Raw genomic sequence first — 55,109 nt, forward strand, 5'->3', positions numbered from 1 at the left:
GGGCCGCATCTGGAGGTCAAGGTCGTCGATCCGGAGACCGGCCTGACCGTGCCGCGCGGCGAACCGGGCGAGTTCTGCACGCGCGGGTACTCGGTGATGCTCGGTTACTGGGAGCAGGCCGACAAGACGGCCGAGGCGATCGACGCGGCGCGGTGGATGCACACGGGCGACCTCGCGATCATGGACGCCGACGGGTACGTCAACATCACCGGCCGGATCAAGGACATGGTCATCCGCGGCGGTGAAAACCTGTACCCGCGCGAGATCGAGGAGTTCCTCTACACCCATCCGGACATCCTCGACGCGCAGGTCATCGGCGTCCCCGACGAGAAGTACGGCGAGGAACTGATGGCGTGGATCCGCATGCGCGAGGGCGCGGAGCCGCTGACGGCCGAAGCCGTGCGGGAGTTCTGCGAGGGGAAACTGGCGCGCTACAAGATCCCGCGGTACGTCCACGTCGTCGAGGAGTTCCCGATGACGGTGACCGGCAAGGTGCGCAAGGTCGAGATGCGGGCGGAGTCGATCAGCATCCTCGGGCTGGAGAAGGCGGCGTCGACCGAACACGCCTGACGCTCGCGTGAAGGCCCCCTTCCCTCGGCTCAGCCGAGGGAAGGGGGCCTTCACGCGCGATCAGGCCGCGGAGTTGGCTGCGGCCGCGGCGATCGCCTTCGCGTCTTCTTCACCGAAGGTCTCTTCGAGGTTCTCCGGTGAGTAGTCGAGGTCGATCTGCTCCACCGGCATCCCGCGCGCGGATTCGATCGCGCCGAGTCGCCGCTGCGCCCGGTCGGCCGCGTACTGGATGATCTCCTCGGGATCGTTGTCGAACGGGATCTCCTCGAACTGGTCCTGCACCCACTGGATCATGCCCAGCGCGTGGGGGAGCAGTTCGCCCATCCGCTGCTGCACCGCGTCCCACAGCGCATCGTCCGCGGCGACGTGACGACGGCAGGTGAAGGTGCCCCAGGCCATGTGGCGGCGTTCGTCGTCGCCGATGCGGCGCACCAGTTCCTGCATCCCCGGCAGGATGTCGTGCTGCGTGCAGATCAGCTGCCACGAGTAGTATCCGGTCAGCGCGAGACTGCCTTCGATGACGTGGTTGTAGGTGACGCTCGCGCGGATCTGGTTGAGCGGGCTGGGATCGTCTTCCAGCGCCCGCAGCGACTGCGGCAGCTCCTCGTAGAAAAGCTTGCGGTAGTGCGGATTCTCCGCGACGTACGGATGCAGGTCCTCGGTGAGCCCGACGGCGTCCATCCAGCGGCGGAACACCTCGGTGTGCTTGGCCTCTTCGAAACAGAACTGGGTCAGGTACATCTCGTCGCCGAAACGGCCCGTCGCGGACATCGCCCGCATGAACGGCTGGATGTCTTCGGTGACCGCTTCTTCGCCCGCGATGAACTGCGCCACCAGATAGGTCGTCGACCGCTGCTGTTCCGGGTTGAGGCTGTCCCAGCCCTCGCGTTCACGGGAGAAATCGATGTCGGCGGGGTTCCAGAACTTCTGGTTGCCCTTGACGAACAGCCGCAGCGGGAACGAGTCCCAGTTCAGCCCGCCCTTGCGCAGTGAGGAAAAACCGGTCCGCAGTTCGGAGAGCGTGTCGGTCATGAGGTCCCCTTCGTATCACTCCATTGTGGACGAATCGGTGGTCAGTGCCCGGATCGCGGGTGCCAGCACGGCGACGACCGCCGCCGCCGCCTCGCCGGCCGGATGCGTCGGCATGACGAGATGGGACAGGGAAAGCCGCACGACGGTCTCCGCCAGCAGCGTGGCGGATTCCGGGGAGAGTGACGGCTCGAATTCCCGGTACTGCCCGGCAGCGACCTCGGTGGCCGCGGTCAGGATGGGCTCGCCCTTGGTGGTGAGCAGGGGCAGGAGGTCTTCGCCCGCTTCGGTGCCCAGCGTGGTGGCGACGAGCCGGTTCTCCCGGGCGTGCTCGATCGTGTAGACGACCGCCTCGCGGATCCCGTCGCGCAGGTCCTTCGCGTCCTGCACGCGCAACCGGATGCCTTCGAGGAACTCCGACGTCGTCCGGAGGACCACGGCCTGGGCGAGCGTGGCCTTGTTGCCGAACTCGTTGTAGACGGTCTGCCTGCTCACCCCGGCGCGGGCGGCGACGTCCGCCATCCGCAAGGCGGTGAAACCGTGTTCGGTGAGCAGCTCGGTGGCCGCGTCGAGCAGCGCCTCCCGCAGGGAGGCCTTGGTCCGATCGGAGAAGCTCGTGATCTCGCCCACAGTCCCAGCTTGACACAGATCGCGTCCATGTCAAAGAAGTTGACGGGCCCCCATCCAATGTAAATCAGTCGGTGGTGGCGGCTACCGTGGCCGGGTGGGCATCACCGTGGGGTTCGACCTCGACATGACACTGATCGATCCGCGGCCGGGCATGGTCGCGGTGATGAACGCGCTCGGCGTGGAGTCCGGCCTGCCCCTGGACGGCGAGTACTTCGCGGCCAACCTCGGCCCGCCCCTCGACGCCAGCCTGCGGGGCTTCGGGGCGCCGGAGGAGCGCATCCCGGAGCTGGTGGCGCGCTTCCGCGCGATGTACCCGACGACCGTCGTGCCCGTGACGGTCGCGATGCCGGGAGCGGCCGAAGCACTGCACGCGGTCCGTGCGGCGGGTGGGCGCACCGTCGTCGTCACCGGGAAGTACGCGCCCAACGCGAAACTCCACCTGGACGCGCTCGGCTTCGAGGTCGACGTCCTGGTCGGAGAGCTGTGGTCGACGGAGAAGGCCGCCGCGCTCACCGAGCACGGCGCCCGTGTCTACGTCGGGGACCACCTCGGCGACATCCGCGGCGCGCTGGCGGCGGGCGCGGTCCCCGTCGGGGTCACGACCGGCCCGTGCACCAAGGACGAGCTGCTCGCGGAAGGGGCCGACGTGGTGTTCGACTCGCTGACCGAGTTCCCCGGCTGGTTCAGCTCTTTCGGCGAGCCTCGCGGATCAGGGCGATCAGGCCGAGAGCCAGCCCCAGCGGAGTGATCACGCCCGCCGCGGCGGACAGCCACACCGGCAGGTTCTCCAGCCCGGCGGCGAACAGCACGAACACCGCTGTGACGGCGATCATGCCGAGCGCGAACAGGCCGATGCCGACGCGCATGAGGATCGGTTTGCCGGGCTTTTCGGGGACGGCCACAGCGGCCTCCTTTACTGCGGTCTCCATGAAGCAGAGGGTATCCGCCGGTATCCGCTTCTCCACAGGGCGTGTGGCGAGATACGCTTATGGGACGCGCGCCCTGGGTACGCCCCCGGGCGCGTTCGTTGTGAGCAGGACAGCAAAGGACTGGTGAGGGAAGTGCCGACCGGCAAGGTCAAGTGGTACGACGCGGAGAAGGGTTTCGGTTTCGTCACCCAGGATGGGGGCGCCGACGTCTACATCCGTAAAGCCGCGCTGCCGCAGGGCGTCGAAGGGCTCAAGGCCGGGCAGCGCCTCGAGTTCGGTGTCGCCGACGGCCGCCGCGGCCCGCAAGCGCTCTCCGTCCGGCTGCTGGACCCGCCGCCGTCGGTCGCCGAAGCGCGCCGCCGTCCCGCCGAGGAGCTGCACGGGCTCATCGAGGACATGATCAAGCTGCTCGAGCTCAAGGTGCAGCCGGACCTGCGGCGCAACCGCTACCCGGACCGGAAGAACACGAAGCAGATCGCCGAGATCATGCGCGCCGTCGCCCGGGACCTCGATCCCTGATCCGGCGCCTTCTCCTCAAGCGCTATGTCTCGGTACCCGTGTGGGTTCCGGCCGCGGCCAGGTCCGTGAAGGCCTCCTTCACTACCTTCAGGGTAGGCAAGGAGGCCTTCACGGACTCGAAGAGCATGGGCGGAGACCCGCGAGTGGTAGCAAAGGTCCCTTGCTCCCTCAGGCGGCAGGCGGCTCGACCTGCAGCGACCAGATGGCCGTGGTGACCGCCTCGGCGTCCTCCGGACGCCCCGTCTGGCTGATCACCGAAGCCTGCGCCACCTCGACGACGAGGATCTGGTCGTCGGGCCGGGGCGTCGTCACGGTGTAGGCGAAGCGGTCCAGCGACGTGATGATGTCCTGCTTGAGCTCCTGCGGCTCGCCCTTGCCGTTCACGTACTGCACCGTGACCTTCCACGGCGACTCCGCGATCGCGGTCGGCACCGAGATCTGCACCGGCTTACCCGGCCGGATGCGCAGCTTGCCCGCGGCGTCGGGCCTGGTGGTGCACTGCGCGCTCTTGATGTCGCAGGAGGCCAGCGGGGAGACGTTCACCGTCTTGCCGTCGGCGAAGAACGTCACCTCTTCGGGGCCGGGGGCCGCACAACCGGCCACCACGAAACCACCCGCCGCGAGTAGGGCCAAAATACGAAGTCGCCGCATACGGTGAAGATTACGAGCCCGGCCGCCACCGGGAGTCACCGGGCTGCGAGGGGATCGGCGATTCGCTCGTCGGCTCCGGGCGCAGCGGCCGGTCGCCGCCGAGCCCCGGGATCAGCGAAGTGCCGCGCCGCACCATGAACGTCTGCGTGAACCCGACGGCCAGCAGGATCGAAAGCACCAGGAAGCCGATCCAGTACGTCGGCGGCAGCAGCAGGCCGACGGCACCGCCGAAGCACCAGGACATCTGCAGCACGGTCTCCGACCGCCCGAACGCCGACGCGCGCGACTCTTCCGGCAGGTCTTCCTGGATGACGGCGTCGAGGCTGATCTTCGCCAGCGCGCTCGCGGTCGCGCCGACGAGCGCCACGATCGCCGCCGTCGCCAGCCCCGCCGCCACGGTGGCGATGATCGCGATGCCTAGACAGGCTCCGACACAGGCCAGGATCACCTGATCCGGTTTGCCGAAGTGCAGCCGCGAGCCCAGCGCGTTGCCGAGGAAACCGCCGACCCCGGCCGCGGCGCCGATGATGCCGAGCAGCAGCAGCTGGTCGAACGGGCTCTGCCCGCTGCCCTCGGCCTGCGCCTTCACCGCGAACGCGGAGAACATCATCAGGAACCCGGTCAGCACGCGGACGGTGCCGTTGCCCCACAACGAGACGACGATCTGCCGCCCCATCGGCTGCCGCTGCTTCTTGACCCGCCGCTCGGGATGCGCGGACAGCGACGCAGGCACCTCGCCCTCGGTCTTCTCGACCCAGGACGGGATGCGCATCGACTGCACCGCGGCCGCGACACAGATCAGCATGGTGAACCACAGGGCGCCCTGCGAACCCCAGATCGCGTTGACCCCGCTCGCCAGCCCACCGAACACGCCGGCCGCGATCAGGCCGAACACGGTCAGCCGAGCGTTCGTCTTCGACAGCGTGATCTCCGGCGGCAGCACCCGTGGTGTCACGGCGGCCTTCAGCACGGTGAACGACTTCGAGAGCACCATCATGCCCAGCGCCGCCGGGTACAGGAGCCAGTCGTCGAAATGCAGCGCCATCACGATGGCCATCAGCGCCTGCCCCGCCGACGACACGCACATCGCGAGCCTGCGGCCGCGCTGGATCTTGTCCAGCGCGGGGCCGATCACCGGCGCGACCAGCGCGAACGGGGCGATCGTGATGAGCAGGTAGAGCGCGACCTTGCCCTTGCTCTCCCCGCTGGTGGCGGCGAAGAACAAGGTGTTGGCCAGCGCGATCGCCATGGCGGCGTCGCTGGCGTAGTTCAGCATCACCGCGTACGTCAGCGAAGTCAGGCCCGATTTGTCGGCGCCGTCCGCCTTCGTCGCGCGCTGGAAGGCGCCGACGGCCTGCCCGGTGAGCTGACGGCTGCGCATCGCCGCGACCCGGGTGACCGTGATCTTCTTCGGCATCCTCGGCAGGGAGCCCGCGCGTGGCGGGACCGCGGTCGTCGGATGCTCGTGCGGCTGCTCTTCGGCGACCCGCGGCTCACCCGCGTAACCGCCGGTGTCGTAGTGCTCGTATTCGCCGCTGCCCGGAGGGTGCTCGTCGTAGAACCCGCCCGGACGACGCCGGACGGGTTCGGTCTGCCGCTGCGAGGGATCCGGATACGGCCGCGCGCCGCGGGGAGGTGTCCTCGGCGGAGGCGGAGGCGGTGGCTGGTGGTGCCCCATCGGGATCGCGCTGGTGCGTGCCTCGTCGGCGGTCGGCCCGCCCGGATGTGGCTGGTACTGGGGTTGCGGACGGGCCGCGCGCGGCGGCACCGGCTGCTGGTCGACGCGGGTCGGCGGGGGCGCGGACCAGTCGCGCGCCTGGGCGGCCCCCGGCTCCGGCGTCCACTTCCGCTTGCTCTTGCGGCCACGCTCCTTGCCCGGCCTGCCGGAAGGCGTGCCGTCGGGTGCAGAGTTCGAGCCGAAGATTCCCACGCTTCAATCCTGCCTTACGCGGGTCTCGCTTCGCGCGTTCACCACTGCTTTCTAGGCGGCGGGGACGAATTTCACGCGGAACATCCTTGGCCAGAGCTTGCCGGTGAGCACGAATTCGTCGGTCCCCGGCACCGCCGCGATACCGTTGAGGACGTCGGCGGAGCCCCGCTCGGCCGCATCGAGCAGCCCGGAAGCGTCGATCTCGCCGGTCACGCGCCCGGTCGCGGCGTCGATCCGCAGGATCCGGTCGGTCTGCCAGACGTTCGCGTACACGGAGGTCCCGACGCATTCCAGCTCGTTCAGCTGGTCACGGCCCACCTCGACAGTGCCTGTCGGCGCGAAGGTCACGGGGTCGCGGAAGGTCAGCTTCGACGAGCCGTCGCTCATCACCAGCTGCCCGGTGTCCTCGCGGTGGCACAGCCCCCAGCCCTCGCCGGTGTAGGTCACGCGCCTCAGCTCGGCCAGCGTCTTGGCGTCGCGTTCGATCGCGACGCCGTCCTTCCAGGTGATCTGCCAGGCCGTCGGCCCCAGCACGGTGATGCCCTCGCCGAACAGGCCGGGCAGATCCTGCCGGACCGACGGCGCGGCGCCAGGGGGCCCGGCCCGCATCGACGACTTCCCGACCAGGCCGGTCCCCTCGTACAGCGTCTCGCCGGAGAACTCGAGCCCCTGGGTGAAGGCGGCCGGGTCGTGGGGCAGCGTCGAGACCACCCGGACCTTCAGTTTCTCCGGCGCGGGCGGGGCGGCGTCGCTCACCGGCGCGGCGGCGCAGCCACCGAGGACGGCGGCCAGCAGGAGCGACATGGTCATCAGCGTGCGCACGCGGACAGCCTGACACGGACCGCGATATCGCGTGCGGCAGAATGGGGGCATGACCCTGCTGTTGACCCTGGACGACGGCTCCATCCAGCGCAAACTCGCCGAGGCGGTCGATCTGGCCCGCGCGGCGGTGCTGGAGGACGCCGGTGCCGAACAGGTCGGCGCGCACGTCGGCGTCGACCGGGAGGACGCGGTTTCCGCGAGCCACCTGTTCGAGGCGACCGTGTCGGGTTATCGAGGCTGGCGCTGGTCGGTGACGGTCGCGCTCGCCGGCGACGAAGAGCCGATCACGGTCAGCGAGGTCGTGCTGATCCCCGGTCCGGAGGCGCGTGTCGCCCCGGCATGGGTCCCGTGGGACCGCCGCGTCCAGGCGGGCGATCTCGGCGTCGGCGACATCTTCCCGGTGGAGAAGGACGATCCGCGGCTCGTCCCGGCGTACCTGGAGTCCGACGACCCCGCGGTCGAAGCGGTCGCCATGGAGGCCGGTCTCGGCCGGGTCCACGTGCTGTCCCGGCACGGCAGGCTCGACGCCGCCGCCCGCTGGCACGGCGGCGAGTTCGGTCCGCGGTCGGACATGGCGCGCAGCGCGCCGGACGTCTGCGGGAGCTGCGGGTTCTTCGTGCCGCTCGCCGGGTCGCTCAGCGCGGCCTTCGGCGCGTGCACCAACGACATCTCTCCGGCGGACGGCCACGTCGTCGACGTCGAGTACGGCTGCGGCGCGCATTCCGAGATCGAGGTCGAGGTGACCTCGTCGGTGCCGGTGGCGGAGCTGGTCTACGACGACTCGCTGATCGACTTCGAGCCCGCGCCGGAGACCCCCGCCGAGCCTGAGCCCGAGCCCGCCGAGGCCACCGTCGTCGACGAGTCCGAGGCCCCCGTGGCCGAGACGCCGGAAACCGCCGAGGTCCAGCCGGAGGTCGAGCCCGAGGCCGTCGTGCCGGACACCGCCGACGAAGCGCAGGTCGAGGCCGAAAGCGCCAGTGAGCACTGACCCGTTCGGCACCGAGCGGCTCCGGGCCGCCGTCCTGCGGGCGTGGGCGGATTCGCCGACGAGGTTCACCGAGGACACGAACACCGAGAACGACCTGCGGGTCGGCGGCTACCGTGACCGGCTGTTCGTCGAGCTGGCGCAGAACGCCGCGGACGCGGCCCTGGCCGCCGGTGACCGCGGCACGCTCCGGGTGTCCGTTGTGGACGGTGAGCTGAGGTTCGCCAACACCGGTGCGCCGCTGGACGCCCGCGGCGTCGAATCACTTGCCTCCCTTCGTGCTTCCGGCAAGGGCGAGGAGACCGTCGGCCGGTTCGGCGTCGGGTTCGCCGCCGTGCTCACGGTTTCCGCCGAGCCGAGGATCGTTTCGGTGACCGGCGGCGTCGCCTTCTCCGCGGAACGCACCCGCGCCGAAGCCGGCCGCACCGGTGACGTTCCCGTGCTCCGGCTTCCGTGGCCGGTCGCCGAAGCCGAACCTCCCGTTCCCGAAGGCTTCACCACCGAGGTCCGGCTGCCGCTGCGTGAAGGCGTCGACGGCCGGGCCCTGCTGGAGGATCTGAAGAACGACGTCGGCGATCTCCTGCTCACCCTGTCCTGGCTCGAAAGCATCGAGGTCGATGGCGGTGTGTGGCGCCGAACCGAGCTGGGCGACGGTGTCGTCGAGCTCGCGTCGCCGGAGGGTTCCGAGCACTGGCAGGTCCATCGCGGCGACGTCGTCTGGGCCGTCCCGCTGGACGGGGCCGGTTCGCCCCGGCCGCTCGGTGACGACGTCCTGCACGCGCCGACCCCGACCGACGACGAGCTTTCCCTGCCTGCCAGGCTGATCGCGACGTTGCCCATCGAGCCGTCCCGGCGCCGAGCGCTGCCGGGCCCCGAGCTGACGGCGGCGTTGAAGAACGCCGCGCGGGAGTACGTCGATCTCGTCCGCTCCCTGCCCGGCAAGGAACGACTGGCGCTCGTGCCCGGCGCGGACTTCCCGCGGTCCACTGTGGACGGAACGCTGCGGGACGCCATTCTCGAAAACCTCGCCGGCTCGCCCTGGCTTCCCGCGCAATCAGGTGACGATTTGCCGGGGCGCCAGGCGCGTGTCCTGTCGGTGGACGTGCCGGGGCTGGCGCCGCTGCTGGCCGATCTGGCGCCCGGGCTGATTTCACTGTCCGGTGTGGACCTTCGCGCGGTCGGCGCGCGGTCGATTTCGCCCGCCGAGGCCATCGATCTGCTGACCGGGGCGCAGCGCGAGCCTTCGTGGTGGCGTTCGCTCTACGACGTGCTGCTCCCGGCGCTCGAAGCGCACGACCTCACCAAGGACGACCTCGGCGCGTTGCCGGTGCCGATGTCGGACGGCCGCACCCTGCCCGGCGTCCGCGACGCGTTGCTCGTCGGCGGCTCGGCGGAACTGCTCGAACTTCTGTCCGATGTGGACATCATCGGCCTGCGGCTGGTGCATCCGGCCGCGGCGCATCCGTTGCTGGAACGGTTGGGAGCCAAGCACGCCGAGGCGGGTGACCTGCTCGAAGCCGACGCGCTGAGCGCCGCCGTCGAACGCAGCGTCGAAGACGTCCGGTCCGGTTTGGACGGAATGGCCCTCGCGGGCGCGGTGCTCCGCCTGATCGCCGAGGTCGGCGACGAAGCCCCTGACTGGGCGGGCGCGCTGGCGCTGCCGAGCGAGGACGGCTGGAGGCGCGCGGACGAGCTCGTCCTGCCCACGTCGCCGCTGGGTGACATCTTCGATCCCGAGGTGTTCGAGGAAGACGGCGCCTTGTCCGTGCTGGACGAGGAATTCGCCGAGGATTGGCCGACGGCCACGCTCGTCGCGGTCGGCGTGCTGGACTCGTTCGCGATCATCGCCGACGACGAACCGCTGGAACCCGAGCACGGACTGCCCGACGAGCACGACTGGTGGGATTCGCTGGAGCGCCCGCCGTCGCGGGTGCTGGCCGTGCGCGATCTCGATCTCGTCGCCGACGACGCCTGGCCGGAGGCGCTGCGGCTGCTCGCGGCGCGTCCCGAAACGTGGCGTGCCCTCACCGAACCCGGCGGGCACACCGGCTGGTGGCTCGCGCGGTACGCGCTGCTCGACGGGCACGCGCCGCTCGATTGGCGGATGCCGGAAGCGTCCGCGCTGGCCGGGCTCTACGACGTCGTCCCGGATTCGGGACTGAGCAAGGAGATCCTGCTCGCCGCCGGTGTCCGGACGGAGCTGGGGGCCGACGCCGAAGACGTCGAGGATCTCTTGGAGCGGCTGGGTGATCCCGAGCGCGAGGTGAGCCCCGGGCTCGCTGCCCGGGCGCACGCGGCCCTCGCCGAGTACACAGTGGACGTTCCCGCGCCGGATCGCGTCCGTGCCGCGGACGGCTCGGCCGTCGACGCTCGCGACGCCGTCGTGCTCGACGTGCCGTGGTTCGCCGCCGTGCTGGCGCCGGAGCGGATGGTCGTGTCGGCGAGCGGCGCCACCGCGCTGGCGGAGCTGCTGGATCTGCCGGTGGCGAGCGGTCTCGACGCCAAGGTCACCGAAGACGGCGAGTACGTGCCGTGGACGGAGCTGCCCGCGCTGCGGCTGGCCGCCGATCAGCTGGGTGCCGAGCTGCCCGAGGGCGGGGTCTTGCTGCACGAGGCGCTGACGGTGACCTTCGAGGACGCGGAACACGAGGTCGCCTGGTGGTCCGACGGCAGGCTGCACGCGGCCGACACCCCCGAAGGCCTCGGCCGGGCCTTCGCCTGGGCCACCGGCCGATGGGCCGACCGGCACGTCCTGACGGCCCTGCTCGACGATCCCTCGCCTTCGGCCCTCCTGAACTGACGCATTTCGTCCTCTGAATGCGGTAGTTGCACACGCAAGTACCGCATTCAGAGGACGAAATGCGGGCTCCTGAAGTCGCTGGGCGCTCTTAAAGTCTTTGGGCGCTCTTCGAGCCCCGGCGGGCGGCGGCGCGTTGCCAGGCGATGATCGCGAGACCGATGAAGCCGAGCACGAGGCCGGAGAACGCCGTCTGCACCCAGATGCCGTCGGTCACAAAGAACAGGACCACGGTCGCGACCGCCCAGAGCGAGGTACCTACGATCACGACCGGCGTCAGGTCGGTCAGCCGCTTCCGCAGCTCCGGCGTTGGCCGCAATGAACCGTTTACTTCCCCGGAATTGATCGATTCGCCCACGTGGGGAAGGGTACCCGGCAACGGGCGAAGGGTGGTACGCGAATGGCGGAGCGGCGCACCCGGTCCACACTGGACCGGTTCTTCAAGATCAGCGAGCGCGGCTCGACGCCGGGGCGGGAGATCCGCGGCGGGGTCGTCACCTTCTTCACGATGGCCTACATCGTGGTCCTGAACCCGCTGATCATCGGCAGCTTCTCCGCCGAAGACGCGGGCGCGCACAAGGACGTCCTCGGCAACATCCTCCCCGTCTCGCAGGTCGCCGCGGTGACCGCGCTGGTCGCCGGGGTGCTGACGATCATCATGGGCCTGGTCGCGAACTACCCGTTCGCCATCGCCACCGGTCTCGGCATCAACAGCCTGATCGCGGTCACCTTCGCCTCCCAGATGACCTGGCCGGAGGCGATGGGCCTGGTGGTGATCGAAGGCCTGGTCATCGTCCTGCTGGTCTTCGCCGGTATCCGGACGGCGGTGTTCAACGCCGTGCCGCCACCGCTGAAATCCGCGATCGCGGTCGGCATCGGCCTGTTCATCTGCCTGATCGGCCTGGTCGACGCCGGCTTCGTCCGCCGCGTCCCGGACGACGCGAAGACGACCGTGCCGGTCGGGCTCGGCATCAACGGTTCGATCGCGTCGTGGCCGACGCTGGTGTTCGTCGTCGGCCTCCTGATCACCGGAATCCTGGTGGCGAAGCGGGTCAAGGGCGCGATCCTGATCGGTGTCCTCGCTTCGACCGTGCTGGCGATCGTCATCGAGGCGATCACCAAGGTCGGCCCGTCGAAGGGCGTGAACCCGCAGGGCTGGAACCTCGGCTACCCGGCGCTGCCCGATCAGGTCCTCGGCGTCCCGGACCTCTCACTGGTCGGCGAAATCTCCTTCGGTGCCTGGACGCGGTTGCCGATCATCACCGTCGTCCTGCTGGTGTTCACCCTGGTGCTGGCGGACTTCTTCGACACCATGGGCTCGATGACCGGCCTGGCGAAGGAGGGCGGCCTGCTCCCGGCGGACGGCAAGCTCCCGAACGTCGGCAAGGCGCTGTTCGTCGACGGCACCGCGGCGGTGGCGGGCGGGTTCGCGTCTTCGAGTTCGAACACCGTCTTCGTCGAATCCGCGTCCGGTATCGCCGAGGGCGCCAGGACCGGGCTCGCGAACATCGTCACCGGAGTGCTCTTCATCGCGGCCATGTTCCTGACCCCGCTGTACCAGGTCGTGCCGGTCGAGGCCGCCGCTCCGGCGCTGGTCGTCGTCGGCGCGCTGATGATGAGCCAGGTCAAGGAGATCGACTTCGCCGACTTCACCGTCGCGCTGCCCGCGTTCCTGACCATCGTGGTCATGCCGTTCACCTACTCGATCGCCAACGGCATCGGCGCCGGCTTCGTCAGCTACGTCGTCATCCGCGCGGTCACCGGCAAGGCCAAGGGCGTGCACCCGCTCATGTGGGGAATCGCGGTGATGTTCGTGGCCTACTTCGCGGTCGGCCCCATCCAAGCCGCGTTCGGCTGACCAGCGGTTATATCACCCGTGGGCGATCTCACGGGCCGTCGATCCGATCGTGAGGTATGCTAACTATATGTCCGGAGACACGCACGAGCGCTCACTGGCGAGCCGCCTGCGTCTCGCGGTGGTGCGGCTGAATCGACGGCTGCGGGCCCAGCGTGCCGGTGACGGCATCTCGCTGACCCAGGTGTCCGCGTTGTCGACGCTGCACAAATGCGGTGCGCTGACCCCCGGGCAGCTCGCCGCGAAGGAAGGCGTCCAGCCGCCCTCGATGACGAGGGTGATCGCCGCGCTCGAGGAGATGGGTTACGTCGAGCGCAGGCCGCATCCGACGGACGGCCGCCAGGCCATCGTCGAGTTGTCGGACCGCGGCCGGGCCTACGTGATCGAGCAGATCACCGCGCGGGAGATCTGGCTGGACAAGCAATTGGCGGAGTTGAGCGCCGAAGAACGTGAAGTGCTCTCTCGCGCCTCCGAGATCATCGACAGGATGGCGGGGAACTAACAGCGGTGACGACCACGGGTAACGAAACACAGTGTCCTTCGAAGACCACCGTTACCCGGGAACCCGCTCCACCGCCACCGCCCGCCCGCGAGAAGCCGCGCGGGAGCATGTTCTCCTCGCTGAAGGTCCGTAACTACCGGCTCTTCTTCACCGGCCAGGTCATCTCGAACATCGGCACCTGGATGCAGCGCATCGCGCAGGACTGGCTGGTGTTCACCCTCAGCGGCAACGACCCGATCGCGCTCGGCATCGCGGTCGCCCTGCAGTTCCTGCCGACGCTGTTCCTCTCGTTGTGGGCGGGGGTGCTCGCCGACCGCGTCGACAAGCGGCGGCTGCTGATCGGCATCCAGATCGCCGTGCTGGCGCAGGCGGTCGTGCTCGGCGCGCTCGATCTGAGCGGGATCGCGGCGCTCTGGCACGTCTACCTGCTCTGCTTCACCCTCGGCGTGACGGCGTCGCTGGAAGTGCCCGCGCGGCAGTCGTTCGTCGCCGAGATGGTCGGCAGGGACAAGGTCACCAACGCCGTCGCGCTCAACTCCTCGATCTTCAACATGGCCCGGATCGTCGGCCCGGCCATCGCGGGTTTCGCGATCACCTGGGTCGGCACCGGCTGGTTGTTCATGGCGAACGCGGTGAGCACGGGCGCCGTCATCGCCGCGCTGGTGCTGATGAACCCGGACAAGCTCTTCCGCGGCCCGGCCATCCCGCGCGAGAAGGGGCAGCTCGTCGAGGGGCTGCGCTACGTGCGGCGGCGCAGCGACCTGATGACCGTGATGGTGCTGGTGTTCTTCGTGAGCACGTTCGGCATCACGTACTTCACCTCGCTGCCGATCGTCGCCGCGAACGTCTTCCACACCAACGCCGACGGCTACGGCCTGCTGTCGACGCTGGTCGCCGTCGGCACCTTCACCGGCGCGCTGATGTCCGCCCGCCGCAACACCCGCGGTGGCCCGCGCGTGCGGCTGCTGCTGATCTCGGCGTTCCTGCTCGGCGCGTTCGAGGTGATCACCGCGTTCATGCCGACGTACCTGACCTTCGGCCTGGCGCTGATCCCGCTCGGCTTCGCCACGATCACCTTCCTGAACACGGCGAACGCGCTGGTGCAGACCGCGGTCAGCCCGGAGATGCGCGGCCGCGTGATGGGTCTGTACGTGCTGGTGCTGATCGGCGGCAACCCCATCGGCGGCCCGATGACCGGCTGGATGGCCGACGCCTTCGGCGGCCGCTCGCCGTTCTACATCGGTGGCGCGGTCTCGGCGCTCGCCGCGATAGCCTGCGCTGTCGTGCTGATCCGGCGCGGCGGGGTGAGCCTGCCGGTGCGGCGGTTCGGGAACGGCCTCCGGGTGCTGAAGCGGGAGCGGGTGTGAACAGACTCGGCGTCGAACCGTCGGGGACCGGGTTTCTCGACTGGACGATCGACGGTGCCGGGCTGCGCACCTTGGTTCCCGCCGAGCAGCGGACCCCACTGTTCCTGGACGACGAGCTGTGGCGGGACGCGGCGGTCGAGACGCTTTGCCGTCTCCTGGGCCGCCTGCCGGGCGATTTCGACGACGGCCGGGTCGCGCTGCTGGTGTGCCCGGCGTGCGGCGATCTCGGCTGTGGCGCGTACAGCGTCGAGGTCGTCTTCGGCGACGACGTGGTCGAGTGGCGGGCCTTCGGCTGGCAAACCGACTACGAGCCGTTCGGCGATCCGGAGGAGTACCGGTTCACCGGGGCGAGGTTCGAGCGGAAGGCGTACGAGACGCTGCTCGGCGACCTCCTGTCGAACTACCGCGCTTAGCGCCCGAGCAGCGGTGGCACCGCCTTCTCGGCGATCGCCTTGAGGTCGCCGGTGCCCTTGAACTTCAGCGTCTGTCCGTCCGGATCATCGGTGAGCTGAACGACGACGCCCCGGTCGTCGATCTGGGCGGGCAGACCGGCGATCGTCGTGGTCGGAGCGACGGCCGAGGACCGCTCGCTGTAGTCCGCCGTCACGCCGTTCAGCTCGCATCCGGCGAAGAAGGTCGGCTTCGCGTTGTCCGGCGGCACACCGAGCGTGCGGCCGAGCTCCCCGCACAGCAGCCACGAGATCACGGGGAGCGGCTTGTCCTTGATCGGGCCGGGTTCGGTCTTCTCCAGCGGGATCTCGCCGTCCTTGCCGATTTTCGGCAACTTCGGCCCCGGCGGCGCCACGCCGGCGATCAGTGCTTCGGCGAGCGCCCTCGCCTTCTTCTCGCTTTCGGGGCTCTCGAGGATCCTGCCGCGGAGCGAAACGTGCAGCACCGGCGACGCACCGTTGTGCGGCGCGACCTCGACGAGTTCGACGCTCAGGCTGGTGCCGTCCCGGTCCGTGGCGATGACCGCGAGCTTGCCGGCGACCGTGGTCTTCGTGGGCATACCGCGGCTCGTGTCCTCGGGCAGCGCGGCGGCCATCTGCACGCTGACGTCGAGCTGCGCGGTGACCGCGTGGCAGGACTGGCCGGCCTCGCGAAGCGTGCGACCGCCGAGGATCTCCTCCCAGCGCTGCTCCGGGATCGCCTGGCACAGCACCTGCGCGCCGGTTTCGTCCGTCAGCGCGGCCACCATCTCACCCGTCGGCATCGCGACGGGGCGGAGCGCTTGTCCCGACTTGGTCGGCCAGACTTCGGGGAGCTTCGCCTCGGGCTCGTCGTCCCGGCTCAGCAGGGTGATCGCGACGGCGATACCCACCCCGAACAGCAGCAGGACACTGACCAGTGCGCAGCCCGCCCAGATCCACATCGGACGGTCGGTCTTGCGCGCGATGGCTCGGTAGTCGTTCGGGGTGGCCACGGTGTGAAGCTAGCCCGTCGGGCGCCCGTTGTCCGGCGAAACGCCAACCCGATGGGCGGATCCGCGGAGTGGGTCTTCGGGGAGGGTCGCGGCTGACTCGGGCGCGTCGAGGCAGGCTTCGCGCTGACGATGTCGATGATGCGCGGAAGCGGCCGACAGGAAGGTCATCGGCCGAGCGTGATGCGGTCGCTTGTACGCAGGAAGAACGATCTCGTTCCCCTCTCGTGGGGGAGGCCGAAGCACCACCAGAGGGAACCGTCCCGAAGCACATCCGGCGATGCTTCGAACCATGAACACCACAACGTTCCGCAGCGTTCCTGGAGTGCCCGGCTGGGCGAAGTGGTCGGCGCACACCGTCGCGCTGGTGAACATCCCGTCCGGCCTCTGGCGGCTGGGGCTCGCGGTCGGGATCCCGTTCGGCCTGGCTCAGTCCGAAATGGACAACCTGAACACACCTGGCTGGGGATCGCTCTATCTCGTGTTCCTCACCGTGTTCTCCGAAGCCGTCGCCTTCCTGGCGCTCGGTCTCATCCAGCCGTGGGGCGAGACTTGGCCGGGATGGCTCCCGTTCGTCGGCGGCAAACCCGTTTCCGCCCGCAAGGTGGTGATCGTCTCTTCGCTCGGCGCGGTGGCCACGACGTTTTACGGAGGCCTGTACGTGTACACGACCTTCATCGGCGAGTTGGCGGGCGAGCCTTGGGCTTACTGGCTGGTCGTCGTCCTCTACGCGCCGTTGCTGCTTTGGGGACCGCTGCTCGCGGCCGTGACGTGGCATTACCACCGGCGACGTTCTCGGGGCTTCTGAGTGGCGAGACCGGCGCCCCCGACGACGCCAATCACGACCACCGGGCCGAAGGAGGCGGTTCCAGCGCCTCCCGCAGCTCGCCGCCCACCGCCTCCGCGATGTCTTCGACGGTCCAGCCGTCCCGTTCCAGCACGGGGGCCTTGATCGCGGTTTGCCGCAGCACGCACAGGATGTCGCCGCGGAACCGGAGGATCTGCCCGGTGATCCCCGCCGAGAGGTCGCTGAGCAGATACGTCACCAGCGGGGCCACCCGTTCCGGGGTGTGTTCCGGGGTCTGGACGACGCTCGGATCGTTCCGGGCCATCCGCGTCCAGGCCACCGGCGCGACGGCGTTGACCCGGATGCCGTGTTCGGCCAGGTCCACCGCCCACGAGGCGGTCATGGAGGCGACGGCGCCCTTCGACGCCGAGTACGCGGCCGCGCGCCGCTGGCCGACCATCGAGCCGGAGCCGACGTTCACGATCACACCGCCGCCCTGGGAGCGCAGCACCTTCGCCGCCGCGGTCCCGCAGAACAGCGGGCCGAGCACGTTGACCTCGACCACTTCCCGCATCCGCGCCGGGTCGTCCGCCCACGGATCGGCCCGGTAGTTGACGCCGGCGTTGTTGACCAGGCCGTGGAGCCCGCCGAATTCGGTGACGCACAGGTCGATCAGCCCGGCGGCCTGCTCCGCGTCGGCGACCGAGCCCTCATGGGACACGGCCCGCCCGCCCAGGCCGCGGATCTCCCTCGCGACCTCGTCCGCGAGCCCGGCTTCGACGTCGTTCACCACGACCGCCGCGCCCTGTGCGGCCGCGTGGTGGGCGAAAGCCCTGCCCAGGCCCTGTCCGGAGCCGGTGATCACCACGGCCTTGCCGCTCAGAAGACTCATGGGGACCAGTGTGCCGTCACCCGGACGGGTGAGATCGGCATCTCTCGGCCGAACCCCTTGCCCGGGAAGATGAGGTTAGGCTAACCTCATACATGTCCGCTTCGTGGTGGGAGCGGCAGTCAGTTCGGGAACGGACGAAGCCCCGCAACCGGGTCACCCCCGGAGGCGGGGCTTCGTTCATTCCGGAGGTTCATGGTCGATGACCATGCCGATTCGGTCAAGGCACCCGGTCGAGTGCGATCCCGAACTCCTTCCGATAGACGTCCAGGATCTCCTGGTCACCCGAAAGCCTGGTCTCCTCGCGGACACCATGGGTGGTGACGATCAGCTTGTCGCCCGCGAGTGTGACCCGGCCGTGCCTGGTCGGCAGCGAGCAGGTCGGCCCCTGCGTGAAATGCGAATCCGGCGACGTCGACTGCCAGAACGCCGCCGGGACGAATTCGTCCAGTGCCCGCGGCCGCCGCTCGATCCGGTACCGGGGATCGCCGTCGCGCAGGACGTCGATGTCGCCGTGGGGCGCGTCGAGGACCAGGAACTCACCCTCCGGGTCGGCCTGCGCCTCGGTGGCGGACAGCCGCAGCGGAAACCGGCTGAACCGCCCGAAGCCGACGTCGGCCAGCCAAGGTTCGTCCAGTTCGACGTGGACGACGGCGTGGTCGAACGGGGGGCCGAGGGTGCCGTCCGGCCGGAACACCTTCGCCGACCTCAGCTCGGCGTCGAACCCCAGCTCCCGCAGCAAGGCGGCGAAGAGCCCGTTCAGCTCGTAACAGAAGCCGCCGCGGCGCCGGAGCACGATCTTGTCGAACAACGCCCCGGTGTCCAGGACGATCGGTTCGCCGAGGTGGATGCTCAGGTTTTCGAACGGGACCACCGCGAGGTGGCGTTCCTGCAGCGTCCGCAGGGTGGCGACGTCCGCGGTGGCGGGACGGTCGAGCCCGAGTCGGTCGAGGTATGCGGCGACGTCCATGCGTCCACCTTGACACCTCGACTTCGCTGGAGGTCAAGAAACGAAGAACGGGGCCCTCCCTGAAGGAGAGCCCCGCTTCTTGGCGAGAAGAGTCAGCCGAGCAGCAGGCCGTTGCCGCCGGCGACGGCGTTGTCGAACCGCTTGGAGATCTCGGCCCAGTTGAAGATGTTCCAGAGCGCCTTGACGTAGTCCGGCTTCACGTTCTTGTAGTCCAGGTAGAACGCGTGCTCCCACACGTCGACCAGCAGGATCGGCGTGGTCGGCAGGACCAGGTTGTTGTGGTGGTCACGCAGCTGCTGGGTGATCAGCGTCTTGCCGATCGGGTCCCAGGAGAGCGCGGCCCAGCCGTTGCCCTGGATGGTGGTGGCGACCGCGGTGAACTGCGCCTTGAACTTGTCGAAGGAGCCGAACGCCTCGTCGATCGCGGAGGCCAGCTCGCCGGTCGGCTTGTCGCCGCCTTCCGGGGAGAGGATCTTCCACCACACGACGTGGTTGGCGTGCCCGGCGAGGTGGAACGCCAGCGTGGTCTGCAGGCCGACGATGTCGCCGAAGTTGCCGGCCTCACGGGCCTCGGCGATCTTGTCGAGCGTGTCGTTCGCGCCCTTGACGTAGGTCGCGTGGTGCTTGCTGTGGTGCAGCTCGTTGATCTCGCCGGAGATGTGCGGCGCCAGGGCGCCGTAGTCGTAGTCGAGTTCCGGGAGCACGTAGCGGGCCATCGGCCCTCCTTCTGTCTTCGACACAAGTTTCCAAGGACGAACTTAGTCGTCTTCACCCGTTTGCGGCGACCGGGGGCGCCGCGTTTCTCCCCAGGTGGAACGACCCGTTCGTAGCGGCTGTACCCGGTGGGGCCACCGCCTGAAACCCACCCTGCTAGCTCCAGTTAGCTGGAGGTCAAGGCGATGTGACGCCGGTCATCAAGCCAGATAAGGCAGCCCGACCAGGTGATAAGAGGCGATCACCCCGAGGAAGGCGGTCAATGCCACGGAAACCACCGTGTAGGTGATCCTGGCCGGGGTGGTCCACCAGCGGCGGAGCCAGGCGAGCACCGTGCAGACGACGGTCGCGCCGGTCAGGAGCAGGACGACGTTCGGCAGGAGCAAGGTGACGCTCAGCAAGGGGGAGTGCCCGGAGGTCAGCGCGACGGCCGCGGCGCTCAGATCGCTCATGAGGAGGGCGAAACCGCTCGTGAACAGCAGGACCGCCAGTGCCGCGGACCAGGCGGCGACGGTGGCGAACCGGGCGGCCGACGGGTTCCGCTCGCGGCCTCGCCGCACGAACGCGCGGATCGGCCACCACACCAGCGCGCCCAGCAGGAGCAGCAGCGCGATACCGAGGATCAGCAGGTGTGTGGACGGGGATCCGAGCCACGACGTGCGTTCGTAGGAAGAGTTCGGATCATCGCCCGCGAAGAGCAGCATCTCCCCGCCGGACTCACGGAACGCGAGCCGTTCACCGGCCGCGTCGGCGAACAGCCCTGGCTCGGTCTGCGTCCATCGCCGGGTCCCCTCGCCGAGGCCGGACGTCGTCAGCACGCCGTCGCCGTCGGCGGTCACCGTGACGCCGCCCGCGAGCGCACGCACCTTCGTGAAGCTGTCGTAGTCCAGCCGGGTGTTGTCGTAGCTGCCTTCGAACCGCGAGACATCACCCGCGAGGGGTACGGGCGCTGGAACGGGAGCGGCGGGCTGGAGCCGTTCGACGAAGGCTTTGAGCACCTCGGCGGTCACCGCGGCGGCGTCGCCGGAGAACGCGCCGCCGTTGAACGCCAGGTACACGCCGGTGTTCTTCTCGGGGATCAGTTCCAGCACGCTGAAGAACCCCGGTGAGTCGCCGGTCTTCTCCACCATGCGCAGGCCGTTCAGGTACCGCTCGGAGAAGCCGAACCCCATCGCGGGCAGTCGCGGGTCGTTGCGGAACCGCGCGCCGTGCAGCTGGTCGAGCAGGGAACGGCTGAACACGCCGGGCACGAGGTTCGCGGACAGGTAACGGCCCATGTCGGCCGGAGTGGCGACATTCCCGTCACCGGCCGGCGGCTCGGGGCCGAAGTTCGCGGGCGGGACGACCTGTGCGGCGCCGTCCCAGCGGTACCCGCTCGCCAGCGGAACGTCCGGGGTGGGCTGGGCGACGCTGCTGTCCTTCATCCCCGCCGGTTCGAAGATGTGCTGCCGCACGTAGTCCGAATAGGACTGTCCGGACGCGAGTTCCACCAGATGTCCGGCCAGCGCGAAGCCGTAGTTCGAATAGATCGCGACCTCGCCCGGCGGGCGGACGCGGGTGGGCATCTCGTTCGCCAGGTGCTCGGCGAGCGCCGGCAGCTTTTCGTCCCGTGGCGTGAACATCCGGTACACGCGGTCCTCGAAACCCGCGGTGTGGGTCAGCAGGGAGAACAGGGTGACCGGACGGCCGGGGAAGGTTTCGGGGATCTTGAACGACTTCAGGTACGTGTTGACGTCGGCGTCCAGCGCGAGCTTGCCCTGTTCGACCAGCTGCATCGCGGCGGTCGCGGCGATCGACTTGCCGACGGAGTTGATCAGGAACCCGGTGCGCTCGGGGTCGACCTTGGCCTGAGTGTCCACTGAGGACACTCCGTAACCCTTCGAGAACACGGTCTTCCCGCCTTCGACGACCACCACGGCGGCACCGGGAATGTGGTGCTCGGCGAGGCTTCGCGGGAGGAGTTCGTCGAAGACGCCGGCGGGTGTCGCGGCTTGGGCGGCGGGAGCGGTCAAGACCGTCGCGACGGTCAGCAGGGCGGCGGCGGCCGCGATCCGGAACATACCCCGAAAGTTAGGGATTTCCCCGGGGAGAAGGGATCCGGCGGGCCGCCGATCGCGGGGTGGGGCCTGCCCTACCCCGCGACCGGCCCGCCATCAGGAGAAGGAGACCGGGATGAAGACGTCCGCGTTCCGGTCGTTCGAGGCGAAGTGATCGCGACGCGAGATGATCGCGCAGGTCACCGAGGGGTTCGAGCAGTCGAGACCGGAGTTGACCTCGGCGATCCGGATCTGCGTGGTGAAGGTGCCGTTCGAGGCGATCGGCGAGGTGCCACCCGGGAAGTTGGTGACCCAGGCGGACGGGCCGACGCCGGTGCCGCCCTGTCCGTCGCCGCCCGCGCAGGGGCTCGGTTTGGTGCCGTAGCTGAAGTCCTCGGGCACGGCGCACAGCGCGACGTAGTAGCCCTCGGCGGAGCTGTAGCCGCTGCCCGTGACGGTGATGGTCTCACCGGTGGCGGCAAGGCCGGTGGCGTTGGAAGCGGAGAGGGTCTTGCCGTTGTGGGTCGCACTGCCCGGCGCGGCCGACGCCGGGGCCGCGAGCGCGGTGACGGCCGCGGTCGCGGCGGTCGTGACCAATGCGGCGCGGAGCAGGACCGATCTCTTCGACATGAAGGTTCCCTTCGATCACAAGGAGGTCACAGCCTTAGGTGAGGCTTACCTATCCACCGGTAAATATGGTTAGCCTTGCCTAATGTTGTCAAGGGGGTCGCTTTCCACGGTCGCGCTCTGCCTCGTCATCGTTGTCAGCGTTGTCTCTGGATGTTCCTCACCGCCGTTGGCGACGACGAAGGCCGCCGAGACAGGCACTGACCTTCGCCCGCTTTCGCAGGTCAAGCCCTTGGCGGAGCCCAAAACTCACGCCGGACCGACCACCGCGCGGCTCGCGCAGGCCGACATCACCGGCACGAAACCGGCGGTCCAGCACCTCCCGGCGACCGTCACCGATCACCAAGGCACCCAGGTCACCGTGACCGACACGAGCCGGATCCTCGCCTTCGACATGTCCGGCACCCTCGCCGCGACGGTCTTCGGGCTCGGCCTCGGCGGCAACGTCGTCGGCCGCGACGTCTCGACCGGCTTCCCGTCGGCCAGGGATCTGCCGCTGGTCACGGTGAACGGCCACCGGCTCAACGCCGAGGCGATCCTGGCGCTGCGGCCGACCGTGGTGATCACCGACACGACCCTCGGCCCGTGGGACGCCGTGCTGCAGTTGCGCGCGTCCGGGGTGCCCGTGGTCGTCGTCGACTCGAAGCGTTCGATGGACAACGTCGGCGACGTCGTCCGCCAGGTCGCCGCCGCGCTCGGCGTTCCCGAAGCGGGCGAAAGCCTGGCCACCAGGCTCGCGGCCGACGTCGACGCGAAGAAAGCGGAGATCGCGAAGCTCGCCCCGGCGGATCCGGGCCGCAAGCTCCGTGTCGTCTTCCTGTACATGCGCGGGCAGGCCGGTGTGTACCACCTGTTCGGCAAGGGTTCCGGGGCCGATTCGCTGATCCGGGCGCTCGGCGCGGTCGACGTCGCCACGGAGGCGGGTGTCGAGGGCATGCGCCCGGTCAACCCGGAGGCACTGGCCAAGACCGCACCCGACGTGATCCTCATGATGACCAAGGGGCTCGAGTCCGTCGGCGGGGTCGAGGGCGCGCTCCATGTGCCAGGTGTGGCGCAGACCCCCGCTGGGCAGCACCGCCGCGTCGTGGACATGGCGGACTCGCAGATCCTGAGCTTCGGACCGCTCACCGCCGGGGTGCTCGACGCGCTGGCGCGGGCCCTCTACGCGCCGGACGACGCCGGATGAACCGCGGTTTCAAGGTGACCGCGGTCTTCACCGTGCTCGTGGCCGGTGTCGTCGCGATTTCGCTCGTCTCCGCGGGCAGCGGGCAGTACGGCATTCCGCTGTCACAGGTCTTCGATTCGGTGCTGCACCGGCTCGGGCTCTCGGAACCGCCGCTGGACCCGTTCGCCGAGGGCGCGCTGTGGCAGGTCCGGTTCCCGCGCGTGGTGATGACGTTGCTGGTCGGCGGGGTGCTCGGCGTCTGTGGCGCGTTGATGCAGGGGGTGTTCGGCAACCCGCTCGCCGAACCGGCCGTGGTCGGTGTCTCGTCCGGCGCGGCCGTCGGCGCGAGTCTGTCCATTGTGGCCGGTTGGACGTTCTTCGGCGCGTTCACCACGCCTGCCCTGGGTTTCGCGGGCGGGCTCGTCACCACACTGCTCGTCTACGTGCTTTCGCGGTCACGTGGGCGCTCCGAGGTGGTCACGCTGATCCTGACCGGGGTGGCGGTCAACGCGGTCGCGATGGCGATCATTTCGCTCCTGATGTTCTCCGCGGACCAGGCCGCCCGCGAGCAGATCGTGTTCTGGCAACTGGGTTCCCTCGCCGGTTCGCGCTGGCCGTACGTGGTGACGGTGCTGCCGCTGGTCGCCGTCGGCGTCGTCGTGTCGATCGCGCTGGCACGGAAACTCGATCTCCTCGCGCTCGGGGAGCGGCAGGCGAGGCACCTCGGCGTGGACGTCGAAAGGCTGCGGATCGGTGCGGTGGTGGTCGTCGCGCTGATGGCGGCCGCGGCCGTTTCGTATTCGGGGATCATCGGTTTCGTCGGCCTGATCGTGCCGCACGGGCTGCGGATGCTGCTCGGACCGGGGCATCGCGTGCTGATCCCGGCAAGCCTCTTCGGCGGCGCGCTGTTGCTCGCCGCGGCCGACCTCGGTGCCAGAACCCTGTTCACCTATGCCGATCTGCCGATCGGCATGCTGACCGCGCTCGTCGGCGGCCCGTTCTTCTTCTGGCTGCTGCTGCGCACCCGGCGTCGTTCGGGAGGCTGGGCATGACTGGTGCCGAACTCGACCGCGTTTCCTACACGGTCGAAGGAAAGACACTGCTTCGCGAAGTATCGCTGCAGGTGCGCTCTGGTGAGGTCGTCGTGGTCGTCGGACCGAACGGCGCGGGCAAATCGACCACGCTCGGCCTGCTCGCCGGAGATCTTCGCCCGGATTCGGGACGGGTCTTCGTCGCTGGAGCCGAACTCGGTGCCTGGAGCGGGATCGAACTCGCGCGACGGCGCGCGGTCCTGCTCCAGCAGAACACCGTGACGTTCCCGTTCACCGTCGCCGAGGTCGTGCGGATGGGCCGGACCCCTTGGCGGGGAACGGAAGCCGAGGACTTCGACGACACCGAGATCGAAGCCGCGCTGAAGGCGACCGGGATGACCGACTTCGCCGGGCGCCGGTTCACCACGTTGTCCGGCGGCGAGCAGGCGCGGGCCGCGCTCTCGCGGGTGCTCGCCCAGCGAGCGGGGATCCTGCTGCTCGACGAACCCACCGCCGCGCTGGATCTCCGGCACAGCGAGGAAATCCTCACGCTCGCGAGGGCGCGGGCCGAGGCGGGGGACGCGGTGCTCGTCGTCCTGCACGACCTCGGGCTCGCCGCCGCATACGCGGACCGGGTCGCGGTGCTGTCCGAGGGACGGCTCGCCGCCGAGGGCACGCCCGCCGAGGTGCTGACGGAGTCGTTGCTCAGCGAGGTCTACCGGCATCCCGTGGAAGTCCTGACCCATCCCCGCACCGGGAAACCGATCGTCCTTCCCCACCGAGCGGCCGAGGAGCGCCGATGAAACAGTTGATGAGAGTGGCCGTCGCAGCCGGGCTGCTCATGATCGCCGCACCTTTGCCCGCTTCCGCGGCGGGCGCGGCCGTGACGTTCTCGCCCGGCTCCGCGGATCCCGAGTACGCGACCTCCTTGCAGGTCAAGGGAACCGGATTCCAGTCCGTGCCGAAGGGGCACGGCGGGATCTATCTGCTGTTCGGCTGGGTCGCCGACGGCGCGTGGCAGCCGAGCCAGGGTGGCGCGGCCGGCGAGACCTACCGGTATGTCAAGGACAAGGAAACCAAGGACAACAACGGCTTCCAGCGGTTCCTGGCCTTCCCCGGCAGTGACACCGGGTCCGCCGCCAACGGCGAGATCGCCGCGAACGGGACATGGTCGGCGACGCTGGTGATCCCCGGCGCGCGGTTCAAGGCCGCCGACCGGACCGGGAAGATCGTCGACGTCGACTGCCTCAAGGTCCGATGTGGACTGATCACGGTCGGTGCGCACGGCGTGGTCAACGCGAACAACGAGACCTTCACCCCGGTGACGTTCGCCGTGCCGAAGGCGCCGACGACCCAGGCCGTCGCTCCGCCGCCTCCCTCGTCTTCACCGCCATCCTCCAGTGCGCCTCCGACGTCCTCTTCGGCGCCTGATGTGTCCACTGTGGAATCCACGGAGCCTGTTCCGGTCGCCGAACCCGCCGCGCGGAGCGGGGAAACCGGTTCGTGGTGGTGGATCGCCGTCGTGGCGGGTGTGGTGCTGATCGCCGCGCTCGCCGTCCCCCTGATCCGGGCCCGAAAGCGGCCCCGCAACACGGAAGGTGACTGAAGTGTCCTTGCGAAGATGGGGTGCCGCGCTGGCGGGCGCCGCACTGGTGGCCGGAATCGCCGTCACCCCGGCGCTCGCCGCCGACCCGTTCACGCCCAAGGTGACCGTGACGCCGAGCGCGGGCCTCGATCCGGGCGGTACGAAGATCGTCGTCAAGGGCACCGGTTTCGATCCGGCCGCCAACGACGGAAAGGGCTTCGGCCTGCGCGTGGGCCCGGCGAAGGCCGACGTCCGCGATCGGACCGGTAAGGACTTCCAGGTCAGCCGCCTGATCAAGAAGGGCGCGGTCGGCAGCCAGCTCCCGCTCGGCGACGACGGGAACTGGGAATACTCGGTCACCGTCAAGGCCGAGTACGTCGCGAGTGGCACGACCTACAGCGCGAAGACGCAGCCGTTCAGCGTCTTCGTCTTCGGCTGGGACACTCCGGCGCTCACCTGGGACAGCACGACACCGTTGACGTTCACCGGCCTCGGTGATCCCGGCTCGGGTGATACCGCGGCGGGCCTCGGCTGGGGGCTCAAGCAGTCCTGGCGGTCCTACATCACCCGGGGCGGTGGCACGGTGACGCCGTCGAACGGGGCGACGCTGGACACCGCCGCGCCGAACGTCGAGCCGTTCCCGTACAAGTGGAAATACGGCTCGTCCACAGTGGACTCCGGCAAGGGAACCGTCTCGTACACCGGGCAGGTCACGTACACCTTCGAAGCGCATACGATCTGGGACTTCACCGTCGCCGACCCGCGGATCACCTTCGCGGGCGACGGAACCGGGACGCTCACGGCGAAGATCGGTTATACCTTCTACGGGACCAAGACCGCGCCGGAGAAGGTGCGGGCACCGTCCGACGTCGTGCTGGCGGACCTCGAACTGAAGGCTCCGGCGCAGGCGGGGGACAACGTCGTCACCGATATCGAGTCGGCGAAACTGACCGCCGCGGGCGCCGCGGCGTTCGCCGACTTCTACAAAGCGGGTGACGCGCTCGACACGGGCCGGATCGTCTTCCCCGGCAAGAGCGGACCGGCTCCGACTTCGAGCCCGGCTCCTTCGAGCACGGTTCCTTCGAGTCCGGCTCCGGTCACGACGACGACCTCCTCGGCGTGCGTGCTCACCCCGGAATCGGTGAAGCAGGGAAACCTGTTGTGGGGCTTCAAACAGAGCTTCCGCCGCTACGTCGGGACCGGGTCGGGCACGTCGATCACCGCCTCGGACGGCGTCGAGATCACCGGCATCGACAAGATCGACGGGACGGGTCCGCCGAGCGGCGCCTATCGATGGGGTTTCGACAGCGCTCAGTACAAGTCGGCGGCAGACTTCACGACCCAGTTCCGGGGCAAGGTGACCTTCGCCTACCCGGGTCACTCCTTCGAGTTGTCGATCGGGCGGCCGAAAGTGGTCGTGGCGCAGGGGAAGGGCAAGCTCTTCGCCGATGTGGCGCTGAAGACGACCAGCGGGGCGCCGTCGCCACCGATCGACCAGCCGGGTGTCGAGCTCGCTTCGCTGGACCTCGCGGCGGCGAAGACCAGCGAAGGTGCGGGCGCGCTGAGCGTCGCCGGGATCAAGGTGACCTTGGGCAACGCGGAGGCGTTCGCGAAGTTCTACCAGGTCGGAGAGGCGCTCGACGAGGCCACGGTGAGCCTGGGTGCCTCATGCGCTCACCTGCCGGGGCCGGGTGGCTCCGGGCCCGGCGCCGGACCGGGCGCTTCCGATGACCTGGTCCCGGACGTGAAGTACCGGCCGAACCCGGCGCTCGCGTCCACCGGGGTGGACGGTGGCGGCTGGCTGCTGTGGGGCCTGGTGCTGGTGGGTGCCGGGACCGCCTTGGTGACGGTGGTGTCGCGGCGCAGAAGGGCGTAGGGCTCGTGAGTGGTAAGGACGGTTAGAACCGTCCTTACCACTCACGAGGTCAGGCGGCCCGGTACGCGTCCAGCTCGCTCGCCAGCTCGTCGAACACCGCGATGTTGCACTCGAAGGCCACGATGGCCTCCTCGATCAGCCGAGCGCGCTCGTCCTCGGTCCACGGCGCCGAATTCAGCTGCTCGCGGTAGTTGTCCCGGAACTTGGGCGCGCTGCCCAGCTGGTCGAAGTGGTAGAACAGCGAACCCGCCTCGGTGAGCTCGTACTTGCGCTCCAGCAGCCGGCGGATGACCTGGCCGCCGGCGATGTCGCCGAGGTAGCGCGTGTAGTGGTGGGCGACGAACCCGCCGGACCAGTCCGACGCCTCGGCCACGCGCCGCGCGTAGCGCTCCGTCGAGGGCAGCGGCCGGATGGTCTCGCGCCAGTCCGGGCCGACGAGGTGTTCGAGGTCGCGTTCCAGGCTCGGCAGCCGTCGCAGCTCCTCGAAGACGAACTTGCCCGCGACCGGGTCCTTCGCCAGCTTGTCGGCGGCCCGCTCGATGGCCTGGTAGATGAAGTAGTACTGGATCGCCAGCCGGGTGTATCCCTCACGCGTGAGCTCGCCGCCGAGCAGCGCGTTCATGTACTCGGAGTGGTTGGCCCGCTCGTGGGCGGGCAGGGTGGAGGCGCGCAGGGTCGCGGAGAACGGCCCGGATTCGACGTCGGTGGTCACCGGCATGGACAGAGCCTCCAAGCATCGATCTGACATGCTGTCAGAAAGAGCGTAAGGCACAACTGCGGGTTAGGCTACCCTAATTTACGGGTTTTCCGTCATCCCGACCGCTCTGAGCACGAAGCGGACGGCTCCCTCGATCGCGTCGTCCAGCCGTTCGGGTGGCACGTCGACGACCTGACGGCTGCCCAGCGCGGCGGTGATCATCGGGATCAGCACGTCGGGATCCTCGTCCGGCACCCCCTCGGCGAGGATCTCGCGCAACTGGCCGGTGATGGGGTCGGCGTGCGCGCTGATCCGCCGGTACGCGGCGGGTGCCAGCGCCGACGCGAGCGCCGTCCCCGGCGGCAGGTGGTACTCGGCCAGCACCCGCAGCTGGAGCCGGACGAACGTCGCGAGCTTCTCGACCGGGGTGTCCGCCGTCGCGACGGCCGCCGTCAGCCGTTCGACGTACCGGGTCGCCTCGTCCTCGACGAAGGCGACCAGCAGGCTTTCCTTGTCGGGGAAGTGGTTGTACATCGCCGTCCGGCCGAGGCCGGCTTCGGCGGCGACACCCGCGAGCGTGATCGCGTCGAATCCGCGCTCGTACAGCTGCCCGCGCAGGACGTCGAACACCCTGCTGCGGACCTCGCGCCGGTGCTCCTCCAGCGACCGGCCGATGATCTTGGGCACGAGCCACCTCCCTGGAGGAAGACTCTAAGCCTCCAGCGACCAGGTGTGCACCGGCGTCTCGGTGGCCGACAGCTCCAGATACCGGCCCAGCATCCGGTGCAACGCGGTCTCCCGCTCGGCGCCGCGCTCCTCCGCGCGCAGGACGTACTCACGCTGCCAAGCCGCGCCGGTCCGCCTGGTGAGGCATCGCTGCTCGATGATGCCCAGATAGCGCTCTCTCGCCTCGTCCGAAACGTCCGACCGGCGTAATCCCTCGTGCGCCAGCGGCAGCAGGACCCGCAGCACCAGCTCGTCCGGCGGGATCCAGCCGATACCCGGCCAGTACAGCTGCGCGTCGAAACCCCGGCGCGCCCCCGCGTACATGTTCTCCTCGGCCGCCTGGAACGACATCTGTGTCCACACTGGACGTTCGGCTTCGGCGAGCGCCCGCTGCGCGCCGTAGAAGAACGCGGCGTTCGCGACCATGTCGACGACGGTCGGGCCCGCGGGCAGCACGCGGTTCTCCACCCGCAGATGCGGCAGGCCGTCGACGACGTCGTAGACCGGCCGGTTCCAGCGCCAGACGGTGCCGTTGTGCATCCGCAGTTCGGTGAGTTTCGGGGCCTGCCCGGAGTCGAGCGCCTCGATCGGGTCCTCCCGGTCGGTCTCGGGCAGCAGGCCGGGGAAGTACCGGACGTTCTCCTCGAACAGGTCGAAGATCGACGTGATCCACCGCTCGCCGAACCACACCCTCGGCCGCACGCCCTGGTTCTTCAGTTCTTCGGGCCGGGTGTCGGTGGCCTGCAGGAACAGCGGGATCCGCGTCTCGTGCCAGAGCGCCTTGCCGAGCAGGAACGGCGAATTCGCGCCGACGGCGATCTGGACGCCCGCCAGTGCCTGCGCGGCGTTCCAGTGCGCCGCGAACTCCTCCGGCGCGACCTGCAGATGCAACTGGACCGAGGTGCAGGCGGCCTCGGGCAGGATGGATTCGGAGTAGCTGCGCAGCCGCTCGGGCTGGCGGCCGGGGAGCGGCGCGCCCTCCATCGAGAGCACGGTGCGCTCGCCGCGCGCGGCGAAGATCCGGTCGTTGAGCAGCGAATACCGGGCGTTGTTGGTCAGCCACTTCTGGTCGAAGTGCTCGTGCCGCAACGTCGGGAGGATGCCGATCATCGCCAGGGAGGCGCCGGATTCCTCGGCCTTGCGGGAGGCGGCGCCCAGATACGCGTGGAGGTCGTCCTCCAGTTGCAGCGCGGACTCGCCGGCCAGCGGCCGCGGCGGCACGTTGAGCTCCAGGTTGTGCTGGCCGAGCTCGGTGGTGAACGACGGATCGTTCAGCGCTTCGAGCACCGTCGTGTTCGTCATCGACGGGCGCAGCCGGCCGTCGACGAGGTTCAGTTCGACCTCGAGGCCGATGTTCTTGCGCGGGAAGGAAAAACTTCCGTCGGTGAGCATCCGGGCCAGGGTGTCGAGGCAGCGCTGTACCTTCCGGCGATAGCGGCCGCGATCCTGCGGCTCGGAGGGGTCCGCCGAAAGATTCTTACCCATGTTCGTCGAGCTCCTCATTGGCCACGCTCCGCGGGATCCAGGCGGGACTGCCAGGCGGCCCAACGGTTTCACGCCTCGCAGCCACCCGGCTAGCGGCCAAACTGGTGCTCTCTGTCACGAGGGGTTAACTGACAGCAAAATACCTCCATTCGTACTACTTACCCGTGGACGATCGGACGCAAACGGCGCGCAGCGGGCGGATGACACACTCTCCTGGTGGCAGAACTGATCACCATCGACGACTCGGGCGACCCACGGCTCGACGATTTCCGCGACTTGTCCACAGCCGATCGGCGTCCCGATAGGCCGGGTGGGCGTGGCCTTGTGATCGCCGAGGGCACCGTCGTGGTCGAGCGCCTGCTCAAGTCCCGCTATCCGGTCCGTTCCCTGCTCGGGGTGGAACGGCGATTCCACGAACTGGGCGGAGACCTGGACCGGGTCGGCGTCCCCGGTTATGTGACGTCGGCCGAAACGATGGCCGACGTGGTCGGATTCCACCTGAATCGCGGCATCCTCGCCGTCGCGGACCGGCCGTCCCCGCCACCGACGGTCGAAGAGGTCATCGACGGCGCACGGGTGCTCGCGGTACTCGAAGGCGTCGGTGACCACGAGAACCTCGGTTCGCTGTTCCGCAACGCGGCCGCGCTCGGCGTCGACGGGGTCCTGCTCGGCGCCGGCTGCTCGGATCCGCTGTACCGGCGCAGCGTCCGCGTCTCGATGGGGCACGTCCTGCGCGTGCCGTTCGCGACCTTCGGCTCCTGGCCCGGCGATCTGGAACTGCTGCGGGAACGCGGTTTCCGCATCGCGGCCCTCACTCCTCGTGCGGATTCCGTTTCGCTGCGCCAGTTACGGGACCAGGCACCGGAGAAGGTCGCGCTGATGCTGGGCGCGGAAGGCCCCGGCCTGACCGAGGAGGCCATCGCCGCCGCCGACGTCGCGGTGCGGATCCCGATGCCGGAAGGCGTCGATTCGCTGAATGTCGCCACGGCGGGCGCGATCGCGTTCTACGAGACACGTCCACCGCTATCGTGAGCACCCGAGCGATCACGAGGAGAATCCATGGAATTGCGGATCCGTGAGGGACGCGCGGTGCTGGCCGGTCCGGGCGGCGAAAGCGCGCGTGAGGTGGACCCGCATTCACTCGCGATCGGTTCGGATCTCGCGCAGGCGCTGCACGAATGGGCCAGGGTCGCCTCCGCCGTCGGCGGCTCCGGCACCGAGGCGGCTTCCGTGGTCTCCCAGCGAGGCCGCCAGCTCGCCCAGCGGGTCGCCGCCACGATGGGCACGTCGGTGCGGTTCGTCGACCCCGTCTCCGGCGACCGGGTCATGATCGACCCACCCGCCCCCGCCCGCCGCAACGAACTCGCGCGGCGGCTCTTCGGCACGCCGGACCCCGCCGGGGAACCGACCCCGTGGCTGACCGGGCTGACCGTCTCCGCGTTCGCCGCGGCCTTGGTGGTCGTGGCGATGCTGGCACTGGCGAACACCCTCGCGCGCGAGACCAACGGCTGGCTCGCGTTGCTCGCGTCCGCCGTCGTGACCGCCGGGATCACGCCGTCGCTGTGGCTCGCCCGGCGGGTGCCGATCGTGCGGTGGGCCTCCTTCGGCGCGGCCGCGGGGATCGTGTTCGCGTGGATCGGCGTGCTGATCGTCGTCTTCTAGAGATCGAAAACGGTGTCGGCCGGCTCGTCGTGGTCGTCCTCGGCGGGTGCCGGACGGTTCGGCCGCGGCGCGGGCTCCCCGGTCAGCGCCCGGCTGATGGTCGCCGTGATCACCTCGCCGAGCGCGCTCGCACTCGACGCCATCGCCTTGTCGGTGAGCCGGACCTCGCCGATCACCCCGCCGGGGCCGACGGTCACCGTGACCGTGCCCTCGGGGGAAGTCACCTCCGTCACACCACCCGCCGCGGCGAGCGCCTTGGCGTTCTCGGCCTTGCGCGCCTCGATCTCGCGCAGCTGCCAGCGCATTTCCTCGATCAGCTGGGGATTGCTGACTTCCGCCATGGTCATTCCTCCGTGGTGCCCGGGCGAAGGCTGTGCGCCACGCGGGACGCGGCCTCGGCGACAGCGGGCCACCCTGTCTCGGATTCGGCGGCGACCACCAGGACGGCCAGGTACTCGCCGTCGGGCAGCGGGATCTGGTACTCCACCTTGGCCTGTGCGCGGACGATCTCCGCCGGGCGGCCGGTGAACTCCGGCGGCAGCCGGTACTCGCCCGCCATGACGGCGGCCATAGCCGGACCGATCGGCAACCGGATCACCCGTGCGTCGGCGCGCGGGTGCTTCTTCCGGTGGACGTCCAGCAACGCGTCGGCCACCGCGGTGCGCCGCAGGGCCAGCATCTCCGGATCCGCGTCCGGCCAGCGCAGCACCGCCAGCGACAACGTGGCGAGGTACTCCGGGCCGTCGCCCGCGGCGAACTTGCCGAACACCCGCACGCCGTTCGCCTTCAGCTCGGGAGTCAAGGCCATCAACGCGGCGGCGAAGTCCTCGGTGGACCGCCCGGCGTGGGCGGCGGCCTTTTCGCCGACGCCCAGCGCGACTCGCGCGTTCATCGCGTCGTCGCCGGTCACCGGCATCCCGGTGAAGCCGGGTGGGAAGTCGATCCGGAGAGCGGTCGCGTTCATCAGCTCCACGCCTTGTCTTCCGCGCGCTCCTGGGCGTTCTTGCGATCCTCGGCCGCGCCCTGCTCGATCGCGTTGCCCATGGCCATCGCCGCCAGCGGCGCCCCGCCGAAGATGATCGACGAACCCGCGACGGCCCACTGGGCGCCGTCCTTCGGGACCCAGTAGTTCTTGAAGTCGTCGATCGGTCCTTCGAACTTGCGTCCTTGGATTTCACCGGCCGTGTCCATGCCGGCCTGGACGCCGAGAGCGCCGTAACCGGCGAGCCCGGCGGCGGTGGCTATCTTGGCCGCCGCCGCGGAACTCCCGGGGATGAGCCCGGCCAAGGAGGTCGCCGCGCCGATCGCATCGAAGGTCAGCGTCTCGGGTGCGACGTCCGCGCCGGCTGCCTTCGCCACGCGATGCCCGCCCAGAGCCGCCACCCCGAAGCCCGCCGCGACGATGCTGGTGATCTCGCCGACGGGAGGGGGGATGACGTCGCTGGCGACGCCGAGCAGATTGCCGATGTCCCCCATGACGTCGGACACCTTGGACAGCATCTCGGCGTTGTCCTGGACGAGATCCCACGCCGCGTCCACGACATCGGCGGTCGTGTTCACGAGGTCGGTGACGACTCCGGTGACCGCGTCGACGACGTCGTCCAGCAGGTCCGGCTCGTCAGGAGCGAGTTCCTTGGCCTTCCGGAGCAGATCCGCGACGCGCGCGGCGGCCGAATTGTGCTGTTCGAGCAGCTTCTTCGCGGCTTCCTGGATTTCCGTGCACCCGTCGATGGCCGCCTGGAGCTGCCGCCCGGCGTTGTCGAGAAGAGCCTGCGCGATCTGCAAGGACTCCTGGTCGGTGAACGTCCGGTTGGCCAGCGCGAAGTCGGGATTGGCGCGAGCCTGCTCGGCCGCTTGGGCGGCGGCCTTGGCCTGCCGCTCGAGATCGGCTGCTTGACGCTGCAGCTCCCCGAGGTCGTGTGTCCAGCCTTCGAGCGCGTATGCGGCCTGCGCCATCGAGCGCGCCGCGCCGTCGAGGTACTCGGGCAGCGGCCCCAGGCGCCGGGCGAAGGCCTCGCTGGCCTCGCCGGTCCAGATTCCCTGCTTCGTGACGATCTGGCGCAGCATGGTGTCGGCTTCGGCGAGGTCACGGCTGACCGCGCGGTACTTCCCGGCCAGATCGCCGACGCCGCCGACGTCGCCGGGAGCCGGGTCGAAGCCGAGCGCGGGGTACTGGTTGCCGGTCACCGGCCACCTCCGAGGATGTCGGTGATGCCCCCGGTGTATCCGCCGCCGACGGGACCGCCGTCGTCGCCGAGCGGGAACCGCGGCGACGGATCGGGTGCCGGCGTGCCCCCGCCCGATGGGCCGTGGGGGCCGGGAATCAGCTCCGCGAGCTTGTTCAGGTCCCCGCCGAATTCTTCTTCCATCTTCTGGTACTTCTGCTGGGCCTTCTTCAGCCTTTCGGTGACGCCTTCCGCGGCTTCACCCAGCCTGCCGATACCGAATTCCCAGGCTTCCTCGAAGTCCATTCCGGATTTCGCGAGATCCTCGTTGCCCAGCGCGCCCCACGCGCCGCCGCCGGAGAGTTTCCTGTTCGCGTCCGCCATCCGGTCGGCGCCGGTTTCCAGATCGCCGATGAGCTTTCCCAGCTCGGCGATCTTCACCGTGTACCCGCTCATGTACCCCCCTTTGGTACGGCTCGACCGGCAGTTTAGAACCGCCCCGCGTCACCTGTGTCCGACGTTCGCCCGTCCGTGTCCGTTCCCCGGTGTGCCGGAATGTTCCGTCGCACGAACGCCATTCCTTGGAGCCGTCCGTTGTTCAGCCGCACCCATGCGGTGTAGTAGTAGTCGAAGTGAGCGGCGATCTGTGCGACCAGTTCGAGGCTGACCCCGTAGGCATCAGTGCCGATCAGGAGCGACGGGGAACCGTCGAACCGGTCGGCCAGCCAGCTCACGCGGCGGCTCTTGGGGGCGGCGCGCGTCCACAGGACGCTCGCCAGGACCAGGGGCAAGCCGATGATCACGCTCGACAAGAGGAGCCAAGGACGCTCGGTCATCACGCCGGCCGCGCAGCCCACGGCGGCCAGGATCGTCGCGGTCACGACGGTGGCGGTGAGGAAACCCGGCGAACCGATCCGGAGTCCGCTCGTCGTGCGCGGTGGATTCGAAGCGTGGGTGAGCAGCAGGATCCGGTCGGTGGAGTCCGCGAATTCGGCCGTTACGGTCATTTGCGCCTGGCTCGCGAGTTCGGCGACCTGCCGTCGGCTGAGTTTCGCGTCCTGCAGGCTGATCCACACCCGGTCCTTGCCTCGGACCTTCTTCATCAGCCATTGAGCGCGTGAGGGGGACGGGCTCGGTGACGGATGGTCGAAGAGCCGTCCGGGAAACGAGTCCGGGGCGAACTGGAAGCTCAGGACGCCGGGTCCGGCGGGAGGGACCTCGACGTACCGGCGGTCGTAGGCGGCTTGCCGGATGGTCACCGGATCCATTCCCCAGATGGCGGGGGAGACGTGCACGACGGAGCGTCCATCGAACTGCCGGTACCGCAGTGAACCGAGGAGGCAGGCCCACTCGGCCCCGAATTCGACGGGCTGGATCCCTTCCGGCGACAGGTACATCGGCTGCCCTTCCTATACCTGCTTGGCGAACTTCAGGTAGCGGCCGTGCAATCGCGAACCGGTGTGCCCGATCAGGAAGTAGCCGTGATGAGCGGCGAGCTGGACGGCCAGGGCCTCCGAGAACCCGAACAGGCTCAACGGGAACTGCACGCTGTTACTCCCGTTGAACTCCTTCGCCAGCCATCCGGCCTTGGTCGTGCGAGGGAAGACGGAGACGATGAAGGAAAGCGGGATCGCGAGGCCGAAGGCCATCACGATGAGGACGGTCAGCATCGGTGTTTCCGGGTCGTAGCCATTCGAAGCACTGACGATGAACCCGGCGATGAAACACAGGAAGAAGTTCGCGAGCGGCAGGAGCCACAGCAGGAACGAGTAGCGGAACCGCTTCAGGCCCGCCTGGACGGGTATGGGCCGCTTGGGCGGCCGCGGATCCCGGCTCACCAGGAGTAGCCGGTCGGTGGGGTCCGAAAGGTCGGCGACGACGGTCATTCCTTCGCCGACGGCGATTTCGGTGATGTGCCGGGTGGACAGCCCGGCGTGGCGGACGCTGAGCCAGACCGCGGATCTCCCGTCGAGCCGGTTGCGGAGCCGGCGTTCCCGGTTCTTGTCCGGCCCGGTTTCGGGATGGTCGAATGCCGGGGCCGGGGGAAACCGGTCAGGCGCGTGCCGGAAACTCAGGCAGCCCTGGAACATCGGCGGGATTTCGACGTAGCCGCGCTCGCGGGCGATCAAGCGGATGCTGTCCGGGTCGACCTGCCATTCGAGCGGGGACACATGTGCGTACGGCGCTCCGGACAGGACTTGGTAGCGCAGTCTCGTGACCCGCACTTGCCACGGGTTCTCCCCGGTCGTCGAAAACATGATCCCTCCCGTCCCCGAGGGTAGGGGAGGACGATCGGTTCCGCGTGAGCCGAGCGGCGACGATACTGGGCTCCATGACCGGTGACCCGCTCGATTCACTCAGAAGGCTGTGTCTCGCGCTGCCGGAAGCCTCCGAGCGGCTCAGTCACGGCGAGCCGACGTGGTTCGTGCGGGGCAAGAAGACGTTCGTCATGTACGCCGACCGTCATCACGACGACAAGGTCGCCTTCTGGTGCCCGGCGCCGCCGGGGGCTCAGGAGGAACTGGTGGGCACCGAACCGGAGCGGTTCTTCCGCCCGCCGTATGTCGGGCATCGGGGGTGGCTCGGGGTGCGGCTGGACGTGGACGTCGACTGGGCCGAAATCGAGCGGATCGTCACCGACGCGTATTGCCTCGTGGCGCCGAAATCCCTGATCGCGCAGGTCCCCGGACGCACGTAATGGCCCCTCCACCGGAAGGGGCCACTACGTGCGGATTCAACCTCGTTGTGATCGGACGCCCAGTAGAACGTCTTCCCAGGATGGAACGATGGGGTGGTTCTTCTTCCCCTTCGCCCGTGGAGCGGGTTCGGCCACTTCTTCCGGCTCGTCAGCCGGGAGTGGTGGCTCGGTCTCTTCTTCGGGCTCCGCTATCGGCGCGTCGATCACCTTCGCGACCGGCTCGTCCGGGACACCGTTCGAAGTACTCTTTACCGCTGAGAACGCATCGACGCTGTCGAGAGTCGGCTGGACGACCGCGTCCTTGCCGGGGTCCAGTGCCCGCACCGTGCGCGGGGCGCGGTAGGCGTTGGGGTTGAGCAGGACTTCGGCGTTCTCGTCGAGGGCCTGCACGGTGCCGCCGTGCGCGCCGGGCGCGAACGACCAGTGCGCGCGGTTGTCCGAGCGGCCCGCCTTCCAGCTCAGCACGACGACCCATTTGCCGTCGTCGCCTCGCCAGGAGTCCCAGGTCGCCTGGCTGTAGTCGTGGCCGCGCTGCCCGAAGGAATGCGCCACGACCTCGCCGAGCGTCTGGACGTCGGGGCCGTCTTCGCGGACCGGATGGGCTCGCTGGGCCAGTTCGGCGGTGCGGGATCGTTCGAGGAGGACGGGGTACGCGAACCGCTCGACGCGCTGCACGGTGACGCCGGCGCTGCTCGCGACCTGCTCCACGGACTCACCGGCCCGGATTCGTGCCTGGATCTCGCGTGGCCGCATTTGGCTCTCCAACTCGATTTCGATCTGGCCGAGGCGGGTGATGTCACCCCTCGCCGCCGCTCGCAGCCTCTCATCCGCGGGGAGCAGGAAGCGCGTGCGGCTCGCCGGGTCTTCGCACACGATGGACTTACCGTCCTCGTGCAGCCCGACCACCCGTAGCGCTCGCATTCTCGCCTCCCCGATTCTTCACCATTGTGGGTGTCCACGTTAAAACGGCGCGTCGCCTTGACGTGTGAGGCGCGCCGATGTCATGTGTCCTGCTCACTATTTTGTTCATGACGGCAAGGGGAATTCTGCGGGAGCGACGGGCGGCTCGCCGCGTGACTCGCCGGACACGCACAGTCACGATCGGGGGAATCTACGGCAGCCGCACCCGGACGACCAGCCCGCCGCCGCGTCCGCCGGGTTCCGCGCCCGCGGTCCCGCCGTGCGCCTTCGCGATGGACCGGACGATCGACAGTCCGAGCCCCGCGTTGCGGGAGTCGCCGGTGCGGTCGCCCGAGAGCCGTCGGAACGGTTCGAACAGCGCGGGTACGGAGTCGAACGGCACCTGCGGGCCGGTGTTGCGCACCACGAGCGCCGGGTCGCCGCCGATGTCGACGTGGACCCAGCCGCCCTCGCGGTTGTAGGTGATGGCGTTGTGGACGAGGTTCGTGACCAGCCGCTCCAGCAGCACGGGATCCCCGGACACCGTCCGCGGCCGCAGCCTCGACTCCACCGTGACGCCCGCTTCCTCGGCCATGGCCGACGCCGACCGGATCACCGCCGCGGCGACCTCGTCCAGCCGGACGGGGGCGCGCGCGGTCAGGCCGCGGTCGCTGCGGGCGAGGACGAGCAGGCCCTCGATCATCCGTTCACTGCGTTCGTTGGTGTAGATCAGGTGTTCGCCGAGTTTCCGGACTTCGGGGCTCGCGTCGGGATCGGCCATGGCCACCTCGACCAGGGTGCGCTGCACCGCGAGCGGGGTGCGCAGTTCGTGGGAGGCGTTGGCGACGAAGCGTTTCTGGCTGTCGAACGACACGGCGAGCCGGTCGAGCATGCCGTCGAAGGTGTCGGCGAGTTCCTTGAGCTCGTCGTCGGGGCCGTCGAGGTCGATACGCCGGTCGAGGTTCTCGACCTCGAGTTTCCGTGCTGTCGAAGTGATCGCGTGCAGCGGCCGCAACACCCGGCTCGCCATCAGCCAGCCGAGCAGCACCGCGAGCGCGCCGGCGATCGCCAGTGCCACCAGCGATTGCCACAGCAGGGTCGACAGGACGTCCGAGCGGTACTCGGTGATCGAGGTCGCGACCAGTTGCGTGGCTTGGGCGCGCTCCACGGGCATGATGGTCGTGGTGTCCAGGGGGTACGCGCGCTGGACCGCGAGGCCCGCGGCGTCGCTCGCGAACGCCGCCGTATCCGGCAGCGTCGAGCTCACCAGCAGGTAGTTGACGATCAGCAGGGCGAGCCCGACGATCAGGAACGCGCCGCCGTAGAGCGCCGTCAGCTTGGTGCGGACGGAGATCCGGAGCGGTTTCACGACCCGAACCGGTAACCGGCGCCGGGCACGGTCTCGATCAGCGGCGGTTCGCCGAGTTTGCGCCGCAACGTCATCATCGCCACCCGGACGGCGTTCGTGAACGGATCGGCGTGTTCGTCCCACGCCTTCTCCAGCAGGTCTTCCGCGCTGACCACGGTCCCTTCGGCGCGCATGAGCACCTCCAGTACCGCGAATTCCTTGGGGGACAAGGGAAGGAACCGGCCGTCGCGTGACGCCTGGTGCCGGGGCAGGTCGAGGACCACGCCGCCGCGTTCCAGCACCGGCGGCAGCGCCGGCCGCGCGCGCCGCGACAGCGCCTGCACCCGCGCGACGAGTTCGGCGAACGCGAACGGTTTCGTCAGGTAGTCGTCGGCGCCGAGGCCCAGCCCGGCGACCCGGTCGTTGACATCGGCCGCGGCCGTCAGCATGAGGACCCGCGCCTCGCCGCCGGTCCCGATCACCGCGGCGCAGACCTCGTCGCCGTGCACGAGGGGGAGATCCCGGTCGAGTACGACGACGTCGTAGCCGTGCACTCCGACCCGGTCCAGGGCCTGCGCGCCGTCGTAGCAGACGTCGACGGCCATGGAGAACCGTCGCAGGCCCTCGGCGATCGTGTCCGCCAGGAGCCGCTCGTCTTCCACCACCAGCACTCTCACCTGGCCAGTCTGCCCCGGACGGGGGTAAGCGCGGGATAAGCACGGCTCAGCCGACCGGGTGGGGCCCGAGGGTTGCGAAAGCCACTTTCGCAACCTTGAACGTTGCGAAAGTGGCTTTCGCAACGTCACTTCGCGCTGCGGGGTCCAGGTGAAGGGAGCCTTCCCGCATCGGACGAGGGGAAGGCTCCCTTCGTGACACCTGGGGCCTTGCTCGTCCCTGCGTGGATCCACCGACCGGGTGACGGTCGAAGGCGGGACTCGTGTGATCGAAGCCGTAACTCGCGTGCTTGAAGGCGTAACTCACGTGCTTGAAGCCGTAACTGCGTGATCCGGCTCCAAACACGCGAGTTACGGCTTCGAACACGCGTTATCCGGCCGGGTGCAGCTGCCGCGCCGGGATCACCTGCTGTGGGGTGTTCGGGCTGGTCCACAGCAGCTTCATCGACGCCTCACCGCCTCGTTCGGTGTGTTCCAGCCGGATCGCGTACGACCGCCCGGCGACCAGGTCGAGTGTCGCTTTGTCGACACTTGGGCCATGTGGGATGGTGTTGTCGATCAGGAGTTTCCCGTCGACCCACAGTCGCACGGTGTCGTCCGAAACCGTGGTGAACGTGTACTTCCCGGTGTCCCGCGCGGTGACCCGCCCGGTCCATCGCGAGGAGAAGGTCTCCGCCGGGATCTTCGCGTCCGGCGAGCCGGTGAACTTCCAGTTGTGGTTCACGCCCGGCTCGACCCGGCGCACCGGCGGTGTCCCGGTGAAGTCCGCGTTCGGCCAGTACTCGGCGGTCAGCCCCGTCCCGCGGCCGGCGGGTGCCTGCGGCAGCGGATCGACACTCAGTTCGATGACGGTCGCGACGTCGTTCGTCCGGCCGCCCGACGGGGTGAGCTTCACGCTGCCGGATGTCTGCTCGACCCGGACTCGCTGACGGCTGCCGAGCACCCGTGCGTCACGAACCCGGAAAGGTGCCAAGGTGTCGAGCGTCAGCGAGCCGCCCGAAGCGGGCCAGTCGAACACCGACGCGTAGAGCTTGTCACCGCGACGGCTGACGACGCCCCAAGCCGGTTCGGCGACCAGTCCCGGCGCGCCCGCCCCGTACACGGCGGCGGACTGACCGTTCGTTCGCAACCACTGGCCCATCTGCTTCAGCCTGTCGATGGATTCCTGTGGCACGCGGCCGTTGCGATCGGGGCCGACGTTGAGCAGGAAGTTCCCGCTTCGGCCGGCGATCGAGAGCAGCTTCCTGGTCAGATCCGCCGAGGATTTCCAGTTGTGGTCCCAATCGGTGTATCCCCAGCTGCCGTTGAGGGTCATGCACGACTCCCACAGCTGTCCGTCGACCGGTTTGTCCGGGATCTCCTGTTCGGGTGTTCCCGTGTCGCCGTCGACCACCCGCCGTTTGCCGACGCGGTTGTTGACCACAATGGACGGATCGAGGCTGCGGACGTAGGCCTCCAGCTCCTCGCCGTCCCTTTCCGTCCACGGGTTGTTGGGCCGGTCGGTACTCCATTCGCCGTCGAACCACAGCACCGCCGGGTGGTAGTTGTCGACGAGTTCCTTGAGCTGGGCGTACATCCGCTCCTTGTACTTCGGGAACGTCGCCGGATCGGGGAAGTCCGGGTCGTGCCAGTCCCAGATCGAGTAGTAGAAGCCGAGTTTGAGGTCGCGCGCGGCCGTCGCGCGCTTCAGTTCGGCGAGGATGTCGCGCTTCTTGTCGAACGCCGAGTGGTCGCGGAGGTTGAACTTGTTGACCTTCGTCGGCCACATCGCGTAGCCCTCGTGATGCTTCGAGGTGATCACCACGTACTTCTGCCCGGCGTCCTTCGCCGACTGCGCGATGGCGTTCGCGTCGAAACCGGCGGGGTTGAACTTCGCGGCGATCTGCTCGTATTCGGCACGCGGGATCTGGCAGTTCCGCTGGATCCATTCGGCGTCCTGGCAAACGCTTCCATCGGGGCGGGTGTACTTCCCTTGCAGCTGGGAGTACGCGCCGAAGTGGATGAACTGGCCGAAGCGGTCGTCGCGCCACCAGCGCGTCCGGTCGGCGGTGAACGGGTCGTCGTAGGCGTGGTCGGACGGGAGCGGCGCGGCTTCCGCGGCGGGCACGACGCCCAGTGCGGTGGTCGCGATGACGAGGGCCGCCAGGGCCCGGAGTGGCTTGCGGCGATTCATGCACTCCTCCTCGCTGAGGTGTGGACGTCGTGGACCCTATGAGACGAAAGGTCGGATGTGAACCTCCGAAAGGTTCACCGAGTCTGGAGTTCACCCGGAAAGACGGCATATAGGTCGGATCTCTGTCCTGCTGATCGGGACGGTAAGCGCGACATAAGCAACATCGCTTACCGCGCCGGAATCGCCCGCTCCGTAGAAATCGGTGCGCCAAGACGACCGAAGGAGCAGCGATGCGGAAACGACCGATGGCGGCACTGATCGCCGGAGCGGTCCTCGCGCTGGTGGCCGGCTGTGGCGGTGGCGGGGACGGCGGCGACAAGGTCGCCTCGATCTCGTCGCCGCCCGCTCCCGGCGCCGCCGGTGACGGGAAGCAGGCCGACAACGTGTCCGACGAGGACAAGATGCGCAACTTCGCGAAGTGCATGCGCGAGCACGGGATCGACATGCCGGATCCCCAGACCACCGGCGACGGGAAGGGCATGATCTCCATCGAGGCGGGCGAGGCCAGGCCCGACGACGGCAAGATGAAGACCGCGAGCGACGCGTGCCGCAAGCTGCTGCCGAACGGCGGCGAGATCAAGCCGCCGACGCCGGAAGAGCTCGACAAGATGCGCAAGGAAGCCAAGTGCATGCGCGAGCACGGCATCGACTTCCCGGATCCCGATCCCAGCGGCAAGGGCGCCGCCATGACGATGGACATGGGCGACCCCAAGAAGTTCGAAGAAGCGGCGAAGGCCTGCGGTCTCGGCATGACCATGAGGGCGGCCCCGGCGAAATGAGCGAACACGAAGGACCCGGCGGCGCACGGCGTTCGCGCCGGGCGCGCTGGTTCATCATCGCGGCGGTCCTCGTCGTCGTGGCCGGGACGATGTCCGTGGTCGTGCTGACCAGGGTCACGTCGGAGGCCCAGCAGGTCGGGGAGGCCCCACCACCGGTCGAGACCGCGAAGGTCGAGAAGACCGACCTGCAGGAGGAGGAAGAGGCGAACGGGACGCTGGGCTACGGCGCGGAAAACGCCCTCGCCGGCCGGAAACAGGGCACCATCACCGCTCTGCCGGACGCGGGCGCGGTGCTCACCCGGGGCAAGACCGTGTACGGCGTCGACGCCAAGCCGGTCCCGTTGTTCTACGGCACGCTCCCGTTCTTCCGCGACCTCGCGGACGGGGCCACGGACGGCCCGGACGTCAAGCAGCTGGAAGAGAACCTGAAGGCGCTCGGTTTCGGTGGTTTCGGCACCCCGGACAAGAAGTTCACCTCGGCCACCGCCGCCGCACTCAAGAAATGGCAGAAGTCGCTGGGCCTGGAGCAGACCGGTGCCTTCGGACAGGGCGACGTCGTCCTCGCCCCCGGCGAGATCCGGGTTTCGCAGGTCGCCGCGCAACTCGGCGGCCCCGGCGGCGGCGAACTCCTGAAGTACACCGGCACCGAGCGCCTCGTCGAGGTCAAGCTCGACGCCGCCAAGCAGGCCATCGCGAAGGAAGGGGACAAGGTCGGGGTCGACATCACCGGCGGCAAGAAGACGACCGGCGTGATCACCGAGGTCGGCAAGGTCGCGGAAACCGGCAAGGACGGCGCCGGGCAGGACGACGGCAAGCCGAAGATCAAGGTGAAGATCAAGCTGGACGATCCGGCAGCGGCCGGATCGCTCGATTCGACACCGGCCTCGGTGCGGTTCACCAAGGAAGTCCACAGTGGAGTGTTGGCGGTACCCGTCGGCGCGCTGCTCGCGCTCGCCGAAGGCGGGTATGCCGTCGAGGTCGACGAAAACGGCGAACGCCGTCTCATCGCGGTGAAGACCGGCTTGTTCTCCGGCGGACGCGTCGAAGTCACCGGCGCCGGCCTCGCCGCCGGGATGCGGGTGGTGACGACCTCATGACCCCGGTGCTGGACGTTCGCGGCGCCTCGCGCACCTATCCCGGCGGGGTGCGGGCGCTGCACGAGGTGTCACTGTCCATCGAGGACAGGGAGATGGTCGCCATCGTCGGCCCGTCCGGCTCCGGCAAGTCGACGCTGCTGCAGCTGATGGGCACGCTCGACCGGCCGACCAGCGGCGTCATCGAACTGCGCGGGCACGACGTGGCGAAACTGCCCGATCGCAAGCTTTCGGCGTTGCGGTCACGGTGGATCGGGTTCGTGTTCCAGCAGTTCTTCCTCAGCGAGGGGGTGAGCGCGGTCGACAACGTCGCGACGGGGCTGCTGTACGCGGGCGTGCCGCGGCGGAAACGGCGTGAGCGGGCGCTGGCGGCGCTCGACCGGGTGGGTCTCGCGCATCGCGCGGCCCATTTCCCGAACGAGCTCTCCGGCGGGGAACGGCAGCGGGTGGCGATCGCGCGGGCGGTCGTCAACTCGCCGTCGATCCTGCTGGCCGACGAGCCGACCGGGAACCTCGACACGGGCAACGGGGCGGCGATCCTCAACCTGCTCGCCACGCTGAGCTCGCAGGGGACGACGGTCGTGATCATCACGCACGACCGGGAGATCGCGGCGGGTATCCCGCGGCGGATCGAGTTGCGGGACGGCCGGATCCGGCTCGACACCGGGACGGGGGTGCTGGTGTGAGCGCACCCGTCGCCGACAGGACGCCGACGCCGAATCCGGCCAGGCTCGGCCCGCGTGACGTGCTGAACCTGGGTGCGCACGGGATGCGGACGCGGCCGATGCGCGCCGTGCTGTCCGCGCTCGGCATCGGGATCGGGATCGCCGCGATGGTGGCCGTGCTCGCGATCCCGGCGTCGGGCGCGAAGGCGTTGCAAGACCAGCTGGCCGCGCTCGGCACCAACCTGCTTTCGGCGGGACCGGGCAAGACGATGTTCGGCGGCGACGCGACGCTGCCGGACAGCGCGGTGCCGATGGCCAAGCGGATCGCCCCGGTGACGGCGGCGTCCGCGACCGGCACCACCGGCGGGACGGTGCGGCGGACGGACAAGATCGCCAAGGACGAGACGTCCGGCCTCGGCGTCTACGCGGCGACGCCGGATCTCCTCGACGTCATCGGGGGTGCCGTCCGCGACGGGCAGTTCCTCCGTGACGCGACCCGCGACTACCCGGTCACCGTGCTGGGTTCGGTCGCGGCCGCGCGGCTCGGCATCGACCACATCGACCCGGCCGCACCGCCCCAGGTGTTCATCGGCGGTCAGTGGTTCACCGTGGGCGGCATTCTCGGGCCGACGCCGCTGGCGCCCGAGATCGAGCGGTCGGCGCTGGTCGGCTGGGACGTCGCCAAGCGGCTCCTCGGCTTCGAGGGGCATCCGACCACCGTGTACGTGCGGGCGAAGGACTCGCAGGTCGAGAATGTGCGTTCGGTGCTCGCGCAGACGATGAACCCGGAGGCGCCGAACGAGGTCGAGGTGCGCCGCCCGTCGGAGGCGCTGGAGGCGCAGAAACTGACGGAGAACACCTACAGCGCGCTGTTCCTCGGGCTGGGCGGGGTGGCGTTGTTGGTCGGGGGTGTCGGGGTGGCCAACACGATGGTGATCTCGGTGCTGGAGCGGCGCCGGGAGATCGGCCTCCGCCGTGCGCTCGGCGCGACGAAACGGCAGGTGAGAGGCCAGTTCCTGGCCGAGTCGGTGCTGTTGTCCGGGCTCGGCGGGATCGCCGGGGTACTGGTCGGCGTGCTGGTGACGGCCGGGTACGCGCTGAGCCAGGGCTGGCCGGCGGTGCTCCCCGTCGGTGCCCTCCTCGGCGGGGTCGGCGTCTCGGCTCTGGTCGGTGCCGTCGCCGGTGCCTACCCGGCGATGCGCGCGGCGCGCCTCCCGCCCACCCAGGCCCTCGCCTAGCTCGCGTTTCGTCCTCTGGATGCGGTAGTTCGTGGCACGAACCACCGCATCCAGAGGACTGGACGCGGGGTAGCGGTGGGTAATCTCGCCGGGTGCTGGTGGGATTGTCGGGGCGGAAACTCGCGGGGGCGTTGATCGCGCTCGAAGCCGTCGTGGTCGGCGTGCTCTTCACCCTCAAGGTGTTCGACGGCCAGGACCTCGAGGTCTACATCGGCGGCGCGCGGTTGCTTCTCGACTCGGGTGACCCGTACGGCGCCTGGGTGCAGACGCACGGCGGCTGGCTGCCCTTCACCTACACACCGTTCGCGGCCGCGGTCTTCCTGCCCGGCACGCTCCTGTCCGCCGCGCTGGCCACGAGGCTGGTCGGGCTCGCGTCGATCATCGCGGGCGGCATCGTCGTCTACCTCTTCGTGGCGACGCTCAACGGCTCGCTCACCGACCGGGCGAACGTCCGTGGCCGCGCCATCGCCGTCCTGGCGGCGATCGGGGCGCAGGCCGTCGGCGGCATCATGGAGCCGGTCCGCTCGACGCTCGGCTTCGGCCAGGTGAACACCCTGCTGATGCTGCTGGTCGTCCTCGACGCCCTGCTGCCGGGCCGTGCCCGCACGAAGGGACTGCTGATCGGCGTCGCCGCGGCGATCAAGCTGACCCCGGCCTTCTTCATCCTGTTCTTCTTGTTCCGCAAGGACTTCCGCTCCGCGGCCAGGGTCGTCGCCGGATTCCTCGGCGCGGGCGCGCTGATGTTCGTGGCCGCGCCGGACGCGTCCGCGAAGTTCTGGACGAACATCCTCTTCGACACCGGCCGGATCGGCGATCGCGGCTACGTCGGCAACCAGTCGCTGCGCGGGACGCTCGCGCGGTTCGGGCTGGGCTCGGCGGAAGACGTCGTCTGGGTGCTGGCGTCGATCGCCGTGGTCGCGCTGACCGCGTTCGTGATCGTGCGCGTCGCCGAGCCGGTGTTCGCGCTGACCGCGTGCGCCGTCGGCGGGCTGCTGGTGTCGCCGGTGTCCTGGACGCACCACTGGATCTGGTGCGTGCCGATCCTCGTGCTGCTGGTCCGGTCGCGTTCGGTCGTTTCGTACGCGCTCGCGGCCGTGACGGTGGCGCTGTTCGTCGTCGCGCCGATGTGGCTCGCGCCGCGGCCGGCCGGGAGCTTCGGCTGGTGGCTGGCGACGGAGTCCTACGTGCTGTACGGCCTTTTGCTGCTCGCGCTGGCCGCCAAATACGTGAAGGCCCCCTTCCCTACTCTCAGGGTAGGGAAGGGGGCCTTCACGGACGGTTAGCTCAGCCCAGGCGCTCGACGACGTACTCGATGCTCTGGGTCAGCTTCGTGACGTCGTCCGGGTCGATGGCCGGGAACAGCCCGACGCGCAGCTGGTTGCGGCCGAGCTTCCGGTACGGCTCGGTGTCGACGATCCCGTTGGCACGCAGCACCTTCGCCACCGCGGCGGCGTCCACCTCGTCGGCGAAGTCGATGGTGCCGACCACCTGCGAGCGCAGCGACGGGTCGCTGACGAACGGCGTCGTGTAGCTGGTCTTCTCGGCCCATTCGTACAGCCGGGTCGACGAATCGCGGGTGCGCGAGGTCGTCCACTCCAGGCCACCGTTCGAGTTCATCCACTCGATCTGGTCGGCCAGCAGGAACAGCGTCGACACCGCCGGGGTGTTGTACGTCTGGTCCTTGCGGGAGTTGTCGAGCGCCGTGGTCAGCGACAGGAACTCGGGGATCCAGCGGTCGCTCGCGCCGATCTCGCCGATGCGCTCGACGGCGGCGGGCGAAGCCAGCGCGATCCAGAGGCCACCGTCGGAGGCGAAGGACTTCTGGGGCGCGAAGTAGTAGACGTCGAAGTCCTCGGCCTTGACCGGCAGGCCGCCCGCGCCGGAGGTGGCGTCGATGGCGACGAGGGCGCCTTCACTTCCTTCGGGGCGGCGCACCGGCACCGCGACACCGGTCGAGGTCTCGTTGTGCGCCCAGCCGACCAGGTCGGCACCAGCCTCGTAGGCGATCTCGGGAGCGCTGCCCGGGTCGGCCTTGACGACGATCGGGTCGGCGAGGAACGGGGCGCCCTTGGTCACCGTGGCGAACTTCGAGGAGAACTCGCCGTAGGTGAAGTGCTGCGCGCGTTCCCGCACGAGGCCGAACGCGGCGGCGTCCCAGAATGCGGTCGTCCCGCCGTTGCCGAGGACCACTTCGTAGCCTTCGGGCAGGGAGAACAATTCGGACAGACCCGCACGCACGCGGCCGACGAGGGACTTCACCGGCTTCTGACGGTGCGAGGTGCCGAGGTAGGTGGCACCGGATTTCGCCAGGTTGGCGAGCTGCTCGTCACGGACCTTGGACGGTCCGCAGCCGAAGCGGCCATCGGCAGGCTTCAGGTCCGCGGGGAGGGTCAACTCAGGTGCGTCGGTCATGCGCCCAGTCTCTCAGGTCGGGATGCCCCTGCTGACAATCGGTGCCGCGTGTCCGGAATGTGGGATCGGCGGACCCGCTCCCGCCGGCGCCGACCGCCGGGTAGCTTCTCGCCTCATGGCGACAGTGCACGAACGATTCCCCGTGCCCCCCGAGGCGTTGTGGCACGCCCTTCCCCACGGGGTCGACGCGGTCAAGGGGCAGGCCCCGTATTACGACGCGGCGGCGGGCTACGTCACCTTCTCGACCAAGATCGGCTGGCTCAGCTACGGCCAGACGGTCACCGTGAAGGTGGAGCGGACGACGGAGGGCTCCGGCCTGGCGATCCAGACGAGCCTCAAGTTCGGCTTCGTCGACTGGGGTGAGGGCAAGCGCATCGCCCGCAACTTCATCACGGCCGTCGGTGTCGCGGTCGGACACACCCCGGCGGCCTGATGCCCGATCCGTGGAGACCCAGATGGGGTTTCCTGTTGCTGTACTTCCTCGCGCTCGGCGGGCACTGGATCTTCCGCGACTGGGACGACACGGCCACCATCGGCGCGATCGCCGGTTTCGCGGGCGCGCTCGTGCTCGTGTTCGTCCCGGGGCTGCCGCGCTGGGTGCACGGAGACCTCCCGGGGGAGAAATCGTCGCCGAAGACCCGCCAGTGGTGGGCGGCGCTCCGGTACACGATCCGCCGTCGTGAACGTGTCCTCGACGTAGTACTCGGGCCGTGGGCACGGGTCACCGCCACGCTGGAGCCGGACGCGGACACCGCGCGCGGATGGGCCGTCCTCGACGGCGACCAGGCGAAGTTCGTCATCGACGCCTGTCCCGGCGAACTCGCCGAATCGCTGCGCGGACCGCGCCGGATGTGGGTCGTCGGCGACGCCCACTACGGCGATGTCCTGGTGTGCGCGGACGGCGGCCGCGAGTTCACGACCGCCGCCTTCCGCTTCCGTCAGCGCCAGCCCCCGGGGTCGACGCCGCCCGGGATGGGCGCGGCCGGGTCGAACGGGGTCCGCGAGAAGATGAACGTCGCGAGGTCGAGGTGGTTCGGCTTCCCCGCCGAGTCCCGCCCGACCCGCAGCGTCTCACCCGCGTAGTACGCGTCGAGCCCGACCCAAGTGTCCTCGCCGACCGGCGCGAACCGTGACGCGCGGCCGGGGCCGTCGGTCGGCGCGAGGGAGAACAGGCCGCCCGGGAGCAGCCGCAGGTGGTACGGCGTCGGGCCCCAGTGCCACAGCCCGGTCAGTTCCAGGAGCTTCGGGTCCACAGTGGACGGTTGCCATTCCGCGGGCATGGCGGGCTCGTGCTGTTCGGTCAGCTTCATCAGGTCGAGGCAGAGCTGCGTGATGCCGACCCCCGCCGTCGAGTTCGTCAGCACCAGGGCGCCGATGCCGGCGTTCGCGTCGACCAGCGAGCAGGCGAGGAACCCCGGCATCGACCCGGTGTGCCCGGCCAGCCGCCTGCCTTCGGTGCGGACCAGCATGACGCCGAGGCCGAATCCGGTGGTCCAGGCGTCGCCGTCGTCCACGGTGACCATTTCGCGCATCTCCGCGACGGTCTGCTCGCTGAGCACGCCGCCGGTGTGCCCGCCGAGGAACGACGTCCAGCGGGCGAGGTCGGTGATCGTCGACCACAGCTGTCCGGCGGGTGCCATCGCGCCCGCGTCCGGAGACGGCTCCGGCATGAGGAGATCGGCGAAGGGGTGCACCGCGAATCCGCTCGCGTGCGCGCCTTCGGGATGCGGCGAGGTGCGGGTCATGCCGAGCGGGCCGAGGATCTCGGCGCGGACGACGTCGAGCCAGGACTGCCCGCGGTGCCGGGCGACCAGCTCGCCGAGCACGCCGTAGCCGACGTTGCTGTAGTGGAACCTGCTGCCCGGCCGCAGCCGGGTCGCGCCGTCCTTGAGGCTTTCGACGAGCGCGTCCCAGTCGGCGCCGACGGTGCGCTCCCACCAGGAGCCGGGCGATTCCGCGGTCAGGCCCGAAGTGTGCGACAGCAGCTGCGCGATGGTGGCCGAGCCGAACGCGGTGCCCGGCAGGTGCTGTTCCAGCGGGTCGTTGAGGTCGAGCTTGCCTTCGTCGCGCAGCCGCATGACGGCCGTCGCGACGAGGGTCTTGGTGATCGAGCCGAGCCGGTACTGCGTGTCGGCGCCGGGTGTCTCGCCGTCGACGCGCCCGCGCCCTCCTGACCAGGCGAGTTCCCCGTCGCGGACGACGGCGGCGACGATGGACGGGGCGCGGCACGAGGATTGCTCGTGCGCGAGGCGGCGAAGCAGCGCCAATTCGGTCGAGGCAAGCATGAGACGCATTCTGCCTACCCGAGCAGGCCCAGTCGCATAGCGGTGGTCACAGCGGCCGTGCGGTCCGAAACGTCCAGTTTGCCGAATACGCGCAGCAGGTGGGTCTTGACCGTCGCCTCGCTGATGTGGAGCGTCCGGCCGATCTCGGCGTTCGTGCTTCCCCGCGCCACCAGCCGGAGCACTTCGATCTCGCGCGCCGACAACGGTGACGTCGTCGGGTTGCGCACGCGGTTCACCAGCTTCCCTGCCACCGAAGGCGCCAACACCGTTTCGCCGCGTGACGCCGCACGGATCGCACCGGCGAGCTCCGCGCGCGAAGCGTCCTTCAGCAGGTACCCGGAGGCGCCCGCTTCGACCGCGCGCAGGATGTCCGCGTCCGTCTCGTAGGTGGTGAGCACGACGACCCGCTGACCAGGCCGGTCGGCGAGGATCTTCCGCGTCGCGCCGACGCCGTCGAGACCGGGCATCCGCAGATCCATCAGGATCACGTCCGGCTGCTTGACCCGGCTCAGCGCGACGGCCTCGTCACCCGAGCCCGCCTCCCCGACGACGCTCAGATCGGGCTCGGCCTCCAGCATGCCGCGCAGGCCTTCCCGCACCACCGGGTGATCGTCGACCAGCATGATCGTGATCACGCGGGTACCTCCAGTTCCAGTGTCGTCCCCGCACCGGGTTCGCTTTTCAGTGTCACGATGCCACCGACCTGATCGGTGCGCGCCCGCATCCCAGCCAGGCCGAAGCCGCCGGTGGGTGCCGCGGGGTCGAATCCGGTGCCGTCGTCGGTCACGGTGAGCCGGACTTGTCCGTCCATAGTGGACAGGCGGAGCGTGGCCGAGGTGGCGCGAGAGTGCTTGCGGATGTTGCTCAGCGCCTCCTGCGCTCCTCGCAATAGGACGACTTCGGTGGCCATCGGGAGCGCGGGCAGCGGGCCGCCGGCGTCGAACGACGCTTCGATCCCGGTCTCCTCGGTCAGCCGCTCCACCTGGCGGCGCAACGCTTCCTCCAGCGACGCGGCGGCGAGCGCCGTGGGCCCCTGTGCCGCGACCATCGCCCGCGCCTCCGCCAGGTTCTCCCGCGCCGTCCTGGCCGCGAGTTCCAGATGACGGCGGGCCGCCCTCGGGTCGGTGTCCATTTCGGACTCGATCGCCTGGGTCAGCGTCACGATGCTCGTGAAACCCTGCGCGAGCGTGTCGTGGATCTCGCGGGCCATCCGCTCGCGTTCGGCGGCCGTCCCCGCCTCCCGGGACAGCCGGGAAACCTCCGCCTGACTGGCTTTCAGCTGTTCGATCAGTGCCGCCCTGCCCTTGCTCTGCTCGATGATCTGGGTGGTGTAGCGGCCGGCGAGGAGGCTGAAGATGATCAGGATCGCCGTCATCGGCAGCAGGACCGGCTGCTCGTCGAGCCCGCCCCGGACGAGCAGGGACACGGGGCTCGACAGTACCGCCGCTGTGGTGAGGATCGAGGCGGACTTCGTCGGCATCGTCATGTACAGCACGGGGCAGACCAGGAAGAGGATGAAGCTCGAGGTGCCCGCGGCGAACACGGCCCCCAGCGTGAAGAGCATCATCAAGCAGGCGAACAACCATGGCGTGTGCTCGTGGTCCGGGCCTTTGATGAGGCGGCGTCCTCGGACCAGGTAGGTCACGCCGAGCCCTGCCAGGCACAGGAGCGCGACCGTTTTGCCCGTCGTTGCCCCGTCCTCGAGGAGTACCAAGGCCGTCGTCGCGACGAAGGTGACCCCGAACAGGACCTCCCAGAGCCAGTAGAACCGCTCCCAGGCGTTCACCTGCCCTCGTTCGACCAGCGGAACGTCAGCTTCGCCAGCAGCAGTCCCGCGGCGCACCACGCCGTCAGCACCAGCGCCACCATCGGAAGTTCCCATGTCCCCGCCATCTCCTGTGTCGCGGCTTCGGCCGGCAGGAACACCGAGCGGAAGCCCTGGCAGATCCACTTCACCGGGAAGAACGAAGCGATGTCGACCATAACCTTCGGCAGCGCGGTGATCGGCGTGACGAACACCCCGGAGACGAACTGCAGCGCGATGTAGATCAGGTTGGTCACCGCGACCGCGCCGCTGACCGTCCTGGTGACCGAGCCGAGCGCGATGCCCAGCAGCGTGCAACTGGTGATGCCGAGCAGGAAGACCCACAGCGCGGTCAGCAGTTTCGCCGGGTCGGTGGGCAGGTCCAGGTCGAACAGCAGGCTGCCCACGATCGACATCAGGACCACCTGCGCGATGCTGGTGAAGCCGACCAGGATGATCTTGCCGACGAAGTAGGACGCCGCCGGCATGGGCGTACCACGCAGCCGTTTCAGCGCGCCGAGTTCGCGATCGGACGCGAGGTTGATCCCGATGCTGGTGAAGGACGTCGAGACGATGCCGGAGCCGATCATGCCCGCGGCCAGCACCTGGCCGGTGGTGATCGCCATACCGGGCATCGACGAGTTCAGCATCGAGCCGAGCAGGATCATCAGCAACGACGGGAACGCGAAGGTGAAGATCACCTGCTCCCGGATGCGGAAGAACTGTTTGATCTCCGCGGCGCCTCGGACCAGGCCGAGCGAGAAGGTGCCCGGGAGGGTCAGCGTGCTCATCGGGCTTCTCCGATCAGATCGAGGTAGGTGTCTTCGAGCGTGGGGCGGTGGACGGTCAGCTCCGACGGCTCGCGGCCGTCGGCGGAGAGCTCGCGGATCAGCTTGGCCGGGAAGTGGGTGCGCTCCTGATGGCCGCCGCGCTCGTCGGTCCAGCGGACGGTGGCCTCCGCGGTCGCCCGGCCGCCGAGCGTCTGCGGTGTCCCTTCGGCGACGATCGCCCCGCGTGTGATGACCGCGACGCGGTCGGCCAGCGCCTCGGCCTCGTCGAGATAGTGGGTGGTGAGCAGGATCGTGGTGCCCTCGCGGGCGAGACTCCGGATCAGCTCCCAGAACTGGCGCCGGGCCGCCGGATCGAATCCGGTCGTGGGCTCGTCGAGGAACACCAGCTCGGGCCGCCCGATGATGCCGAGCGCGACGTCCACCCGACGTCGTTGGCCGCCGGAAAGGCTTTTGACGCGGGCGCCCGCCTTCTCGGTCAGGCCGACCTGCTCGATCACTTCTTCGGTGTCACGAGGGTTCGGGTAGTAGCGGGCGAAGTGCCGGACCGTCTCGGCGACGGTGAGCTCGGCGGCGTCGTTGGCCGTTTGCAGCACGATCCCGAGCCTCGCCCGCCAAGCCCGGCCCGCGGTGCCGGGATCCTCACCGAGGACGTCGACCTCACCCTCGGTCCGTTCGCGGTGGCCTTCCAGGATCTCGACCGTCGTCGTCTTGCCGGCGCCGTTGGGGCCGAGCAGCGCGAACACCTCGCCCTGCTCGATGTCGAGGTCGATCCCCCCGACGGCCGTGTGGCCCGGGTACTCCTTGCGCAGGCCGCGCACTCTCACTGCCGTTTTCATACGTCGATCGTGCTGTGCTTCACCGGGCTCGCGGGACGTCCGCTGGACTGAACCCGGCTGTCAACCGATCGATGGACACCGGTGTCACCGCCAGGCTCGTCCCTCGGGACGCCACCGTCCTGCCGGAGGCTCGGCCTGCAGGAGCGGAGTGATGAAGGAATCCGCGAGTGGGTGCACACCCGCGAGCGTCCGGAATTCGGGAGGCAGCCCGCGGACACCTTGCGCGGCCTTGTGATAACCGCCCTTCCAGGAGAACGGATCGGGGGTCTCGAACCCGGCGGGCGGATTAACCGTCATCCCGCGTTTTCGGCGGCGGGCGATTTCGTCGTGCAGGATCTCGTGCGTCTCCTTGCCCGGTACGGAGGTCTTCAACGCGAACAGGGCGAGGTCGACGAGATCCTTGTAACGAGTGGATGGATGGCCACCGGCCTGATGACGCTCGTACATCGCGCAGATCTTTTCCGCGACATGGTCTTCGATCGGAAACATCCGCGCTTCCGGCCAAGGGTCGCAATCACTCGCGAACGGTGGTTTCAGCGCCTCGGTGAAGATGGGACCGCGTGGCGGATGCCCGGACGAGACGACGTCCACCTGGACTCGGTGGTTGAGCGGCGCGTTTTCGAACATCACCATGAACGACACTTTTCGGGTAGGGCGCTCGACATGGGTTTGAGGGGAGGTTTTGAGGTGGGAGAACCAGATGCCATCGGCGAGGCGTAGCGCGGCTGCCGTCTTGAGCGCGTCGACCGCGGCGTCGGTCGTGTCCTCCATGGAGAGCAGGTCGATGTCCGTGGAGTAGCGTGCGGAAGGCCACCGGACAAGGAGAGCTTGCCCGCCTTTCAGCACCCAGTTCGAGGCGTCGTCACCGTGGAAGACCCGGGCGATCAACCGACGATGGAAATGCAGTTGCAGTAGCTCGCCGGTGGCCATGCCGGTCGTTTTGGCGCGGTCCCTCGCTTTGTTCTTCTGAGAGTCGAGATATCCACGCGGA

At 69.2% G+C, this 55,109-nt stretch carries 57 protein-coding genes (2 of these 57 running past the window's edge); 24 read left to right on the plus strand and 33 right to left on the minus strand.

Going from position 1 to position 55,109, the window contains the following annotated elements:
• Positions 1–570 carry the 3' end of an AMP-binding protein gene (locus ACZ3HL_RS07370; RefSeq protein ID WP_465529445.1) on the plus strand. Its footprint begins 1,089 nt before the window's first position, so the window shows 570 of its 1,659 coding nt (coding positions 1,090–1,659); its start codon lies off the left edge, out of view; the stop codon is at positions 568–570.
• A gap of 60 nt (positions 571–630) precedes the next feature.
• Here ACZ3HL_RS07370 and ACZ3HL_RS07375 read toward each other — a convergent pair whose 3' ends face one another.
• Together ACZ3HL_RS07375 and ACZ3HL_RS07380 are read right to left on the minus strand one after the other, a co-directional pair.
• Positions 631–1,602, minus strand: a complete 972-nt coding sequence (locus ACZ3HL_RS07375; protein WP_465529447.1) for a R2-like ligand-binding oxidase — start codon at positions 1,600–1,602, stop codon at positions 631–633.
• A 15-nt stretch (positions 1,603–1,617) separates the two neighbouring features.
• Entirely contained in the window at positions 1,618–2,229 is a 612-nt protein-coding gene (locus ACZ3HL_RS07380; protein WP_465410795.1) for a TetR/AcrR family transcriptional regulator, read from the minus strand.
• Positions 2,230–2,323: 94 nt separating this feature from the next.
• On the opposite strand from ACZ3HL_RS07380, the gene ACZ3HL_RS07385 reads away from it, so the two are divergent.
• On the plus strand, positions 2,324–2,977 hold the full coding sequence (locus ACZ3HL_RS07385; RefSeq protein WP_465410796.1) for an HAD family hydrolase: 654 nt from the start codon (positions 2,324–2,326) through the stop codon (positions 2,975–2,977).
• Here ACZ3HL_RS07385 and ACZ3HL_RS07390 read toward each other — a convergent pair.
• The gene (locus ACZ3HL_RS07390) at positions 2,913–3,158 is read right to left on the minus strand and encodes a hypothetical protein (RefSeq protein ID WP_125683903.1); all 246 of its coding nucleotides are present in this window, start codon (positions 3,156–3,158) and stop codon (positions 2,913–2,915) included. The genes ACZ3HL_RS07385 and ACZ3HL_RS07390 overlap by 65 nt on opposite strands.
• A 132-nt stretch (positions 3,159–3,290) precedes the next feature.
• Here ACZ3HL_RS07390 and ACZ3HL_RS07395 point away from each other — a divergent pair, with 132 nt between their 5' ends.
• Entirely contained in the window at positions 3,291–3,677 is a 387-nt protein-coding gene (locus tag ACZ3HL_RS07395; protein WP_016337551.1) for a cold-shock protein, read from the plus strand.
• Positions 3,678–3,845: 168 nt separating this feature from the next.
• Here ACZ3HL_RS07395 and ACZ3HL_RS07400 read toward each other — a convergent pair whose 3' ends face one another.
• Genes ACZ3HL_RS07400 through ACZ3HL_RS07410 form a run of 3 tightly spaced genes read right to left on the minus strand, consistent with a single transcriptional unit; the run spans position 3,846 to position 7,080 of the window.
• A complete protein-coding gene (locus tag ACZ3HL_RS07400) occupies positions 3,846–4,310 on the minus strand; it encodes a DUF2771 family protein (RefSeq protein WP_465411204.1) in 465 nt (154 codons plus the stop codon).
• Between the two features lie 28 nt (positions 4,311–4,338).
• Positions 4,339–6,258 carry an MFS transporter gene (locus tag ACZ3HL_RS07405; protein WP_465410797.1) on the minus strand — a complete coding sequence of 640 codons (1,920 nt, stop codon included), beginning with the start codon at positions 6,256–6,258 and terminating at the stop codon, positions 4,339–4,341.
• A gap of 51 nt (positions 6,259–6,309) precedes the next feature.
• A complete protein-coding gene (locus ACZ3HL_RS07410; RefSeq protein ID WP_465410798.1) occupies positions 6,310–7,080 on the minus strand; it encodes a glutaminyl-peptide cyclotransferase in 771 nt (256 codons plus the stop codon).
• Positions 7,081–7,129: 49 nt separating this feature from the next.
• Between ACZ3HL_RS07410 and ACZ3HL_RS07415 the strand changes: the two genes are divergently transcribed.
• Both ACZ3HL_RS07415 and ACZ3HL_RS07420 read left to right on the plus strand, forming a co-directional pair.
• A complete protein-coding gene (locus ACZ3HL_RS07415) occupies positions 7,130–8,068 on the plus strand; it encodes a DUF3027 domain-containing protein (RefSeq protein WP_465529449.1) in 939 nt (312 codons plus the stop codon).
• The gene (locus tag ACZ3HL_RS07420; RefSeq protein ID WP_465529451.1) at positions 8,058–10,865 is read left to right on the plus strand and encodes a sacsin N-terminal ATP-binding-like domain-containing protein; all 2,808 of its coding nucleotides are present in this window, start codon (positions 8,058–8,060) and stop codon (positions 10,863–10,865) included. The genes ACZ3HL_RS07415 and ACZ3HL_RS07420 overlap by 11 nt, the downstream gene beginning before the upstream one ends.
• 88 nt (positions 10,866–10,953) lie before the next feature.
• Here the strand turns inward: ACZ3HL_RS07420 and ACZ3HL_RS07425 are convergent, their stop codons facing one another.
• Positions 10,954–11,181 (minus strand): DUF2530 domain-containing protein, encoded by a 228-nt coding sequence (locus ACZ3HL_RS07425; protein WP_465529997.1) that lies wholly within the window; start codon positions 11,179–11,181, stop codon positions 10,954–10,956.
• An 81-nt stretch (positions 11,182–11,262) separates the two neighbouring features.
• Here ACZ3HL_RS07425 and ACZ3HL_RS07430 point away from each other — a divergent pair, with 81 nt between their 5' ends.
• From ACZ3HL_RS07430 to ACZ3HL_RS07445, 4 genes are all read left to right on the plus strand, one after another.
• Positions 11,263–12,720, plus strand: a complete 1,458-nt coding sequence (locus ACZ3HL_RS07430) for an NCS2 family permease (protein ID WP_465529453.1) — start codon at positions 11,263–11,265, stop codon at positions 12,718–12,720.
• Between the two features lie 67 nt (positions 12,721–12,787).
• Positions 12,788–13,219: a MarR family winged helix-turn-helix transcriptional regulator gene (locus ACZ3HL_RS07435; protein WP_016337543.1), complete on the plus strand. Its 432-nt coding sequence runs from the start codon at positions 12,788–12,790 to the stop codon at positions 13,217–13,219.
• Positions 13,220–13,326: 107 nt separating this feature from the next.
• A complete protein-coding gene (locus ACZ3HL_RS07440) occupies positions 13,327–14,586 on the plus strand; it encodes an MFS transporter (RefSeq protein ID WP_465410802.1) in 1,260 nt (419 codons plus the stop codon).
• Positions 14,583–14,999 carry a hypothetical protein gene (locus tag ACZ3HL_RS07445; RefSeq protein WP_465529455.1) on the plus strand — a complete coding sequence of 139 codons (417 nt, stop codon included), beginning with the start codon at positions 14,583–14,585 and terminating at the stop codon, positions 14,997–14,999. Before ACZ3HL_RS07440 ends, ACZ3HL_RS07445 begins: the two co-directional genes overlap by 4 nt.
• On the opposite strand, the gene ACZ3HL_RS07450 is transcribed toward ACZ3HL_RS07445, so the two are convergent.
• On the minus strand, positions 14,996–16,009 hold the full coding sequence (locus tag ACZ3HL_RS07450; RefSeq protein WP_465529457.1) for a hypothetical protein: 1,014 nt from the start codon (positions 16,007–16,009) through the stop codon (positions 14,996–14,998). The genes ACZ3HL_RS07445 and ACZ3HL_RS07450 overlap by 4 nt on opposite strands.
• A gap of 289 nt (positions 16,010–16,298) precedes the next feature.
• Between ACZ3HL_RS07450 and ACZ3HL_RS07455 the strand changes: the two genes are divergently transcribed.
• The gene (locus tag ACZ3HL_RS07455) at positions 16,299–16,814 is read left to right on the plus strand and encodes a hypothetical protein (RefSeq protein ID WP_465529459.1); all 516 of its coding nucleotides are present in this window, start codon (positions 16,299–16,301) and stop codon (positions 16,812–16,814) included.
• Between the two features lie 31 nt (positions 16,815–16,845).
• Here the strand turns inward: ACZ3HL_RS07455 and ACZ3HL_RS07460 are convergent, their stop codons facing one another.
• From ACZ3HL_RS07460 to ACZ3HL_RS07480, 5 genes are all read right to left on the minus strand, one after another.
• Entirely contained in the window at positions 16,846–17,685 is an 840-nt protein-coding gene (locus tag ACZ3HL_RS07460) for an SDR family NAD(P)-dependent oxidoreductase (protein WP_465529461.1), read from the minus strand.
• Positions 17,686–17,902: 217 nt separating this feature from the next.
• A complete protein-coding gene (locus tag ACZ3HL_RS07465; protein ID WP_465529463.1) occupies positions 17,903–18,652 on the minus strand; it encodes an arylamine N-acetyltransferase family protein in 750 nt (249 codons plus the stop codon).
• A gap of 92 nt (positions 18,653–18,744) precedes the next feature.
• Entirely contained in the window at positions 18,745–19,368 is a 624-nt protein-coding gene (locus ACZ3HL_RS07470) for a superoxide dismutase (protein WP_126730446.1), read from the minus strand.
• A 198-nt stretch (positions 19,369–19,566) separates the two neighbouring features.
• Positions 19,567–21,426 carry a serine hydrolase domain-containing protein gene (locus ACZ3HL_RS07475; RefSeq protein WP_465529465.1) on the minus strand — a complete coding sequence of 620 codons (1,860 nt, stop codon included), beginning with the start codon at positions 21,424–21,426 and terminating at the stop codon, positions 19,567–19,569.
• Positions 21,427–21,519: 93 nt separating this feature from the next.
• Positions 21,520–22,032: a hypothetical protein gene (locus ACZ3HL_RS07480; RefSeq protein WP_465529467.1), complete on the minus strand. Its 513-nt coding sequence runs from the start codon at positions 22,030–22,032 to the stop codon at positions 21,520–21,522.
• Between the two features lie 229 nt (positions 22,033–22,261).
• Here ACZ3HL_RS07480 and ACZ3HL_RS07485 point away from each other — a divergent pair, with 229 nt between their 5' ends.
• Genes ACZ3HL_RS07485 through ACZ3HL_RS07505 form a run of 5 tightly spaced genes read left to right on the plus strand, consistent with a single transcriptional unit; the run spans position 22,262 to position 27,686 of the window.
• The gene (locus ACZ3HL_RS07485) at positions 22,262–23,215 is read left to right on the plus strand and encodes a heme/hemin ABC transporter substrate-binding protein (RefSeq protein WP_465529469.1); all 954 of its coding nucleotides are present in this window, start codon (positions 22,262–22,264) and stop codon (positions 23,213–23,215) included.
• Positions 23,212–24,246, plus strand: a complete 1,035-nt coding sequence (locus ACZ3HL_RS07490; protein ID WP_465529471.1) for a FecCD family ABC transporter permease — start codon at positions 23,212–23,214, stop codon at positions 24,244–24,246. Before ACZ3HL_RS07485 ends, ACZ3HL_RS07490 begins: the two co-directional genes overlap by 4 nt.
• A complete protein-coding gene (locus tag ACZ3HL_RS07495; protein ID WP_465529473.1) occupies positions 24,243–25,028 on the plus strand; it encodes a heme ABC transporter ATP-binding protein in 786 nt (261 codons plus the stop codon). Before ACZ3HL_RS07490 ends, ACZ3HL_RS07495 begins: the two co-directional genes overlap by 4 nt.
• Complete coding sequence (locus ACZ3HL_RS07500; RefSeq protein WP_465529475.1) at positions 25,025–25,831, plus strand: hypothetical protein; 807 nt, start codon at positions 25,025–25,027, stop codon at positions 25,829–25,831. Before ACZ3HL_RS07495 ends, ACZ3HL_RS07500 begins: the two co-directional genes overlap by 4 nt.
• Position 25,832: 1 nt before the next feature.
• Positions 25,833–27,686 carry an HtaA domain-containing protein gene (locus tag ACZ3HL_RS07505; RefSeq protein WP_465529477.1) on the plus strand — a complete coding sequence of 618 codons (1,854 nt, stop codon included), beginning with the start codon at positions 25,833–25,835 and terminating at the stop codon, positions 27,684–27,686.
• Positions 27,687–27,735: 49 nt separating this feature from the next.
• Here ACZ3HL_RS07505 and ACZ3HL_RS07510 read toward each other — a convergent pair whose 3' ends face one another.
• The 3 genes from ACZ3HL_RS07510 to ACZ3HL_RS07520 all read right to left on the minus strand — a co-directional run bounded on the left by ACZ3HL_RS07510 (position 27,736) and on the right by ACZ3HL_RS07520 (position 30,594).
• Positions 27,736–28,404 (minus strand): biliverdin-producing heme oxygenase, encoded by a 669-nt coding sequence (locus tag ACZ3HL_RS07510; protein ID WP_465410815.1) that lies wholly within the window; start codon positions 28,402–28,404, stop codon positions 27,736–27,738.
• Between the two features lie 78 nt (positions 28,405–28,482).
• Entirely contained in the window at positions 28,483–29,070 is a 588-nt protein-coding gene (locus ACZ3HL_RS07515) for a TetR/AcrR family transcriptional regulator (protein WP_465529478.1), read from the minus strand.
• 24 nt (positions 29,071–29,094) lie between these two features.
• Positions 29,095–30,594, minus strand: coding sequence for a glutamate-cysteine ligase family protein (locus ACZ3HL_RS07520; protein WP_465410817.1), 1,500 nt, complete (start codon positions 30,592–30,594; stop codon positions 29,095–29,097).
• Between the two features lie 216 nt (positions 30,595–30,810).
• Between ACZ3HL_RS07520 and ACZ3HL_RS07525 the strand changes: the two genes are divergently transcribed.
• Together ACZ3HL_RS07525 and ACZ3HL_RS07530 are read left to right on the plus strand one after the other, a co-directional pair.
• On the plus strand, positions 30,811–31,626 hold the full coding sequence (locus ACZ3HL_RS07525; RefSeq protein ID WP_465410818.1) for a TrmH family RNA methyltransferase: 816 nt from the start codon (positions 30,811–30,813) through the stop codon (positions 31,624–31,626).
• A 27-nt stretch (positions 31,627–31,653) separates the two neighbouring features.
• Positions 31,654–32,256 (plus strand): DUF2537 domain-containing protein, encoded by a 603-nt coding sequence (locus ACZ3HL_RS07530; protein WP_465529480.1) that lies wholly within the window; start codon positions 31,654–31,656, stop codon positions 32,254–32,256.
• Here the strand turns inward: ACZ3HL_RS07530 and ACZ3HL_RS07535 are convergent.
• From ACZ3HL_RS07535 to ACZ3HL_RS07560, 6 genes are read right to left on the minus strand one after another with little or no spacing between them, the layout of a single operon-like run.
• Positions 32,253–32,597: a YbaB/EbfC family DNA-binding protein gene (locus tag ACZ3HL_RS07535; protein WP_465529482.1), complete on the minus strand. Its 345-nt coding sequence runs from the start codon at positions 32,595–32,597 to the stop codon at positions 32,253–32,255. The genes ACZ3HL_RS07530 and ACZ3HL_RS07535 overlap by 4 nt on opposite strands.
• 2 nt (positions 32,598–32,599) lie before the next feature.
• On the minus strand, positions 32,600–33,220 hold the full coding sequence (locus tag ACZ3HL_RS07540; RefSeq protein WP_465529484.1) for a hypothetical protein: 621 nt from the start codon (positions 33,218–33,220) through the stop codon (positions 32,600–32,602).
• Entirely contained in the window at positions 33,220–34,443 is a 1,224-nt protein-coding gene (locus ACZ3HL_RS07545) for a putative T7SS-secreted protein (protein ID WP_465529486.1), read from the minus strand. Before ACZ3HL_RS07545 ends, ACZ3HL_RS07540 begins: the two co-directional genes overlap by 1 nt.
• Positions 34,440–34,877: a hypothetical protein gene (locus tag ACZ3HL_RS07550; protein ID WP_465410823.1), complete on the minus strand. Its 438-nt coding sequence runs from the start codon at positions 34,875–34,877 to the stop codon at positions 34,440–34,442. Before ACZ3HL_RS07550 ends, ACZ3HL_RS07545 begins: the two co-directional genes overlap by 4 nt.
• 32 nt (positions 34,878–34,909) lie before the next feature.
• On the minus strand, positions 34,910–35,818 hold the full coding sequence (locus ACZ3HL_RS07555) for a hypothetical protein (protein ID WP_465410824.1): 909 nt from the start codon (positions 35,816–35,818) through the stop codon (positions 34,910–34,912).
• A 12-nt stretch (positions 35,819–35,830) separates the two neighbouring features.
• Positions 35,831–36,679 carry a hypothetical protein gene (locus ACZ3HL_RS07560; RefSeq protein ID WP_465529488.1) on the minus strand — a complete coding sequence of 283 codons (849 nt, stop codon included), beginning with the start codon at positions 36,677–36,679 and terminating at the stop codon, positions 35,831–35,833.
• Positions 36,680–36,753: 74 nt separating this feature from the next.
• On the opposite strand from ACZ3HL_RS07560, the gene ACZ3HL_RS07565 reads away from it, so the two are divergent.
• Positions 36,754–37,119, plus strand: a complete 366-nt coding sequence (locus ACZ3HL_RS07565; protein WP_465410826.1) for an MmcQ/YjbR family DNA-binding protein — start codon at positions 36,754–36,756, stop codon at positions 37,117–37,119.
• 36 nt (positions 37,120–37,155) lie between these two features.
• Here the strand turns inward: ACZ3HL_RS07565 and sepH are convergent, their stop codons facing one another.
• The 4 genes from sepH to ACZ3HL_RS07585 all read right to left on the minus strand — a co-directional run bounded on the left by sepH (position 37,156) and on the right by ACZ3HL_RS07585 (position 42,214).
• A complete protein-coding gene (gene sepH, locus ACZ3HL_RS07570) occupies positions 37,156–38,040 on the minus strand; it encodes a septation protein SepH (protein ID WP_465529490.1) in 885 nt (294 codons plus the stop codon).
• A 190-nt stretch (positions 38,041–38,230) separates the two neighbouring features.
• The gene (locus ACZ3HL_RS07575) at positions 38,231–39,388 is read right to left on the minus strand and encodes an ATP-binding protein (protein ID WP_465410828.1); all 1,158 of its coding nucleotides are present in this window, start codon (positions 39,386–39,388) and stop codon (positions 38,231–38,233) included.
• On the minus strand, positions 39,385–40,044 hold the full coding sequence (locus tag ACZ3HL_RS07580; protein WP_219147958.1) for a response regulator transcription factor: 660 nt from the start codon (positions 40,042–40,044) through the stop codon (positions 39,385–39,387). The genes ACZ3HL_RS07575 and ACZ3HL_RS07580 overlap by 4 nt, the downstream gene beginning before the upstream one ends.
• 367 nt (positions 40,045–40,411) lie before the next feature.
• Entirely contained in the window at positions 40,412–42,214 is a 1,803-nt protein-coding gene (locus tag ACZ3HL_RS07585) for an alpha-L-fucosidase (protein WP_465529492.1), read from the minus strand.
• Between the two features lie 230 nt (positions 42,215–42,444).
• Between ACZ3HL_RS07585 and ACZ3HL_RS07590 the strand changes: the two genes are divergently transcribed.
• From ACZ3HL_RS07590 to ACZ3HL_RS07610, 5 genes are all read left to right on the plus strand, one after another.
• On the plus strand, positions 42,445–42,993 hold the full coding sequence (locus tag ACZ3HL_RS07590; RefSeq protein WP_465410830.1) for a hypothetical protein: 549 nt from the start codon (positions 42,445–42,447) through the stop codon (positions 42,991–42,993).
• Complete coding sequence (locus ACZ3HL_RS07595; protein ID WP_465529494.1) at positions 42,990–44,090, plus strand: peptidoglycan-binding protein; 1,101 nt, start codon at positions 42,990–42,992, stop codon at positions 44,088–44,090. Before ACZ3HL_RS07590 ends, ACZ3HL_RS07595 begins: the two co-directional genes overlap by 4 nt.
• Complete coding sequence (locus tag ACZ3HL_RS07600) at positions 44,087–44,773, plus strand: ABC transporter ATP-binding protein (RefSeq protein ID WP_465410832.1); 687 nt, start codon at positions 44,087–44,089, stop codon at positions 44,771–44,773. The genes ACZ3HL_RS07595 and ACZ3HL_RS07600 overlap by 4 nt, the downstream gene beginning before the upstream one ends.
• Positions 44,770–45,990, plus strand: a complete 1,221-nt coding sequence (locus ACZ3HL_RS07605; protein WP_465529496.1) for an ABC transporter permease — start codon at positions 44,770–44,772, stop codon at positions 45,988–45,990. The genes ACZ3HL_RS07600 and ACZ3HL_RS07605 overlap by 4 nt, the downstream gene beginning before the upstream one ends.
• Positions 45,991–46,082: 92 nt before the next feature.
• Positions 46,083–47,273, plus strand: coding sequence for a glycosyltransferase 87 family protein (locus ACZ3HL_RS07610; RefSeq protein WP_465529498.1), 1,191 nt, complete (start codon positions 46,083–46,085; stop codon positions 47,271–47,273).
• Position 47,274: 1 nt separating this feature from the next.
• Here the strand turns inward: ACZ3HL_RS07610 and serC are convergent, their stop codons facing one another.
• Positions 47,275–48,402, minus strand: a complete 1,128-nt coding sequence (gene serC, locus ACZ3HL_RS07615; protein ID WP_465529500.1) for a phosphoserine transaminase — start codon at positions 48,400–48,402, stop codon at positions 47,275–47,277.
• A 115-nt stretch (positions 48,403–48,517) separates the two neighbouring features.
• On the opposite strand from serC, the gene ACZ3HL_RS07620 reads away from it, so the two are divergent.
• Positions 48,518–48,835: a hypothetical protein gene (locus tag ACZ3HL_RS07620; RefSeq protein ID WP_465410835.1), complete on the plus strand. Its 318-nt coding sequence runs from the start codon at positions 48,518–48,520 to the stop codon at positions 48,833–48,835.
• 505 nt (positions 48,836–49,340) lie between these two features.
• Here the strand turns inward: ACZ3HL_RS07620 and ACZ3HL_RS07625 are convergent.
• From ACZ3HL_RS07625 to ACZ3HL_RS07650, 6 genes are all read right to left on the minus strand, one after another.
• Positions 49,341–50,687, minus strand: coding sequence for a serine hydrolase domain-containing protein (locus ACZ3HL_RS07625; protein ID WP_465410837.1), 1,347 nt, complete (start codon positions 50,685–50,687; stop codon positions 49,341–49,343).
• Between the two features lie 14 nt (positions 50,688–50,701).
• Positions 50,702–51,322, minus strand: coding sequence for a response regulator (locus ACZ3HL_RS07630; RefSeq protein WP_457959629.1), 621 nt, complete (start codon positions 51,320–51,322; stop codon positions 50,702–50,704).
• On the minus strand, positions 51,319–52,473 hold the full coding sequence (locus tag ACZ3HL_RS07635; RefSeq protein ID WP_465410838.1) for a sensor histidine kinase: 1,155 nt from the start codon (positions 52,471–52,473) through the stop codon (positions 51,319–51,321). Before ACZ3HL_RS07635 ends, ACZ3HL_RS07630 begins: the two co-directional genes overlap by 4 nt.
• Entirely contained in the window at positions 52,470–53,282 is an 813-nt protein-coding gene (locus ACZ3HL_RS07640; protein ID WP_465410839.1) for an ABC transporter permease, read from the minus strand. The genes ACZ3HL_RS07635 and ACZ3HL_RS07640 overlap by 4 nt, the downstream gene beginning before the upstream one ends.
• Positions 53,279–54,118 (minus strand): ABC transporter ATP-binding protein, encoded by an 840-nt coding sequence (locus ACZ3HL_RS07645; protein ID WP_465529502.1) that lies wholly within the window; start codon positions 54,116–54,118, stop codon positions 53,279–53,281. Before ACZ3HL_RS07645 ends, ACZ3HL_RS07640 begins: the two co-directional genes overlap by 4 nt.
• An 84-nt stretch (positions 54,119–54,202) precedes the next feature.
• Positions 54,203–55,109, minus strand: the 3' portion of a protein-coding gene (locus ACZ3HL_RS07650) for a nucleotidyl transferase AbiEii/AbiGii toxin family protein (protein WP_465529504.1). 23 nt of this gene lie beyond the right edge of the window; the window shows 907 of its 930 coding nt (coding positions 24–930); its start codon lies beyond the right edge, outside the window; it ends in the stop codon at positions 54,203–54,205.

Source organism: Amycolatopsis sp. NPDC000009 (assembly GCF_055563465.1).

What these genes read in the sequence shown, in the direction of transcription:
- ACZ3HL_RS07510 (WP_465410815.1), bottom strand. Translation starts at nt 28,404, where the DNA reads ATGCCGGTGACCACCGACGTCGAATCCGGGCCGTTCTCCGCGACCCTG.
- ACZ3HL_RS07490 (WP_465529471.1), top strand. Translation starts at nt 23,212, where the DNA reads ATGAACCGCGGTTTCAAGGTGACCGCGGTCTTCACCGTGCTCGTGGCC.
- serC (WP_465529500.1), bottom strand. Translation starts at nt 48,402, where the DNA reads ATGACCGACGCACCTGAGTTGACCCTCCCCGCGGACCTGAAGCCTGCC.
- ACZ3HL_RS07625 (WP_465410837.1), bottom strand. Translation starts at nt 50,687, where the DNA reads ATGCTTGCCTCGACCGAATTGGCGCTGCTTCGCCGCCTCGCGCACGAG.
- ACZ3HL_RS07620 (WP_465410835.1), top strand. Translation starts at nt 48,518, where the DNA reads ATGGCGACAGTGCACGAACGATTCCCCGTGCCCCCCGAGGCGTTGTGG.
- ACZ3HL_RS07475 (WP_465529465.1), bottom strand. Translation starts at nt 21,426, where the DNA reads ATGTTCCGGATCGCGGCCGCCGCCGCCCTGCTGACCGTCGCGACGGTC.
- ACZ3HL_RS07535 (WP_465529482.1), bottom strand. Translation starts at nt 32,597, where the DNA reads ATGGCGGAAGTCAGCAATCCCCAGCTGATCGAGGAAATGCGCTGGCAG.
- ACZ3HL_RS07585 (WP_465529492.1), bottom strand. Translation starts at nt 42,214, where the DNA reads ATGAATCGCCGCAAGCCACTCCGGGCCCTGGCGGCCCTCGTCATCGCG.
- ACZ3HL_RS07520 (WP_465410817.1), bottom strand. Translation starts at nt 30,594, where the DNA reads ATGGGTAAGAATCTTTCGGCGGACCCCTCCGAGCCGCAGGATCGCGGC.
- ACZ3HL_RS07555 (WP_465410824.1), bottom strand. Translation starts at nt 35,818, where the DNA reads ATGTACCTGTCGCCGGAAGGGATCCAGCCCGTCGAATTCGGGGCCGAG.
- ACZ3HL_RS07390 (WP_125683903.1), bottom strand. Translation starts at nt 3,158, where the DNA reads ATGGAGACCGCAGTAAAGGAGGCCGCTGTGGCCGTCCCCGAAAAGCCC.
- ACZ3HL_RS07595 (WP_465529494.1), top strand. Translation starts at nt 42,990, where the DNA reads ATGAGCGAACACGAAGGACCCGGCGGCGCACGGCGTTCGCGCCGGGCG.
- ACZ3HL_RS07560 (WP_465529488.1), bottom strand. Translation starts at nt 36,679, where the DNA reads ATGTTTTCGACGACCGGGGAGAACCCGTGGCAAGTGCGGGTCACGAGA.
- ACZ3HL_RS07440 (WP_465410802.1), top strand. Translation starts at nt 13,327, where the DNA reads ATGTTCTCCTCGCTGAAGGTCCGTAACTACCGGCTCTTCTTCACCGGC.
- ACZ3HL_RS07375 (WP_465529447.1), bottom strand. Translation starts at nt 1,602, where the DNA reads ATGACCGACACGCTCTCCGAACTGCGGACCGGTTTTTCCTCACTGCGC.
- ACZ3HL_RS07540 (WP_465529484.1), bottom strand. Translation starts at nt 33,220, where the DNA reads ATGAACGCGACCGCTCTCCGGATCGACTTCCCACCCGGCTTCACCGGG.
- ACZ3HL_RS07640 (WP_465410839.1), bottom strand. Translation starts at nt 53,282, where the DNA reads ATGAGCACGCTGACCCTCCCGGGCACCTTCTCGCTCGGCCTGGTCCGA.
- ACZ3HL_RS07565 (WP_465410826.1), top strand. Translation starts at nt 36,754, where the DNA reads ATGACCGGTGACCCGCTCGATTCACTCAGAAGGCTGTGTCTCGCGCTG.
- ACZ3HL_RS07470 (WP_126730446.1), bottom strand. Translation starts at nt 19,368, where the DNA reads ATGGCCCGCTACGTGCTCCCGGAACTCGACTACGACTACGGCGCCCTG.
- ACZ3HL_RS07460 (WP_465529461.1), bottom strand. Translation starts at nt 17,685, where the DNA reads ATGAGTCTTCTGAGCGGCAAGGCCGTGGTGATCACCGGCTCCGGACAG.
- ACZ3HL_RS07500 (WP_465529475.1), top strand. Translation starts at nt 25,025, where the DNA reads ATGAAACAGTTGATGAGAGTGGCCGTCGCAGCCGGGCTGCTCATGATC.
- sepH (WP_465529490.1), bottom strand. Translation starts at nt 38,040, where the DNA reads ATGCGAGCGCTACGGGTGGTCGGGCTGCACGAGGACGGTAAGTCCATC.
- ACZ3HL_RS07645 (WP_465529502.1), bottom strand. Translation starts at nt 54,118, where the DNA reads ATGAAAACGGCAGTGAGAGTGCGCGGCCTGCGCAAGGAGTACCCGGGC.
- ACZ3HL_RS07465 (WP_465529463.1), bottom strand. Translation starts at nt 18,652, where the DNA reads ATGGACGTCGCCGCATACCTCGACCGACTCGGGCTCGACCGTCCCGCC.
- ACZ3HL_RS07415 (WP_465529449.1), top strand. Translation starts at nt 7,130, where the DNA reads ATGACCCTGCTGTTGACCCTGGACGACGGCTCCATCCAGCGCAAACTC.
- ACZ3HL_RS07600 (WP_465410832.1), top strand. Translation starts at nt 44,087, where the DNA reads ATGACCCCGGTGCTGGACGTTCGCGGCGCCTCGCGCACCTATCCCGGC.
- ACZ3HL_RS07480 (WP_465529467.1), bottom strand. Translation starts at nt 22,032, where the DNA reads ATGTCGAAGAGATCGGTCCTGCTCCGCGCCGCATTGGTCACGACCGCC.
- ACZ3HL_RS07590 (WP_465410830.1), top strand. Translation starts at nt 42,445, where the DNA reads ATGCGGAAACGACCGATGGCGGCACTGATCGCCGGAGCGGTCCTCGCG.
- ACZ3HL_RS07435 (WP_016337543.1), top strand. Translation starts at nt 12,788, where the DNA reads ATGTCCGGAGACACGCACGAGCGCTCACTGGCGAGCCGCCTGCGTCTC.
- ACZ3HL_RS07530 (WP_465529480.1), top strand. Translation starts at nt 31,654, where the DNA reads ATGGAATTGCGGATCCGTGAGGGACGCGCGGTGCTGGCCGGTCCGGGC.
- ACZ3HL_RS07455 (WP_465529459.1), top strand. Translation starts at nt 16,299, where the DNA reads ATGAACACCACAACGTTCCGCAGCGTTCCTGGAGTGCCCGGCTGGGCG.
- ACZ3HL_RS07550 (WP_465410823.1), bottom strand. Translation starts at nt 34,877, where the DNA reads ATGAGCGGGTACACGGTGAAGATCGCCGAGCTGGGAAAGCTCATCGGC.
- ACZ3HL_RS07495 (WP_465529473.1), top strand. Translation starts at nt 24,243, where the DNA reads ATGACTGGTGCCGAACTCGACCGCGTTTCCTACACGGTCGAAGGAAAG.
- ACZ3HL_RS07430 (WP_465529453.1), top strand. Translation starts at nt 11,263, where the DNA reads ATGGCGGAGCGGCGCACCCGGTCCACACTGGACCGGTTCTTCAAGATC.